Origin of the sequence: Methylophilus aquaticus, assembly GCF_030769565.1 — a bacterium.
GTDB classification, from domain to species: Bacteria; Pseudomonadota; Gammaproteobacteria; order Burkholderiales; family Methylophilaceae; genus Methylophilus; species Methylophilus aquaticus.
On sequence record NZ_JAVCAP010000002.1, the window covers coordinates 168882 to 215171 of the forward strand.

A 46290-nucleotide genomic window follows, 5' to 3' on the forward strand; every position below is an offset into this window, starting at 1 on the left:
GGTGCGAAACGTCAGGGTATGTGGTTATCCGTGCTTAAGGACAGACGCAAACTTGAGGGCAATGCCAGGATGGGCACGCCTGCCAAAAACTAGCGGCAATCCGCTACAATACTGACAGTTTATTTTCTTGTGGGACACCATGACAACTCTTGATACCACCCGTCAAACAGTACAGCCGCACATTACTGTCATGGTGCCTGCCTACAATGAGGCAAAAAACATTGCGAAGACGCTGGATAATATTGCCCGTGTTCTGCAGCAAATGTCTCCGCACTGGAATATTGTGGTGGTGGACGATGGCAGCCGCGATCAAACGGCACATGTCGTGCAGGCTCTCGTTGAAACCTACCGGGTGACACTGGTGCGTTTTTCCCGTAATTTTGGTAAAGAAAACGCCATCTGTGCTGGGTTGAACTATGCCAGTGGCGACATGGTCATTTGCATGGATGCCGATGGTCAGCATGCGTCTGAACTGATGTTGACCATGCTGGAAAAATGGCGCGAAGGCTATGAGATGGTGTACGCGGTGCGTCAGGACAGGGCACAGGAGTCCTCGTTTAAACTATGGGGTTCACGCGCGTTTTACCGCATGATGAGCGCGAGTACGCATGTGAGTATCCCGCGGGATGCCGGTGATTTTCGCCTGATGGACAGAAAAGTGGTGGATGCATTGTGTGCCTTACCTGAGCGTAACCGTTTCATGAAAGGCATTTATGCCTGGGTAGGATACAAATCGATTGGCATTCCCTATACCCCTCTACCCCGGTTGCATGGTGAAAGCGCCTACTCAAAACTCAAGCTGATCGCACTGGCGTGGACTGGCATCACCAGTTTTTCGGTATTGCCTTTGCGGCTGGCGAGTTTTACCGGAGTGATTCTGGCACTGCTGGCTTTTACTTACGGCACCATTGTTATCATCGATACGCTATTTTTTCATGAATCTATCCCCGGCTGGCCAACCGTTGTTGCGAGTATGATGTTTTTTGCTGGCGTGCAGCTGTTATTCATTGGTGTACTGGGTGAGTATCTGGCTCGCGTTTACGATGAAGTCAAAGGTCGCCCTCCCTATATTGTGTCCGATGTGGTTGCGCCACAATCAGTATTCACTGATAAAGATAAACCTGTGCGCCGCCGTAAAACGCCTGTGCAAAATATTGATCAATCATCACTCTTGTAATGAAAGCGTCAGTCCTTGCTTTTTTGAGTGTAGGCGCACTGGCGGCCGGAATGCATTATGTGGTGGCGATTATCAGCCATGCGCTCGGCCTCACTCCCGCCACAGCAAACTGGCTAGGCTTTGCCTGTGCTTTTCCCGTAAGCTATATTGGCCACCGCCACTGGACGTTTCGTGGGGCACGGTCCAGCCATCGGCAGGCTTTTCCTAAATTCTTAACCGTGGCCCTGCTGGGTTTTTTTGGTAATCAGGCCCTGCTCTGGTGTGGGCTGCACTGGACCGCCTGGCCTTTTTGGCTGGTATTGGCGCTGGTGATGGTGCTGGTCGCGGCCAGCACTTATGTACTGAGTCGTTTTTGGGCATTTGCTCATGGCTAAACTGATTGTTTGTGCAGATGACTACGCCCAATCCACGGCGATTGATGCTGCGATATGCGATTTAATTGTGAAAGGCCTGTTGACGGCCACTTCATGCATGACCCTCAGTCCGCACTGGGCAAGCAGCGCGAAGCAATTAACCACGGCTATCCGGCAGCAAGCCGATGTTGGATTGCATCTCGATTTCACCCAGTTTTCGCATGCCTTGCGCCTGCCACATGCGCAACTGGTGCTGCGCAGCCTGCTGCGCTTGCTCGATACGCAAGCGATTCTCCATAATATCCGGCAGCAACTGGATGCGTTTGAGTTAGCCATGGGCACCCCTCCGGATTATGTGGATGGGCACTTGCATGTACATCAGCTACCGCAGATTCGCGTGGCATTGCTGGCAGAACTGTCTCACCGCTATGCGCACTTGCCAGCGGCGCAGCGGCCATGGTTGCGTATTTCCAGCCCACCGGCTGGCAGCGGATTTAAAGCGCGCCTGATTCACTGCCTGGGCGCGCGCGCCCTGCAGCAGCAAGCCGCCGCATGCGGGTTTGCGTCATCGCCTGTACTGCTGGGCGTCTATGATTTTCATGGCGATGCTACCGATTACCAGGCACATTGGCAGCAATGGATAGCGCAGTGCCAAAGGTATGCAGATCACGCTATCCCAGGCTTGCCTCCTGTGTTGATGTGCCATCCGGCGCACCCTGCTGCGCCAGCAGATAGCGATGACCCGATCGCAGCTGCCCGTATTGTTGAATGGCAGCTCATGCAATCCGCCGCATTTCAGTCCTGGCTGGTGAACATTGATATTCAACCGGTGAAAGGCTCCATGCAACAAACTATATTGATGAAGGAACACATGTGAAGTCTTGGCTTGATTGCTTACAGGCAGCCCCTTCCTGGCAGCGGGCGGGACTGGCTGCCTTATTGGGTGCGCTCACCGTGTTGGGGTTTGCGCCATATTATCTGACGTGGTTGCCGTGGCTCAGTCTGGCCGTGTTATTCGTACTCTGGCATCAGGCCGCGCACCCCAAACAAGTATTTATGTTGGGATTTGCTTTTGGTCTGGGTTTGTACTGTGTCGGGATTTACTGGATTTATATCAGCCTGCATAATTTTGGTGGCATGCCCTGGTGGTTTGCCGGGTTTTGCACAGGATGCCTGTGCGCATTTATGGCGTTGTTTCCAGCGTTGGCTGGCTACCTGGCCAAACGTGTTGGCAGTCTGCTCTGGCTCGCCCCGGTGTTCTGGGCACTGTCAGACTGGGTGCGTAGCTGGATTTTTACCGGGTTTCCATGGCTCACCTTAGGTTACTCGCAAGCACCTGCCAGTCCGCTGGCAGCCTATTTTCCAGTGATCGGTGTGTATGGTGTCTCGGCGCTGACCGCCAGCGTCGCTGCCTTGCTGGCCACCGCCATGCTCTATCACCAACACAAAATCCATGCGCTGTTATCGATTTTTGGGTTGTTTCTGGCCGGTGGATTGCTGACATTGGTGGTATGGAGTCACCCGGTTGGACAGCCTGTCACTGTTGCCTTGTTGCAAGGCAATATCAGCCAAGCCATCAAGTGGTCTCCCGAGCATGCGCAACACACCTTGCAGCAATATATGCGGATGGTCAATCAGACACAGGCCAGACTGATCGTGTTGCCCGAAACGGCCCTGCCCATGCTGGCAGAACAGATCGACTCCGCCTATCTGGAAGCACTCAAGCGACACGCAACGCAACAGCAGGGCGATTTACTGGTGGGCGTGGTTGCCTCTGCGCAGGGTGAATACTTCAACAGCGCATTGAGTCTGGGCGTTTCGCCCATGCAAGCTTATTCAAAAAGTCATCTGGTGCCATTTGGTGAATATATCCCGCTCAAAAGCATGTTTGGCTGGATCTACCGCGATTGGTTGCATATGCCACTTAGCGACTTGTCTCGCGGCACCTCGAAACAACCCTTGCAAATCGCAGGCCAAAAAGTTGGCGTCAATATTTGCTACGAAGATGTGTTTGGTGAAGAAATCGCCCTGCAACTGCCGCAAGCAGAACTGCTGGTAAACCTCAGCAACGACGCTTGGTACGGCCAGTCCTTCGCCGCCGACCAGCACATGCAATTCAGCCAGGTACGGGCCATCGAGACCGGTCGCATGGTACTGCGCAGCACCAACACCGGCGCGACCGCCATCATTGATAAAAATGGACAAGTGCTCAGTCATGTACCGCATGATCAGACGGCGATACTGGAGGGGGAGGCGCAGAGTTATCAAGGTATGACACTCTATGTGCGGTGGGGAAACTGGGCATTTCTCTGTTTGAGCGGCCTGGGGTTATGGTGGGGATGGCTGCGGCGCAGATAGTCATTAGCTGTCTTGCTCCATACAAAAATGCATTGCCCGGATGTTTGTGTGGATTTTTGTAAAGCGCCGCTTTTGTAAAGTACGCCTTATGGAATGTATGGCTCACATGGTACATGTTGATATATTCCTTTTCGCCCAAGGGCGAAAAATACCGCTGATAGAAATCGCCACGCCTTGCTATCGTGCCGGCGCGGGTATGAATGCCCGCGACTAGGACAAAACCATCAAAAATCAGAAGAATACCTTTCGGGTGCCTTTAATAATTCAAATTGCTAAGCCAGCCTTGGCGCGATTAAAAAATTTGGACACCGCAGATAGTGGATATGTAAGAAAAAATTTTTTATGAGCAACACAATATCGCGACTGAGTATGGACTATTGGAGGTACCCTTTCTTCTATGTTTACTGCACTGCCATGTGGCTGTTATTTCTTGCCAAAAAAATGCTGGTACAAAATCGGCAATACAAACAAAGTCAAAAATGTGGCAGTGATCAGTCCGCCAATTACTACAATCGCCAATGGCCGTTGCACCTCGGCGCCGGGCCCTGTGGCAAATAACAGTGGAATCAAGCCAAAGCCCGTAATGCTGGCGGTCATCAATACCGGGCGCAGTCGGCGCTTGGCCCCTTCAAAGGCAATCTTGCCTGCATCCATGCCGCTCTCCGCCAGATGCTGGAAATGGCTCACCATCACCACGCCATTCAGCACGGCAATACCGAGCAGGGCGATAAAGCCGACCGAGGCAGGCACGGATAAATACTCCCCCGACAGCCAGAGTGCAAAGACGCCCCCTATCATGGCAAACGGAATGTTGACCAGAATTAAAAGCGCTTTGGGCAAGGAGCCAAATGTCATAAACAGCAGCAGGCTAATCAGCACAATCGCAATGGGGATGACCACACTCAGTCGCGCTGCTGCGCGCTGCTGGTTTTCAAACTGGCCACCCCATTTCAGCCAGTAGCCTTCAGGCAGCAGCACTTTTGGGGTGACTTTTTGTCTTGCTTCCTCGACAAAACTCACCAGATCGCGGTCTTTCACATTGGCAGTGATGACGACCATGCGATTGCCACGTTCGCGGTCTATCTTGACTGGGCCTTCCATGCGTACCAGGGTGGTCACGCTGGCCAGCGGCACAAATCCGCCTTGTGGCAGGGCGATTTGTAACTGGCTATAGTCGGCAGACGATTCACGGATAATCTGGCTACCGCGCAAGAGAATCGGGGTGCGGCGATTGCCTTCCTGCACGATGCCGAGCACTTTGCCTTCAAGCTGGCTTTGCAACAGGTTGTTGATCTCGCTGATGTTGAGCCCAAGGCGTCCGGCAGCCACTCTGTCTATCTTGATTTGCAGATATTGCACACCACTGTTTTGGGGCGTGTAAACGTCCTGGTTGCCGGGGATGGACTCCAGTATCCTGATGATTTCCTGGGCTTTTTGATTGAGTGTAGGCAGGTCAGGGCCAAACAGTTTGATCGCCAAATCGCCCCGCACGCCCAAAATCATTTCATTCACGCGCATTTCAATCGGTTGTGTAAAGTTGTAGTCGAGACCGGGAATGCTGCGCATGACGCCGCGCAGCTTTTCGATCAACGCCGGTTTGTCTGCGACCTGCCATTCTTCACGAGGTTTCAGCACCAGAAAATTGTCGGACTGGTTCAGGCCCATCGGATCCAGACCCAGTTCATCCGAGCCCGTGCGCGAGACGATTTGCTGAATTTCCGGTACTTGCCGGAGCAGGGCTTGCTGGATCTGACCGTCTGTTTCCACGCTCTGCTGTAAGGAGATGGATGGCAGTTTTTCGGTGCCAATGATTACATCCCCCTCGTCCATGCCGGGCATAAAAGTCTTGCCCATCTTCGGATAAACCAGCAGGGTGAGCAAAAGCAGTAGCCCTGCGGTGAAAAGTACGTGTCGCGGATACTGCATTGCCAGGGTCAGGCTGCGTGCATACCAGCGATTGAGATGTCGAATCAGCCATGGGTCCTGATAGGGTGCGTCTTCCGCTGGCGGAGCTTTAATCAGGAAGGAGGCAAGTACCGGGATAATGGTCAGTGAAAGCAGCAGGGAGCTGCCCAGCGCGAACATGATGCTGAGAGCCACTGGCGCAAACAATTTGCCTTCCAGGCCTTGCAGGGTCAGTAATGGCAAAAATACAGTAATGATGATGACAATGCCGGCGCTGACCGGGACACTGACTTCACGCATGGCTGCGAGTACCACGGTTAATTTGTCTGGTACGGATTTCTGCGGCATGTGGGCCAGGTGTTCGACAATGTTTTCTACCACCACCACTGCTGAATCAACCAGCATGCCAATGGCAATTGCCAGACCGCCAAGCGACATCAAATTGGCAGACATGCCAGTTTGATGCATGAGCCAGAAGGTGGCCAGCATGGCCATGGGCAGGGCGCACGCAACAGTCAATGCAGCGCGCAGGTTGCCCAGAAACAGCACCAGCAAAATCAGCACCAGCCCTACGGCTTCGAGCAGGGCCTTGTTCACGGTGTGCACGGCACGATCGACGAGGTTGCCTCGGCTGTAAAAGACATGCGTGGTGACGCCTTGGGGCAAGTGGGGTGCAATTTCGTTGAGCTTGGCACGTACACCTTCAACCACCTGGCGGGCATTGGCGCCACGCAGCCCGAGTACCAGTCCTTCCACCACTTCACCCTTGCCATCCCTTGACACTGCGCCATAGCGGGTGAGAGCGCCCAGTCGGACTTCGGCAATATCGCCAATTCTGACCGGACTTCCCTGCTGGCCTTTTACTATTGTATTGCGCACATCTTCCAGCGTTTTAAAAGCGCCTTCTGCGCGGACCAGCAGTGATGCCTCGCCATCCTTCAGGCGCCCAGCGCCGTCATTGCGGTTATTGTCGCGAATGGCGGCTTGCAGGTCGCCCAGCGCAATGCCGCGTGCTTGCAGTTTGGCGTTGTCCGGCACAATTTCGAAGCTGCGTACCAGACCGCCCAGTGCGTTGACATCTGCGACGCCTGCTACGGTGCGCAGTTGCGGGCGAATGACCCAGTCTAGCAGGCTGCGCTTTTCCTGCAAACTCAGGCGGTCAGATTCGATGGTAAACATGAACATTTCGCCAAGCGGGGTGGTCATCGGGGCCATGCCGCCGGAGATCTCTGCAGGCAAATTGGCCCAGACATTATTGAGTCGTTCAGCCACTTGCTGGCGCGCCCAGTAAATATCGGTGCCATCTTCAAAGTCCACCGTGATATCCGTCAGTGCATATTTGGCCACCGAACGCAGATTGGTCTGTTTGGGGATGCCCAGCATTTCAACTTCAACTGGCGCCGTGATGCGCGCCTCGACTTCTTCAGGCGTCATGCCCGGGGATTTGATAATGATTTTGACCTGCGTCGAGGAGACATCCGGAAAGGCGTCAATCGGGATCATCTGGTAAGCCTGCCAGCCGGCCAGCAATACGCCCAGCGCGAATGCGCATACCAGCAGGCGTTGTTTGAGTGAAATTTCTATCAGCCAATTTAACATGTCTTGTGTCCGCCTTATTCGCCGCCCATGCCTAGCCAATGCCCTTTGAGCGCGGCCACGCCATGCACGGCAATTGGTTCATCGCCACGCACATCTGCTTGGATGGTGAGCTGCTGGGCCTGCTCCAGAATGATCTTGACGGGTACCACGGCAATGCCTCTGGCTTGCCTGGTAAAGATCACTGCCTTTTCTCCCTGTCGTGCCACTGCATTCCTTGGCACTGCAAAGCTGGCATTTGTGCCTTGTGTTGTGTTTTCTACCAGTGCCACATCCACCAGTTGGCCCACAGACAGCTGTTCAGCCCCTTGCGTGATGCTGGCACGCACCTGGGTGGTCTGGCTATTTTTGTTTAACTGCCGCAGGATGGTATCGACTTTTGCCTGCAAGCCCTGCTTGGGGAGCGCGACGGCTGTGCCGGGTTTAAGTGCCAGAGCTTGATCTATCGGCACCTGTATCATCAGCCATAAGGGTTTGGGGTTGCTGATGGTGACAATCGGCATGGCCATATCGACACGTGCGCCCACTTGCTGGTGCTGTGCCATGACCTGACCAGCCATGGGTGCAATAATGGGTATGCCGTTGTGCATGCTGCGTTTCTGTGCAAGTTGCCGTACCTGGCTTTCGCTTAATCCTGCCAGCTTCAGTGTTTGCCTGTGCTCGTTTAGCAAGGCCTGGCTGGTCTCATAGGCACTTTGTGTCTCCTGCATGCGGCGCTGCGAAATAATGCCGTCACGGAACAGTTCTTCATCACGCTTCAGGGCTTGTGCATGCAGTCTGGCCTGGGTTTCACTTTGCAGATAGCCGCTTTGCAACGTGACGAGGTCCGGGCTGTTCAACTGGCCGATGATTTGTCCCTGCCTGACCGTATCGCCCACACTCACATTAAGTTGTGTAATCAGCCCGGCCTGTGCGACCGTCACTACCCGCATTTGCGCAGGGGGCAATACTACTTCGGCTGGGTAGCTGGCAGAGCGTCCACTGGTTTGCACCTGCAGAAGTCCCCATTGCACCTGCATCTGCTTGAGTTGCGCCGCCGTGAGAGGCAAGATGGTGAGTGGTAAAACGTTGGCGGCCTGGGTTGTGAATGACAGGCACACGGTAAAGAGTGCTAAAAGCATTTTTTTCATGGTAAGACTCCGACTGCCTGATTGTATTTGGCAATATTCCATTGCACTTGTAACTGCTGGCTGCTCAAGCTGCGCTCGGCTTCAAAGGCCAGCAGCTGCAACCGTAATAACTGGTTTAAATCCAGCTCACCCAGCCGGTAGGCTTTGCGGGCAAGGGCTGCATTTTCCTGGGCGATGGCATGCTGACGGTTGATCAGTGTGAGCTCCTGACGGCTGACATGCAGAGTGTGCTCGGCTTCATGCAGGGTGTTATCCAGCTGTCGCCGCAATGTTTCGAGCTGGCTGGTGGCGTCGCCGATATTTTGCTCTGCATTGGCCAGCAGCGGGGCGCGGTGGACTTCGCTTTGCAGCGGGATATTGATGGCGACCCCCATGCTGGCGTTGAACGCATAGTCAAAACCACCCTGTATGGTACGTGCGCTCAAAGTCAGTTGCGGGTTTTGTCGCTGCTCTATCATGGTCAGGCTGCGTTGTCCCTCTGCCAGTTTCAGGCGGGCCTGTGCGGCCAGCCAGAAGGGCGCCTCCAGGTAGTCCTGGCGGTTTGACAATGGCTCTTCAATACGGGCCGGCATTTCTTGCAGTCCGGTGAGTTGCTGATAGCGAAATTGTGCATGCATCAGCTCAGCCCTGGCCGTCACGCCCTGGCGTTCAACCAGCAGCATTTCCTGTTCTGCCTGCATGACTTCCAGCCGTGCGACTTCTCCTGCGCGATAGCGTTTTTTCACATCATCGCTAATGCCCTGAAAGGTTTCATATCTGCGCGTATACAGTTCAAGGTCATTGCGCCTGAGGGCAATCTCCCACACCGCATTGCGTAACAGGTCTGCGGCCAGTTGCTGTAACCCGGCCCTATCCTGCATCAGGCTGTCATCTGCCAGCGATGACACCTGGCTACGTGCATTTTTCTGACCGGGCAACCAGATTGGAATTTGCACCTGGGCTTGCCATTCACGCTCATCACGATTGCTGAGCAGGGCGTCATTTTGATGTGAAAACCCGACAGAAGGCGCTTGTGGCACCCAGCTGTTGGCCATGGTGCGGCGCGCCTGCACCATGTGCTGGTGCGCCGTCAGTAACGCCTGTTGGGGATGGAGCGCAACGACCTGCTGCAGTACTTCATGCAATTGCAGCCTGCTGTTGAGGGTGATTGTATCCTCATGGTCCTGTTCGTAAACGTCTGCGTCCTTCAAGCGTGTGTCGAACGTCCCTTGCGCATGCTGACTATTTTTAATGGCGATGCCATCAGCCAGTGCAGGAAAGCTCTGGCTCAAAGCCATGCCCAGCAAGGCGGCTAGCCAGGCGATACGCGGCCGGATGATGCGCGAAGAATAACGACAACCACGGGGTGTCTTCAAACAATAAAACATAGATTCTCCTGAGTGTCACACGCAACGGTTCACGCGGACGTGCGCCGTTGCAACCTTGTGAAATCAGGCGAATGGAGGTGCGCGAGGCGCGTGTGGTGAACTGCTGGTGAGGCTTCGCCGCCTTGCGGACGGCGGTTGTCCCGACGGGTGGAAAATCGATGTGGAGAAAACCAGCGCAATCAGTGCTGGCAAGATGGCAAACAGCAACAGTTGACTGTCGATCTCTGACCATATCTGCAACCAGTCTTTTTCACTGATGGCTTGCGACAGGCCGATGATCTGGCCATGCGATTTGCTGGCATGCACATGCCAGTGAAACGGGTGTTTGCGCTCTACGGAGGCTTCCTGCAATGCGGGGACCTCCATCATATGCATGTGCGGACCGTCATCGGCAGGATTCTCGCCCGCAGCATGCGCATGCATCAATGGCGCTACGGTTTGCAGTAAAGCAAACCATAACGTCAGCAGCGCTATCCATGGACGATAAAATTTCATGCTGCTAATCTACCAAACTTGTGCAGACATCACAATCGCAAAACAAGGGGTAAAAACCTGCTTAAGTCATTTGACGCGGTGGTTTTAGCATTTCGTAACCCTGTGCGAATCAGGTAAAATGGCTTCTTTTGCTTATCATCGGATCCGGCAACATGGTGCTGACCTTTCAACAAATTATTTTAAAACTGCAAGAGTACTGGGATAAACAAGGCTGCACCTTGTTGCAACCGTATGACATGGAAGTCGGTGCCGGCACCAGCCATACCGCAACTTTTCTGCGTGCCTTGGGCCCGGAGCCATGGAAAGCGGCCTATGTACAGCCAAGTCGCCGCCCCAAAGATGGCCGTTATGGCGAGAACCCCAACCGTTTGCAGCATTACTATCAGTTCCAGGTAGTGCTCAAACCAGCCCCTGCCAATATTCTTGAGCTCTATCTGGGGTCGCTCGAAGCGCTGGGCTTTGACCTAAAGGAAAATGACATCCGTTTTGTGGAGGATGACTGGGAAAACCCCACACTGGGCGCCTGGGGGTTGGGCTGGGAAGTCTGGCTCAACGGCATGGAAGTCACGCAGTTTACCTATTTCCAGCAAGTCGGCGGTATCAACTGTAAACCGATTACCGGCGAAATTACCTATGGCCTGGAACGTCTGGCCATGTATCTGCAAGGCGTGGAAAACGTCTATGACCTCGAATATTCGCCCGGTGTGAAGTATGGCGACGTATTCCACCAGAACGAGGTGGAGCAATCGACTTATAACTTCGAGCATTCTGATGTCGACTTTCTGTTCACGGCCTTTAATGCGCATGAAAAACAGGCTAAACATCTGATGGAAAATCAGCTGGCATTGCCAGGCTATGAGCAAGTGCTCAAGGCTGCGCACACCTTTAACCTGCTGGATGCACGTGGTGCGATCTCGGTTACCGAGCGTGCGGCCTATATTGGCCGCATCCGTAATCTTGCCCGCAGTGTTGCTGCCAGCTACCTTGACAGCCGCGCGCGTCTGGGCTTCCCGATGGCGCCCAAAGCCTGGGCCGAAGAAGTCCTGACCAAGCTTGAGAGTGAAAAAGCCGAACAAAACAAGAAAGCCGCCGCATGACATCCCGTAATCTGTTAGTTGAATTGTTTGTAGAAGAACTGCCACCTAAAGCCTTGAATAAGTTGGGTGAGGCGTTCAGTACTGTGCTGTCCGAGTCATTGAAGTCACAAGGGTTGCTGGACGCCGCTTCTGTAGTGACCAGCTTTGCCTCACCACGCCGCCTGGCTGCGCATGTGACGGCAGTGGCCGACAAGGCCGCTGACAAGCAGGTGGCGCAGAAGTTGATGCCTGCCAGTGTGGGCCTGGATGCTAATGGTCAAGCCACGCCTGCTTTGCTCAAAAAACTGCAAGCCCTGGGCGCCGAGGCCTCTGCAGTTTCGGGCCTGCGCAAAGAGCATGATGGCAAAGCCGATATTTTGTTTTTTGACGCAATTCAGGCAGGTGCAACACTTGCTGAAGGCTTGAAGAAAGCTCTGGATGAAGCGCTGACCAAACTGCCCATTCCCAAAGTGATGACTTACCAGATCAATGATGGCTGGGAAAGTGTCAATTTTGTGCGTCCGGCGCATGGCCTGGTAGCGCTGCATGGCAGCGTCGTGGTGCCAGTATCTGTGCTGGGCTTGAATGCAGGCAACACCACCCATGGACATCGTTTTGAAGCCAGCCAGCCAGTCATTACCTTGAAAGATGCAGACAGTTACGCAGCACAACTGCGTGACGAAGGCGCCGTGATTGCCAGTTTTGCCGAGCGCAAGGCCGAAATTGCGCGCCAGATCAAGGTTGCGGCTGACAAACAAGGATTAACCCCGATTGAGGATGAAGCCTTGCTCGACGAAGTGACCGCGCTGGTCGAGCGTCCGAATGTATTACTGGGTCAGTTCGAGCAAGAATTTCTGACGGTACCGCAAGAGTGCCTGATTTTGACCATGAAGGCCAACCAGAAATACTTCCCGCTGCTCGATGCAAGCGGGAAGCTGACCAACAAGTTTCTGATCGTCTCCAACATCAATCCCGCGGATCCAGGTAAGGTCATTGGCGGTAACGAACGTGTGGTGCGTCCGCGTCTGGCCGATGCCAAGTTTTTCTTTGATCAGGACCGCAAGAAAACGCTGGAAAGCCGTCTGGCGGGTCTGGGTAAAGTGGTCTATCACAACAAGCTGGGTTCACAGAGTGAGCGCAACGAGCGTGTAGTGGCCATTGCAACCCTGATCGCCCAGCAGTTGGGCGAGGCCGGGTTTGTCGCCAAGGTGGCGCAAGCAGCGCGTCTGTCCAAAGCCGACTTGATTACAGACATGGTAGGTGAGTTCCCCGAGTTGCAAGGCATTATGGGCCGCTACTATGCCCAGCATGAGGGGTTGGCTGATGATGTGGCGTACGCGATTGAAGATCATTATCGCCCCAGGTTTGCCGGAGATGCCTTGCCACGCAGCCAGGTTGGTGTGGTGGTGGCGCTGGCGGACAAACTGGAAACTCTGGTGGGCCTGTTTAGTATTGGTGAAAAGCCAACAGGTGATAAAGATCCGTTTGCCTTGCGCCGTCAGGCCCTGGGTATCTTGCGGATGCTGATAGAAACCGATTTGCCTTTGGCTTTTGATACGTTGGTGGCGCAAACATTGTCAGTGTTTCATGGTAATCCTGAAGTGGCGGAGGCGATTCAGGCTTTCTGCTTTGACCGGTTGGCCGTGAATTTACGTGACCAGGGGGCGAGTGCGCAGGAAGTCGATGCCGTATTGGCACTCACGCCCAGCTTGCTCAGTGAAATTTCACGCCGTCTGGCTGCCGTGCAGGCCTTTGCCAATCTGCCGGAAGCCCCGGCATTGGCCGCGGCGAACAAACGGGTGAGCAATATTCTGAAAAAGGTAGACGGCGAAGTGCGTGCCGAGGTCAATGCCAGCCTGTTGCAGGAGTCGGCCGAAAAAGCACTCCATCAGGCCTTGGCCGAAGTCACCCCAAAAGCGGACCAGCTATTTGATGCGGGTGACTATGCAGGGTCATTGCAAGCACTGGCGGTGCTTAAGGCACCGGTAGACACTTTCTTTGATGCAGTGATGGTCAATGCAGATGACCCGGCACTCAAGGCCAACCGTCTGGGCTTGCTGGCAACCTTGCATCAGGCAATGAATCGCGTGGCCGATTTGTCCAAATTAGCGAGTTAAATCAGCATGCTTCCTAATTTCGCCATTCCTGCGAAAGCGGGAATCCATTTTAGGTTTTATACATTCAAATTGGATTCCCGCTTTCGCGGGAATGACGGAGTGAACAAATGAAGCTCGTACACCTATGAAATTAGTTATCCTTGACCGCGATGGTGTGATTAACCAAGACAGCGTCACTTTTATCAAAAATCCCAACGAGTGGATTCCGATCCCCGGCAGTCTGGAAGCGATTGCCTTGCTAAACCAGCATGGGTATCGCGTGGCCGTGGCCACCAACCAGTCCGGCATTGCGCGAGGGTATTTTGATATGGCGACGCTGAATGCGATTCACGACAAAATGCACAAAGCGCTTTCTCAGGTGGGCGGACGCATTGATGCGTTGTTCTATTGCCCGCATGCGGCAGAAGACGATTGCGATTGTCGCAAGCCAAAAACCGGCATGATTGAAGAAATCGGTCGCCGTTTTAATGTCGAACTTGCGCGTGTTGCGGGGGTAGGTGATGCTTTGCGCGATTTGCAGGCCTTTGCCGATGCCGGTTGTCAGCCAGTGCTGGTGCGTACTGGCAAGGGTGAAGAAACACTGGCGCAAGGTAACTTGCCAGCAAATACACAAATCATGTCAGACCTTGCAGCAGCGGTGCAATATATCGTCAAGGGTGAAAAGTAATGCAAATGGCAATATTGACTGTGCGTGCCATATTGTTTTATATCGGCATGTTTGCGCTGTCTGTTCCGTTCTCCTTGTTGGCCATTCTTTTAATCCCGCTACCAGCAGTCACCCGCTCGCGCATGGTTAGTGGCTGGGCATTTGGCGTGATCTGGTGGCTGAAAGTCACCTGTAACCTGCGCTATACGGTCCGCGGCCGTGAACATCTGCCTGCAGGCTCGTATGTTATTCTTTCCAAACACCAGTCAGCCTGGGAGACCATTTGCTTGCAATGCATTTTTCCGCCGCAAATATGGGTGATGAAAAAGGAACTGATGATGATTCCTTTTTTAGGCTGGGCATTTTGGGCACTGGATGCCATCCCGATTGACCGTAGCTCTGGCCGCGAGGCACTGAAAAAATTGGTGATCAATGGCAAAGAACGGCTCAAGCGCGGCTTGTGCGTAGTGATTTTTCCTGAAGGCACCCGGACAGCACCAGATACGCGTGCCAAATATCATATCGGCGGTGCGTGGCTGGCCTCGCACACCCAGTCTGTTGTAGTGCCCGTGGCCCATAATGCGGGGCGTTACTGGCGTAAAAACTCTATTCTCAAATACCCTGGAGTGATTCAGGTGGTGATTGGCAAGCCGATTGAAACGTCAGGGCTTAAGGCAGATGCCGTGAACAAGCTGGTTGAAGACTGGATTGAAGCGGAGATGTTGCAGCTGTGATGGCACAGCAGTTACAACTGCCGGATGGGCAAACTATTGCCTATCTGCTCGATCTGCGCGTGCGCAAAACCATCGGCCTTAAAATCACCGCACAAGGGCTGGTTGTACACGCCCCCAAACGTATCTCGTCCAAGCAGTTGCAACAGGTGTTGCTGCAGAAAGCTGGCTGGATACAACAAAAACTGGCACTGCGCGCAGCAAACCAGGTCGCCCCCATGCAGTGGGTAGATGGCGAACCATTGCTATTTATGGGGCAGGATATCACCTTGTCACTGATCAGGCATCCGACCAGCAAAGCCGTGGCGCTGGAGGGAAGTCAACTGGTCGTGCGCAGTCCCCATATTGGCAATCAGGCATGGGTGGCGCGCAAAGTGCTGCACTGGTATACGCAGCAAGCCTTGCCGGATTTTAGCCGCCGCGTACAATTGGTGGCCGCACAGATGGGGGAAAAGGTGACTTCTGTCGCCTTGTCCAATGCCAGGTCACGCTGGGGGAGCTGCAACAGCCGCAAACAAATCCGTCTCAACTGGCGCCTGATTCAGGCGCCGCCGCATATCATTCAATATGTGGTCTGTCATGAAATGGCCCATCTCAGGGAAATGAACCACTCAGGCAGATTTTATGCGGTACTGGAAAGTCTGTTTGCCAAACACTTGTCTGCAGAGAAAGAAATGAAAGCGCTCTCGTCAATTTTGCATCGCATGGCTTAAACGGTTAGGGCCATGGACTGATGATAACGGCTAAAAAATGAGGCTGCGTAGCTATACATCAGACAAATGGTTTGTGTCACGCCCTGAATTAGGCACTCTTTTTATTTGATGCATGCATTTAATCGTTCACACTGTTTTCTGCCAACCTAAACGAGATTTAACCAAGTCAGGCAGGTAAGTTGCAATAATAAGCAGCCCTGCTAATGTCAGAAATAGCCATTTCACTGAATAGGCGGTCACAAATTTGGCTGCCGGAGTTTGTGATTGCACAAAGTCATAAAATGCCGGTTGGTCCACACCTTCGATATATTGTCCCTTGATATCCGATGCCAGCGCTTTCAAATGGTCCACATCCTGGCTGGATAAATAACGGTCAAATTCTGCGTAGGCCACCGGCGGGTCCGGATCGTCTTTACTGGCATCGTTGTAATTCACGCCGCCACCGGCACTTTCAGCAGCTGCGTCGGTGCCCCAATAGCCAATAAACTTGTTGTTGGCATTAAAGCGTTTGATAGGCGCAGGCTCGGAGCCGCCCACGCCGACAAAAATCACGTTTTTGCCGATGCGCACATCACTGATATCCAGCTTGTTAATGCCGTTAGCTTTTGGTGCTTCATCACCATCGGTAAAAAACAACATCTGCGCCGGAATATTCAGGTAATCAAACGTCGCTTCCGCAGCTTTCACGCCAAAGGTCATACGGCTATTGCCGCTCCAGGCCATACGCCATTCCAGGTGATTGATGCTATCAGTAATGATGTCAAAGTTAGCGCACACTTCCAGTGGCATAAAGAGTAGCGCCACATTCTCCGCCGCAAATACACCCACGCTGACATAGGTGCCGCAAGGCGAGGTTTTCACCACTTGCTTCATCAAATGCTGGGTATAAGCCAGGCGCGTCGCCGGTTTATTGTCTATCTTGGTATCTTCCGCATTCATGCTCTGCGAAATATCAGCCAGCAACAAATAGTTATGTACTTCCTGCTTGAGCTGGATTTCCGGCTTGACCAAAGCCAGCACCAGAAAAATCATGGCACACACCAGAAAAGCAGTTTCGTAGTTTTCTTTTAGCAGACGAAAAAAGTGTTTCATGGCAACCCCTGTGGCAGGTTACTGATTTCTAGGCCGGACGGATCCTGTGGCACGGTTTTAATATGTTTGGGAATCACGCCGTGCAGCAGGCTGAGGTTAAACTTGGCTGCCTGGTTAGCCGGGTCCAGCCTCAGGGCCTGCTCATAAGAAGCACGTGCCTGTAAATAATCAAACTTGGCCTGTTCCTGGATGGCGCCATCAGCCTCCACCAGACGTTGCAAGCCGGAGCGGAACAAGTGGTTGCCGATATTAAAATGAATCTGCGATTTCAACGCCTGGCTTGGCGCGAACATAGGCTCATCCTGCTTTTTGGGCGCTTCCAGCAACTGGCCAAAGTTCTGGCTGGCATGCTTGAAATTGCCGGTTTTACCCTGCTGGTAGGCGTCGGAAAACTTCTGGTGAAACGGGAACGGGTCACCCTCCAGCACCTCACCACGCTGCAATAAGCTATTGGCCTTTGCAATGTGATTTACCTGGAAACCTTCGTAGACACTGCCAACCAGCCCCACGAACAGCAGCAGTCCCAACACCTGGTTTTTGCGCGTTAAATGGTTTTTCATTCATACACCTTCAAATTTTTAATACCGAGAATTAACAACACTAACACCAGCGCAGTGATCACGAATATTTTTGAATAATCAAACCCGGCGATGGTTTCGGTATATTTAATGACCTTTTTTTCGCGTGAATCGATGTCATTAATCGCCGATTGCAAGGTTTCCGGATTGTCTGCTTCGTAAGCCTTATATTTCAGCCCTAAGGACTGGAAGTATTTATGCAGCACTATCGAGTTGGGCGTGCGGCCTTCGCCGTATTCGTCCTTGGAAAAAATACTGGCTTCGCCCGGTTCACGTAACATGATCCAGTAGATACTTAGCTTGCGGCTCTTCAGGCGCTCACTTAGTAAAAATTTCACGCGTGGACTCAGCTTGCCCGCGCCATCCGACAATAGAATCACGGCGCGTGAGCCGGAGCTCTGGATGTTATCGAACAGGCCGACCGCTTCAGTTAACCCGGCACCGATATTGGTCTGGTTTAACGACGGGCTGGTGGCCGCCACAATCGCCGCATGAATCGCATCGCGGTTGGTGGTAATTTTGATGCCATACAAGGCCGAATTGGTAAAACCGACCACCCCCATCATGTCATTCGGACGTGAATCAATAAACTGGGTAATAATCCGGCGCGCGGTGGCGGATTTGATCTCCGCCACATGGCCGGATGAATCCCCGGCAAACGGGTGGTCCATACTGACACTGCGATCTATCACCATCACCGTCTGCGCACCTTTGCCTACACGTGGTACCAGCTCATCAGAACCGCGCGGAGATGCCAGCGCAATGATGATGCTCAGCAACAGCAAAGACATAATGACTTTGACTGCCAGGTTCAGCCGGTCAGAAAACAGGTCTTCGGGCACGATGTCCAGCCAGCTGTAATGCTGGCCTTGATGGCCTTTTAACCAGAAAGGCAGTAACGCAATCGGCAATAGCGCAAATGCCCACGGATATAAAATAATCATGCCACGCCCCGCTCGCAATCACGCAGTTGCTTGCTGAGTTGTAGCAGTTGCGCAATCACCTGGCGGCTGTCACGGGTTTTAACGTCATACAGCGATTGGTTAGACGCTTCAAAGAATTGTGTGATCTCGCTTTGCATGCCTTTAAAGCTCGGACGCAAACTGACAAACGCTTCCACATCATGCGCAAAAATATTCGCACCATAATGCTGGTTAAATGCCTGGTGCAAGTAGACCAAAGCCTGCTTTTCTTCTACCGCTGTTTTCGGTTTGGATGACTTTGCCAACCGCTTGAGTTGCCGATGGGCACGGGCAAACGCGCCGCCCATAAAAGGTAGCCAGTGACCATCCGCATTGATGTAAAGCAGCGCGGCGAGGCTAGCAATCAACAGGGTCAAAAATAGCCCCAATCGTTGCTGATCTGCGCGGCTGTCAATCAGCGGCGTTTTAAATTCTGGCAGCAAATTCTTCTTGGCCGTGGCGGTGCCGCCAGTCACCAGCGGTGAAAACCAGAATCCCCAGGCGGGCACCTCTATAGTCGCTGCAGTCGTGCTGGTGAATGTGAGTTTTTCAACGGGCAAATGCATCACACTCGGGTAAGTGCTGACAGCAAAGACCTGGTAGCTGAGTTGCAAGGTGTATTGAGTGTGGCCGGATTGTGACTTGGTTTGTAACGCCACGTCGACCAACTCAATGCCGTCATGCTTGCTGCCTTTTTTAGGCAAGGCATTGTCGGCCAGTGTATACGCTGTTGGCGCATCGACCACCACCGTCCTGCTCAGCACATCGCCTATATGCACACCATTGCTAGATGGCGGATTAGTCACGATTAACTTTGGAGCCATAGCTTGCGCAGATGATACTGTATGCTCTGCCATCACGACATTGGCCGTGGATAATATGCTCGCAACTAGCAGCAGGCCTTGCATCGCCTTGCGGTTCGTCATGTTATAAATCTGTTTTGGCATGGTTGTCTATTTCGCTTATTTAACTGGTTATCACACTTGTTTGGTCACATGGCTTGTTCAAAATAATGCGTCATCAGCTCGGGCCTGTAGTCGTCTTGCATAAACAGTGCCGGGCTATCAAACCTCAAAAACAAGGCCTCCAGCGCAAGCCTACGCGCATTAAACGCATCCAGGAACTTGGCTTTCACTTCACTGCGGAAAAACAGCGTGCGGTTCAAGCCGGTTTCGAGGTCTATCATGGTGCCAAAGCCAAACTTGGGCAGCTTTTTGTATTCTTCATCGTCCCACAGCACGATGGGGATTACTTTATGTGTAGACATCGCCAGCAAGGTCTTTTCAATCATGCTAAGTGGCATATGGAAGTCTGAAATCCAGAACACCAGCGCGCGTGTTTGGCCGAGAAAGTTAGGCACATCCGTCACACCTTCCACCCCTATCCGCAGTTGCTGGTAATCGTGTAACAAGGCAATGGCAGCTTTACTCTGGTGCAAGTTGCGGCTTAACGGCAAGGTGAAATCTTCGATCACCTGCTGGTTGTAACCAATAAACCCGAACAAATCACCCGCGTTGTACGCCGAATGCGCCACCGCAGTGGCGATTTCTACCGCGGTATCCAGTTTGCGTTTACGTCCCCGAAATTGCATGGAGCTGGACAAATCACACACGGCATAAATGGGTGTGGTGCTGTCCTGGTTAAATTGCCGCACCTGCACCTGCTCAAACGGGTCACGTATGGTCTGCCGTATATCCATGCGCCTGGCATCCGGGTAATCCACCAGGTTCACAATGCCACGGTAATCAGAGCCTAAGCCACGCTGTGTACCAGAGTGATCCCCCAGTTGGATGCTGTCGGACTTCCAGCCAATCACATACTCAAATGGCCGTGCATAATTCGCCTCATCCTGTTGCTCAGAGGCTTTGTCGGCTTTTTTAATGAATGAACGTATCATTTGCAGGGTTAAGCCGCTTTGCTGAACGTCAGGCTGGGCACGGCAATCGTGCGGATGATATTGGTCGTCAACTCGCGTGCCAGCGCCGTCCTGCGGTTTTCATACGCCGCGTTAAACACCAGACGGTGCGAAATCACTTCGTGGAACACGGCGTGGATATCTTCCGGATACAAACTATCGCGCCCATTCAGCCAGGCATTCACACGCGCCGCTTTCATCAGCATGCCCATGCCGCGCGGGCTGGCACCGGTCTGGATCACACGGCCAACATCGACACTGTCCATAGTCACGCCGAATTTTTCCGGATGCTGCGTCGCATCCCATAAATCCATGGTGTATTCCTCGAGCACATCACTGGATTTAATATGGTCTTGCAACTGGTCAGAAAAAGCATTCAACTGGTCGAATTGCAAAATACCGCTCTCGACCTGTTGCGTCAGTTTTTCGGCATGCTGGAATTTGGTATTGAATACCAGCGATTTTTTCAACTCGCGGTCTGACGGAATTTCAATCGGGATTTCCATCATGAAGCGGTCACGTGCGGCAGAAGGGATTTCAAAGGTCTCGTTCTTTTCCACCTGGTTGCGGTCGGCAAACACAATCATGTGTGGCATGCGGTATTCTTTCTTGAACGCACTCAGATGACGCTCCGCCATCACGCGCAACATCAGGGCATGCACCTGCGGCCTGGCGCGGTTGATCTCGTTGAAAAAGAAGACAGAGAGTTGTTCACCGGCGCGCAACAACGGGCCTTCATCGATTTGCGGACGTCCATCAGGCCCCAAAAAGGTATGGTAAATCAGGTCATTCGGCATCAAATCCACGGTGCCTTCAATCCGCTCGTAAGCGCCACCGATCCCGCGCGCAATCGATTGCAGCAAAGTGGTTTTACCCACACCCACGCCGCCATCCAGCAATACATGGCCGCGGGCAAAAATCGCAATGTTCATCAAACGAATGGCTTTGCTTTGGCCCACAATCACCTGATTCACCTGGTTTTCCAGGTTTAGTGCATGGCTGCGCCAATCTGCCAACTGAATATCTGAGGGATGCGACATGAATCTTTCCTTTAATAGAGTGTTTCAAAAATGTAACAGAAGGTAACTAGTCCACAATCCTCCAGTTTTGAGAACTTTGCTGGTCCAGTTAGATATGAGATATAGTGCAAGTTACATAGTCCAGATTTGCAGTAAAAGGAAGGGAGTTTTTCCCGATGTGCGGAATGGACAGTTAGCGACAGGGAGATGAAAATGCTGCGTTCATGGAGCCTTAAATTAACGATTACCGAGACCTCGGGGTTGCCGGTCTATCTGCAAATTGCCCAGCAAATCATGGAAGAGATTCAAAGAGGCAGGCTGGCACCTTCCACCGCTATGCCCGGTACGCGTGAGCTCGCCGAAAAACTTAAAGTGAACCGCAAAACGGTGATCCTGGCCTACGATGAATTGATCGCGCAAGGCTGGCTAGTGACCGAACAAAGAAGAGGCTCGTTTGTCTCGGCCAACCTGCCCAACTTTAATGTGCTGCCGCAAACCTCCAAAACCAGCAAACAACCCGCCAATGTCGTTGAAGGGCCCACGCATCCACTGTTGAATTACCAGTCACCGGAAGCTGGCGTGATTGATTTTAATGATGGTATCCCCGATTCGCGCCTAATTCCCTTCAATATCCTGTCGCGCGCATTCCGCCATGCGCTCATCGGCTCCAGCAAAAATCTGGGTTACGGTGACCCGCGCGGCACGCTGGCTTTACGGCAATCGATAGCTACCATGCTGAATATGGAAAGAGGTCTGAGTGTCGCTATCGACCAGATTTGCATTGCGCGCGGCAGCCAGATGGGCATCTTCCTGGCCGCCCGCGTATTGACCAGGCCGAATGACGCTATTGTGGTTGAACAACTGAGCTATCCGGCCGCCAAAGAAGCGTTCAGGTCTTGCGGCGCAAACATCTTAACCGTCGGCCAGGATAAACACGGTATCGATGTGGCCGCTTTGGAAAAGCTTTGCAAGCAACATCCGATTCGCGCCATTTATGTCACGCCCCATCACCAGTTTCCTACCACGGTGATGATGACTGCCGAACGGCGATTAAAGCTGCTAATGCTGGCCGAACAATACGATTTTACGATTGTGGAAGATGATTACGACCACGAGTTTCACTTCTCGCATCATCCGGTGTTTCCGCTGGCAAGCTCTAACCATGGAGGCCGCGTCATATACGTTGGCTCCCTTTCCAAGGTGCTCGCACCCGGTTTGCGCGTGGGTTACCTGGTGGCTACTCCCGGTCTGATTGATCGTTGTGCAAAAGAAGTGATGCTGATTGACCGGCAAGGTAATTCGATCACTGAGCTGGCGGTGGCCGAATTGATGAATTCTGGCGAAATCAAACGCCATATTCGAAAGACTTTTAAAATCTATCACGAGCGTAGAAATCTGTTAATTTCACTGATTGAAAAAGAGCTTCATCAATATATCGAGTACGATGCACCTGATGGCGGGCTAGCTGTCTGGTTACGGCTTAAAGAGGGGTACGATGTTGAAGGGCTTGCGCAACAAGCCTTGAAGCATCATATTCGAATTTTACCTGGCAGTTTGTTTTCAGAATCACAACGAAGCGTTCATGCGATTCGTTTGGGATTCGGCAGCTTAACCTCAGCGGAACTGGAAAAGGGTGTAATGGCATTAAAAGCAGCTTTTTCAAGTGATTCCAATCGATAGTTTTTGTGCTTGTTACTACTTGATTTGGTTGGTGTGCTGACCTTTGTAGCAGATCGCCTTAACTCAATGCGCGCAATTGAAAAGCAGGGTCTTTCAAGCTGTCAGGAGCGGTTGTATGCTAGGTCAGGAAACGGTGAGTAACGTATTTATTTTTAGACTCCCAGAGAGCCAAAGCGAGGCCCAAAATGAAAAAAGGGGCTCTATGTCCCTTTGCAAGTCTTTTGAAGATTTAAGCAGTGTGGTGTTAAGCCGCGCCCAATTGCACTGGCGCAATTTGAATCAGTTTTTTGATCATGCTCGGGTGCTGTTCGGCTTGTGCTTCTTTCATGCAGGCTTTGGCACAGCTCACACATTTGCCACACTCGGCGCCTACGCCCAGTTCTTCCTTCAAATGTTTGACTGTCTTGGCACCCTTTTTCACGGCATGGTGAATCTGGCGCTCGGTCACTGCATTGCACACACAAACGTACATATAGCCTCTTGATAAGATCACTAATGATAATTATTATCATTAACGTTGACTTTGTCAAGGTGAAAATGGTTCCGGCAGGCCATGAAAAAAGCCGCTTTCGCGGCTTAGTTCGTTATTTTTTGCTTGTCTGAGTACTTAAATAAGTAGTGCCCAGTGCCTTGCAGCGAGGATCGGGGCTATTCCGTAATCTGCGATTGCAGGTAATTGGGCAGTGTGACATCTTCAATCAAGCGTTGTTGTGTTTCCAGCCAGTCAATCGCTTCTTCACACGATTCCAGCAGTTCGGTCAGCAGGTCGCGGCTGACATAGTCCTGGAGTTTTTCAGCTTCGGCAATGGCTTCAATCAACTGCGGACGTTGCACTTCTTTTTCAAAGCTCAGGTCGCCTTGCAGGCATTCGACAACCTCTTCCCCAATCAGCAATTTACCCAGGTTCTGCAAATTGGGCAGGCCGTCCAGAAACAGGATGCGCTCGATGACTTCGTCGGCTTCTTTCATCACGCGAATCGATTGTTTGTACTGGTAGCCATTGAGTCTTTCCAGACCCCATTTTTTAAACATGCGCGCATGCAGAAAATACTGGTTAATGGACGTGAGCTGGTTTTTGAGCACCTTGTTGAGGGTGCCAATGATTTGTTTATCGCCTTTCATGCCTGCTCCTTAGACTGCTTTGCCGTTCATCTGGCTCTGGCAGTAGTTTGCAATGCCGACCAGCTTGATCAGGTTAAGTTGTTTTTCCAGCCAGTAGGCATGGTCCATTTCAGTGTCTTCCAACTGCACTAGCAACATATCACGGGTGACGTAATCCTGTGCATGTTCGCAGGCTTCCATGGCTTTCCTCAGGTGTTTGACCACCGTATACTCCAGTGCCAGATCGGACTCCAGCATGGATTTCACATCTTTGCCGATATTGAGCGGGTCGCGCTTTGCCAGGCTGGGTTTACCTTCGAGAAACAGAATCCGCTGGATCAGTGCGCGGGCATGTTCGCGCTCATGCAATGACTCGTGCAAGCTGTGTTCCGCCAAGCCTGCCAGCCCCATGTCGGCATACATTTCGCCATGAATCAGGTACTGGTCTGTGGCCGTGAGTTCACCCGCCAGCAGGTCATTCAGAATATCTATGATTTTTTTATCGCCCTTCATCCCTGGCTCCTTTTCTAACGGTTGTCATTGATGTCAATGATACAGCAGGGAAGGGATTATGCAATAAAAATATTAATTTAAGTATTTGATTTTTAATGGAATTTTAAATAAAAATCTAAATGAAAATCGTTCTTGCTGCATGGTGTGTGAATCATTCACCAAGTGCAGCTGCATTTACAGTAATTGTTGCAAGTCGTGTGCAATCTCCGCTGGTTTCTGCCCATAACTCAGGTAAATCCGTGGCGCTCCACTTTTATCAAATACATAGATGCCTGCGCTGTGGTCCATGCTGTAGCCTGTTTTACCGGGTTCGCTGACTTTGGCGGCATACACTTTGTATTCCGCCATATTGGCGGCCACCTCCGCCTCGGTGCCACGCAAGCCGATAAAGCGCGGATCAAAGCTGGGGACAAATTGCGCCAGTACCGTCTGGGTGTCCCGCTCCGGGTCTACTGTGACAAATAATACCTGCACATCGTCTGCCTTGCTTCCAAGCAGCTTCATAGTTTGCTTGAGGTCGCTCATGGTAGTCGGGCAGACGTCAGGGCAATGGGTATAGCCAAAAAACAGCACCACCACTTTACCTTTAAAGTCTGCCATATTGCGTAACTTACCTGTGTGATCAGTCAGTGATAAGGGTTTGCCAAATTGCGTACCCGTCAAGTCCGTACCGATAAAGCTGGTGGCATTTTGTGGCTGGCAGGCGGTGAGCAACAAGAGCAGAGCCGCTGTCAGCAGAGAATGCAACATAAAACGCACACGCATACAAAAATCCTTATCAATCATGATCCAAATGGATTCTAACATAGGCGAAAACGCGCGGGATTGGTTTACAATATCGGTTTTAATGACTGACGGATTAAAGGCGAGTTTAAATGGCAATACCAAGTTCGATGGCAGACCGTGACGGCGTAATCTGGTACGACGGCAAAATGGTCAATTGGCGTGACGCCACTACCCATGTGTTAACCCACACCCTGCATTACGGCATGGGCGTGTTTGAAGGGGTGCGTGCCTATAAAACGGACAAAGGCACTGCGATTTTTCGTCTGAAAGAGCATACTGACCGGTTGTTCCGCAGTGCGCATATTCTCGGCATGAAAATGCCTTATGACAAAGCGACGGTTGCCGAAGCGCAAAAAGCCGCCGTGCGTGAAAACAATCTGGAGTCTGCTTATATCCGGCCCATGGCATTTTACGGTGCTGAAGCCATGGGCATTTCAGCCAAAACCCTGTCGACCCACCTGATTGTCGGTGCCTGGAGCTGGGGCGCCTATATGGGTGAAGAGGCCATTACCAAAGGGATTCGCGTCAAGACTTCCTCATTTTCACGTCACCATGTCAACATCACCATGTGTAAGGCCAAAGCCAATGGCAATTACATGAACAGTATTCTGGCGCATCAGGAAGCTGCGCAAGATGGTTATCAGGAAGCACTGTTGCTGGATGTGGACGGTTTTGTGGCTGAGGGTTCTGGTGAAAACATTTTTATTATCCGTAATGGCAAGCTGTACACCCCGGACTTGACTTCGGCGCTGGAAGGCATCACCCGTGACACGATTATCACTCTTGCCAAAGAAGAGTTGGGTCTGGAAGTGATTGAAAAACGCATTACCCGTGACGAAGTATACAGTGCGGATGAAGCATTTTTCACCGGTACGGCTGCTGAAGTGACTCCGATTCGTGAGCTGGATAACCGCGCCATTGGCGAAGGTACGCGTGGTCCGATTACCGAAAAACTGCAAAGCTTGTACTTTGATGTAGTCAAAGGTAAATCAACCAAACATATGGATTGGTTGACCTTGGTTTAAGGCGCCAACGGTTTAATTTTCAACGGTTTAAAATTTTCAGCCGTCATCCTCGCGCAAGCGAGGATCCCGTGAGGTTGAAAATTTAAAAATGGATTCCCGCTTAATGCGGGAATGACGCAATAGGGAGTTTTAGAGATGTCTGATGTCAAAGAATTTGAAGTATCCGCAAAAGACTTGCCGCTGCATTGCCCCACCAAAGAAGTGGCCTTGTGGGCCTCGCATCCACGCGTGTTTTTAGATGTGGCAAAAACGGGCGAAGTGGCTTGTCCTTATTGCGGTACCAGATACAAACTGAAAGCAGGCGAAAAAGTCGCGCATCATTAAGCTTTATCCATCCAGCTGTGACATCCCAAGTGCAAGATGACACACTTGCCCAACTCCAGGCGGGCAAGCTTGCAGCGGTCAAACACCTCAAACTCAGCTGCAATTTAACGCAGTTTCCTCCGCAAATTTTCGATTTAGCCGATAGCCTTGAAGTTCTGGACTTATCCGGCAATGCACTGAGTGATTTGCCGAGGGATTTAAACCGCTTAAAAAAACTGCGCATTTTATTCTGTTCCAACAACCAATTTACGCACTTGCCAGAAGTGCTGGGGCAATGCGCACATTTAAGCATGATTGGTTTTAAAGCCAATCGAATCAAGCACATCCCGGAAAGCGCCATCCCTACCCGCACCTTGCGCTGGTTTATCGTCACCGATAACGCACTGACCTCTGTGCCTAACACCCTGGGCGAATGCGCCAAGCTGCAAAAACTCATGCTGGCGGGTAATCAGTTGACCACCTTGCCCAACAGTCTGGCCCGTTGCCACGCACTGGAGTTGCTCAGAATTTCCGCCAACCAATTTGAGACCTTGCCGGATTTTTTATTCGACCTCCCCAAGCTCACTTGGCTCGCCTACGCGGGCAACCCTTTTTGCAACGCCATCGAGCAAACCTTAGTCAGCCAACAGCCCATCCACCACATTGATTGGCAAGCGCTCACCCTTCAGCAGGCACTGGGTGAAGGCGCTTCAGGCATCACTTACCAAGCGTTGTTGAAAAATAAAGGCGCGCAAGAACCCGTGGCAGTTAAACTGTTTAAAAGCGACCTCACCAGCGACGGCCTGCCAAGATGTGAAATGCACGCCAATCTATTGGCAGGCGAGCACCCCAACTTAATCGGCATCAAAGGCATCATCCACAACCATCCGCAAGGCGCGTCGGGCTTGGTGATGCCCCTGCTAGACGCCGATTTAAAGGTGCTGGCCAACCCACCCAGCTTCGAAAGCTGCTCGCGTGACGTATATGCCAACGACTTCAGCTTAACGCCAGAACAAGCCGGATTTATTTTTAATGGCATCACTCAAGCCGCAGAACACCTGCATGCAAACGGCTTGATGCATGGCGATTTATATGCACATAATATTTTGTGGGGGGCTGATAAAGTGGCGTTAAGTGACTTGGGCGGTGCGTCCTTTTTACCGCTGGATAACCCAGAGTTAACACGAAAAATACTTAAATTAGAGGCGAGGGCGTTGGCTGTGTTGGCGAAAGAGTTGAAAAAATATAGCGAATAAGCATTGTTTTCGCGTGGTCAACGCGTTGACCGCCCTGCAGATTGCTTTGTGAGTTCGGTTATTTTTACAACCGATGTTCCTCAACCTGCTCACCCCACAACTGTTCAGTCACGTGCGCTGCGTTTTCAGCTGTACTATTCGTCCAAAACTGCACTTCTGCTATTGCGGTGCCCGGGTTTAACAAGTTTTTTTCTTCCAGTTGGCGTTTGAGTTGTTTTGCCACTGCTGCGCCTGTGTCAATCAAGGTAACCTGGCTGCCAACAATGTCTTGAATGGCTTGTTTAACAAAGGGGTAGTGTGTGCAGCCTAGCACGATGGTGTCCGCGCCTTCTGCCAGTAAGGGTGCAGTATATTTGCGAATCAGTGCTTTAGTTTGGGGGGTGTCTAACTCACCACGTTCTATGCATTCCACCAAGCCCACACAGCCTTGCGTGACGACTTTGACATGGCGGCCATAGCTTTCTAGCAAGGCGGCAAATTGTGCGCTTTGCAGGGTGCCCACTGTGGCGAGCACGCCTATCACACCGTTGTGAGTGGCGGCTGCGGCTGGTTTAACGGCGGGCTCCATGCCGATAATGGGAAGCGCATAGCGTGTGCGCATGTCTGCGATGGCGGCGGCGGTGGCGGTGTTGCAGGCTACCACTAATGCCTTGACTTGTTTTTCGATTAAAAAGTCTGCCACTGCAAAGCAACGCGCTTTGATCTCATCAGCACTTTTGTTGCCATATGGGGCGTGGGCGCTATCGGCAAAATAGTGGATGTGTTCATGCGGGAGCAGAGCGTGCACATGCCTGAGCACAGAAATACCCCCCACGCCAGAATCCATCACACCAATGGCTGCGTGCGCGCTTGTTTGGCTGTGCGTGGCAGAAGACATCAGGAATGGCACGGGATGATTTATAATGGCTGGATTATATAGCATATTATGCAGGTGATTATGGCCAATCGGCTGAGCAAGATTTACACACGTACCGGAGATAGCGGCACCACGGGGTTGGGAGATGGCTCGCGTGTACCCAAGTTTGACCTGCGTGTACATGCCATGGGCGAAGTGGATGAGTTGAATGCGGTACTGGGCATGTTGCTGGTTGAAGCGTTGCCTGACGATGTGCGCGCCGCCTTACTGACTATTCAGCACGACTTGTTTGATCTGGGGGGCGAGCTGTGTATGCCGGGGCACAATTTTGTGCAGGCCGCCCGCGTCAGCGCGCTCGAAACGACGCTGGATGGCTGGAATGCCGAATTGAAACCGCTTAAAGAATTTATTTTGCCGGGCGGTAGCCGTGCCGCGGCAGTCTGCCATTTGGCGCGTACGGTATGCCGTCGTGCCGAACGGGCTTTGCATCAGTTGCATGCGCAGTCTGCGGTGACGCCTACTGCATTGCAATATCTCAACCGTCTCTCGGATGTATTATTCGTGTTATGCCGGGCTCTCAATCAGTATGCCGGTGTGTCGGATGTACTGTGGAATAATCAACATAAACTGTAGTGCGCACGCAGGTGCGTAGATGATGACTGCCAATGATTAAACAATTTCTGCAAAAAATATTTCGCAAGCGTAGCCAGGTGGCGACGCATGGCAAACTGGCCGCGGCCAAGGTAATTACTGCCAGTAAACATAAAATTAACCATAAACTGATCACACAGGCGGCGCTTAAAACGTGTGATGGTCTGCAAAAGGCTGGCTTTCAGGCTTATATTGTCGGTGGTGCAGTGCGTGATTTGTTACTGGATCATCCGCCCAAGGATTTTGACGTGGCCACCGATGCGACACCGGAGCAGGTGCACAAGGTGTTTCGTCGTTCACGCATTATTGGCCGACGTTTTCGGCTGGTACATGTGCTATGGGGCAGCGAAACCATAGAGGTCTCCACTTTCCGCGGCCATCACCAGAGTGAAGGCGATGCTGAAACCAATGACAGTGGCCGCATTATCCGCGACAACGTGTTTGGCAGCATAGAAGAAGATTCGGTGCGTCGCGACTTTACGGCCAATGCCTTGTATTACGACCCCAAACGGCAAGAAGTGCTGGATTTTCATGATGGTGTCGCCGATATCCGCAGCAAAACCCTGCGCATGATCGGAGATCCGACGACCCGCTACCAGGAAGACCCGGTCCGCATGTTGCGCGCGGTGCGTCTGTCAGCCAAGCTGGGCCTGAAAATTGAAGCTAAAACACAGGGGCCGATTCGCAAACTGGCCGATCTGCTGGAGGATGTGCCGCCCAGTCGGCTGTTTGATGAAATGCTCAAACTGTTTTTGTCTGGCCATGCGATAGAGAGCATTAGCGCCTTGCGTGCCCAGCATTTGCATCACGGCTTGCTGCCGCTGCTGGATGTGGTGCTGGAGCAACCGCTGGGTGAAAAGTTTGTGATGCTTGCTCTTAAAAATACAGATGAGCGCATTTTGTCCGGTAAATCGTCCAACCCCAGCTTTTTGTTTGCTACCCTGCTGTGGCACGAAGTGCTGTTGGCCTGGCAAGAAAACCAGAAGCGTGGTGAACATATGATTCCGGCGCTGCACATGGCGATGAACGAAGTGATCGACAAGCAGGCCGAGAAAATGGCGATTCATAATCGCTATACCGCTACCATGAAAGAAATCTGGGCCATGCAGCCACGCTTTGAGCAACGCGCTGGCAAGCGGCCTTATGCCTTGCTGACCCACCCTCGTTATCGTGCGGGATATGACTTTTTGCTGCTGCGCTGTGCTTCCGGCGAGTTGCCGCAAGCGTTGGGTGACTGGTGGACGCGGTTTGCCGATGCCGGCACCGACGAACGTACACAGATGTTGCTGCCTGACAGCGAAGTCAAAAAACGTCGCCGCCGTCCGCGCAAGAAAAAACCGGCGACTGAAGGCGCTGCATAAATGGCCCTGGCCTTGATTGCGCTGGGCAGTAATTTGCAACAGCCCCAAAGTCAGGTGGAAAAAGCCATCCAGACGCTGGCCTCGACACCGGGCTTGCAGTTAATACGCGCCTCCAGCCTGTATGCGACGGCGCCGGTTGGCTACGATAATCAGCCTGACTTTATCAATGCAGTGGTGCAGGTTGAGACTGAGCTTGCTGCGCCGCAGCTGATGCAGTGGCTGCTCGATACTGAGCAGGCCTTTGGCCGCGAGCGTCCATTCCCCAACGCGCCACGCATTCTGGATCTGGACTTGCTAGATTACGACCACATGCAACTGGATACCCAACTGCTCAAATTACCCCATCCACGCATGCATGAACGCGGTTTTGTCATGCTGCCATTGGCTGAAATTGTGCCTGATTATGTGTTACATCATGCCTTGGCAAACGGTCAGACTGCGGTAGAATGGGCAACAAGATTTGAACACGATGCCGTGCGCAAGCTGGCATAAACTAACGAACGCTTATTATGTTTACCCAGTTTCCCTATGTTGTGATTGAAGGTCCGATTGGCAGTGGCAAGACCACGCTGGCACGTATGCTGGCAGAAAAGTTCTCGGTCGAACTGCTCTCCGAAAAAGCCGAGGCCAACCCTTTCCTCACCCGCTTTTATCAGGATGCACAACGTTACGCACTGCCTACACAGTTATTCTTTTTGTTCCAGCGCTCGCGCCAGATCGAAGACATGGCGCAGCGCGACATGTTTGGCCAGCCCACCGTGTCGGATTTTTTTCTGGAAAAAGACCCTTTGTTTGCCAAACTAAATCTGGACGATGAAGAGTATTCGCTCTATCACCAGATTTATCATCACTTACAACTCAAGGCGCCCAAGCCTGATCTGGTGGTTTACCTGCAAACTCCTGTTGATGCGCTGATGGACCGTATTGAAGAACGCAATATCAGCTACGAGCAAGGCATGCCACGTGAATATATCGCGCGGCTGTCTGAAGCGTACAGCGAGTTTTTTCATGCCTATGATGCGTCACCTTTACTCATCGTTAACAACGAAAAACTCAATATCATCAAAGACCCGGAAGCATTTAATCTGTTGATAGACCGTATCCGCCAGATCAAAAGCAGCCGCGAGTACTTTAACCCCAACTTTTAAAAAATGGCACGTCCGGTCATTGGCTGCGTTAAACTTTAGTCCATTGACATCATCAAGCACGCCTTCACAATGTTAGAAGCTCTTCTGAAACGCACACAGACTGGCGAAAAAATCGCCATGCTCACCTGCTATGACGCCACCTTTGCCAAACTCATGGCGCTGGCCGGTGTCGACGTATTGCTGGTGGGCGATTCGCTGGGTATGGTCATACAAGGCGACGGCAATACCTTGCACGTTAGCATGCAAGACATGGTTTACCATACGCGTTGCGTGAGCAACGGCGCCAGGCCCCGTGCCGATAATCCCAGTGGCACCAATAGCGTTATCATGAGTGACATGCCAGCAGGAAGTTATGAACACGATAAAGCGCTTGCGCTCGCTAATGCGCAAGCTTTGATCGAAGCCGGCGCACACATTGTCAAAATAGAAGGCGGTGGCAATATGGTCGATACTGCTGCCTATCTGATCATGCATGGCGTTCCAGTGTGTGCCCATCTGGGCTTTACCCCGCAATCGGTAGAAAAACTGGGCGGCTACAAAATCCAGGGTAAAACGGCTGAAAGTGCCCACACCATGCTCGCCGATGCTCAAGCGATGGCGCATGCGGGAGTCAGCATGGTGCTGTTTGAAATGGTGCCTGCCGCGCTGGCAGCGCACATCACACAGCAGATTGCCGTGCCCACCATCGGCATAGGTGCCGGTGCCGGTTGCAGCGGTCAGGTACTGGTATTACAGGATTTACTCGGGATTTATACCGGCCCGGCGGATAAAGCGCCAGAAGACTATAAAGCGCCGCGCTTTGCACAAAATTTTTTGCATCAGACGGGGAGTGTGCAGCAGGCAATAGCGACTTATGTCTCGGCGGTGAAGGCCGGATGTTTTCCTGAAGAACAGCATAGTTACTAATGCTTATTCGGCCTTGTGGCTCAATAACGTCTAAGAACAATCCCATCATGAAACTGCTCGCGCTCGATACTTCCACCGAATTTTTATCGCTGGCTGTGCAAACAGACCACGGCTTGTTTACCTGCCATGAAGCCACTGGCCCTGCCGCTTCACAGCGCATTCTGCCAGAGATTGAACGGTTGCTGACAGAGGCGGTCGTCGCATTAAAAGATCTGGACGGCATCGTTTATGGCATGGGGCCCGGCGCATTTACCGGGGTGCGGGTGTCTGTTGGTGTGGCTCAGGGACTGGCCTTTGGCGCTGGGTTGCCCGTCGTGGGGGTGAGCTCCTTGCTGGCGGTCGCGCAGATGGCCTGGCAGGAAACACAGGCTGAGAAAATAGTCGTGTGTCTGGATGCGCGGATGGGCGAGGTTTACCATGCGGCGTTTATCAAGCAGGCGGCTGGCTGGCTGGAAGTTTCGGCTCCCGTGGTATGCAAGCCATTTGAAGTGCCCAGGCTGGAGGGTGGAGACTGGTTGGCAGCGGGCTCGGGTTGGGCGGTATTTGCCGACGTATTGGCTGCGCAATATCCCGCGCAGGTGACCCGGATATACGCGGACATGATGCCGCAAGCAGCTGCCATGCTGACTTTGGCTTTGCCACAATTCGCTTCAGGGCAAACACAGGCCGCACATGAAGCCGCCCCTTTGTATGTGCGCAACCGCGTGGCCCTGACTGCGGCCGAGCGTGCGCAAGGGCAAACATTGTAGATATTTTAATATGAGTGCTTTACCCAACCACCACCCGCAATTTCGCCCGATGACGCAAGCTGATCTGGATGCAGTGATGCGCATTGAGCCGACGATTTACAGCCATCCGTGGACACGCGGTAATTTCAAGGACTCGCTCGATTCCGGCTACAGCGCCTGGGTGATGGAAAGTGCGGGTGAGGTGTTGGGCTATGCGCTGGTGATGCTGGTGCTGGATGAAGCCCATTTGCTCAATATCAGCGTGGCCAAAGCGTATCATGGACAGGGTTTTGGACGGTTTTTGCTGGCGCATATGATTGCGGTTTCCCGCCAGCACGGTGCCACCAATCTGTTTCTGGAGGTGCGTGCCAGCAACCGTCAGGCCATCGGTTTGTATGAGGCAATGGGGTTTTGCGAGATGGGCATCCGTCGCAATTATTACCCCGCCCACCACGGTCGTGAAGATGCAGTGTTGATGGGGCTGGCATTGTGATAAGGTATGCGCACTGTTGATAAAGTGAATACGATGCAATTAAGCCGTGAAGATATGTTACGTGAGCTGGAACTGGTGCCAATGTGGCACTTGCGACAGCCATCTACCGTGCCCGCTGCGACGAGAGCGGCTGGGCCAGCGCCGCAGTCCGTACAGTCGACTGACCCTGTGGTTGACGCGACATTAACCAGTGCCAGCACTCCGTCTGATGACATGTCACGCATGTTGGCTGAGCAAGCTGTGCCTGCATCGCCAGCTGTGCCATCAGCGGCAGAGGCTGCTCAGCTTGATCTGCCGAAGGTTGCGGAGGGATATGCCACTCAGGAGGTGCCTGAGGTAGTTGCCGAAGTTCTTGCCGAAGCTCCTCCCGCCATTATCAGCCCTTGGCTGCTCTATTGCCCGCAGGCAGACGATGCCGACAGCCAGCAGCTGTTACAAAATATGCTCAAAGCCATGCAACTGCCTGAGGGGCAGTATGCAGTGGTGCAGCAACCCACGTTGCTTGTACACACCCGGGTGCAGTATGCCGTATTATTTGGATTGCAGGCAGCCAATACGTTTTTAGGGACGCATTATGCGCAACTGGCGGAAGTCCGTGGTCAGCTACACCCGCATGGTGAGACGCAGGTAGTGATCACCCATCATCCGCGCGACATGCTGGCGCAACCGGCCCTCAAAAAAGAAGTATGGTTTGATCTGTGTCTGCTACTGGCGAGAAAAGCCTGATGTCCCCTTGAAGACGCGCCAATCACCCGCATCTTCTATACAGTGGTATAAGCTCCCAAGCAGCGACTCTGGTTTTTAATGGTGACCTGTCTGCTTGTTTGTCTGATGACCAAGAATGTTGTTTTAAATTTTTTAGACAGGAGTCTGAAATGCGTCGATTGTTAAAGGTGTGGTTGCTGGCTGCAACATTGACTTTGTCCGGATGTGGGTACAACCAGTTCCAGTCTCTGGATGAGGAAACCAAGGCCAATTGGGCTGAGGTGTTAAATCAGTACCAGCGCCGCGCTGATCTGGTGCCCAATCTGGTGTCTACGGTCAAAGGCTATGCCAGCCATGAAGAAAAAGTGTTGACCGAAGTGACCGCAGCACGCGCCAAGGTCGGCAGCATGCAGGTCACGCCCGAACTGCTGAATGACCCGGAGGCTTTTGCCAAATTTCAGGCGGCACAAGGTCAGTTAACCAGCGCGTTGTCTCGTTTGATGGTCGTGTCAGAAAACTACCCTAACCTGAAGGCGGATGCCAGTTTCAGGGATTTGCAGGCGCAACTGGAAGGCACTGAAAATCGGGTGACCGTGGCGCGTAACCGCTATATCGAGGCGGTCAAGCAATACAACGTGGCCGTGCGCAGCTTCCCGAATAACCTGACTGCAATGATGTTTGGTTACCAGCCCAAACCGTCATTCACTGTTGAAAACGAAAAAGAAATTTCATCTGCGCCCAAAGTGGATTTTGGCGATAAATAAGCCGTTTTCATGATGATGTGTCTTACTTGGCTTCACAGGCTGTGGCTATGCTGCCTGCTTGGTATTGTGAGCATCGGCAGCCATGCCGCTGACGGGCTGGTGGCGATGCCCGCCTTAAACAGCGCGGTGACCGACCTAACGCAGACCTTGTCGGCCGAGGAGCAGACAGCACTCAATCAAAAACTCACGCAGTTTTCACAACAGGCTGGCTCTCAAATCGCCATCCTTATTCTGCCGACCACGCAACCTGAAGAGATCAGCCAGTTTGGTATCCGGCTGGCAGAAGCCTGGAAAATTGGCCGTGAAAAGCAGGACGATGGCGTGATTGTGATTGTGGCCAAGCAGGATCGCAAAATGCGGATTGAGGTAGGCTATGGGTTGGAAGGGGCGGTTCCGGATGCCGTGGCCAAACGCATTATTGCCGAGCAATTGACGCCTGCATTTAAACAGGGTCAGTTTTATCAGGGCCTGAACCTCGCCACCGATTCCCTGATCAGGCTTATTCAGGGTGAGCAGTTGCCTGCACCAGGCCGGCAAGAGGCAGCACAGGCGGGCGGCGTGATGCACTGGCTGCCTATTCTCATGTTTGTGGCTATTTTTGCCGGCGCCATACTGCGCGGTATGTTGGGCGCTTTTTTCGGCAGCGCGGTGACGGGGGGCGTGTTGGCAGTGCTCGCCGGATGGCTGGGCGCGACCTTGTTGGTCATGGGGCTGGTGGGGTTGGCAGCGTTCATTTTTACCCTGGCGATGGGTAGTGGTGGCCAGGGCGGCATGCCGATGGGCGGTTTCCCCGGGGGCTATGGCGGCGGACGCAGCGGCCCCGATATTTTCAGCGGTGGCGGCGGTGGTTTTGGTGGCGGTGGCGCGTCAGGAGATTGGTAACATGAAACCTGTACATCCTATCCAGCGCTTTGTGCGCCATCTATCCAGTCACCCGTGGCAGGTCAGGCGTTATTTCTCTGCTGCTGCCTTGCAGCGTATCGAACAAGCCATTGCCGACAGTGAACATCAGCATGCCGGTGAAATACGCGTGGTGATTGAGTCGGGTCTGCCTGTGGCTGCCGTTTTGCAAGGCGTTTCGCCCCGGCAGCGCGCAATTCAGCTGTTTGGGCAATTGAATATCTGGGATACCGAGCATAACAACGGCGTGCTGGTGTACTTAATGCTGGCTGACAGGGATGTCGAAATCGTGGCTGACCGCGGCATCCATCGCCATGTGCGTGAACAAGGCTGGCAGCACATTTGCCAGCAGATGGAAGGGATGTTTAGAAGTGGGCATTTTGAACAAGGCATTACTCACGGGATCACTGCCATTGGCCAGCATCTGGCTGCGCATTTTCCGCCTGAAGCCACTCCGCGCAACGAGTTGTGTAATCGCGTTCTGGTGTTGTAGCCTGTTGTGTGTATGGTCTGCGCCAGCACAGGCAGATTTAAATGATATTTATCGTATTTACCATACTCTGCCCGCTTTGGACTCATTTGAAATCTGTCAGGGCGGTGGTTGTGTACACTCGGATGTATTGCAATTAACGCCGCCGGAGTGGGATAACGTGCTGCAAATATTTACGCCCTTGGCTGAGAATCCGGCACAAGAGCGGGCGCAGATTGCCAACGCTATCGGCATGCTGGAAGACATGGTCGGCACCAAAATTGGCACCACTTCTGACCGTGCCGGTACTTTCGGAAACAGCGACTATCCGCATCAGCAGGATTGCAATGATGAAGCGATCAACAGCACAACCTATATGCGTTTGATGCAGCAGAGTGGCCTCATTCGCTTTCACACGATTCTTGATACCCGTACCCGCAAGTTCTTTGTTGGCGGCTGGCCGCATACCGCTGCGGTGATTCAGGAGAACGAAACCAAAGCGGAATATGCCGTGGACAGCTGGTTTTACGATAATGGCTATCCAGCGACTATCGTCCCGATGGCGCAATGGAAAAGCGGCTATATTCCTGACGATAGCCCGATCAAACATCGCTAATCAGTTTGACCTTGTTGCCTGCAAGCCTTCTTTTGGCGCAAATGGCGATGTGCGTTGCAAGCAATTGCATGACTATCCCTGCAATTAACGCTAAAATTCCTTTCTTTAAGATTTTTTGATAGAAACCCATTTTTATGCGCGCCTCACAATTTTTTATTGCCACCCAAAAAGAAGCTCCTTCCGACGCCGAGCTGATCAGTCACAAGCTGATGGTGCGAGCCGGGCTGATCAAAAAGCTGGGCAGTGGCCTTTACACCTGGATGCCGCTGGGCTTGCGCGTGTTGCGCAAGGTGGAAAACATTGTGCGTGACGAGATGAACAAAGCGGGCGCGCTGGAGTTACTGATGCCTGCCGTGCAGCCTAAAGAATTGTGGGAAGAAACCGGCCGCTGGGCGGTGTTTGGCCCGCAAATGCTTAAAATTCAGGACCGCCATGCGCGCGACTTTTGTTTTGGCCCGACCCATGAGGAAGTGATTACTGACATTGCGCGCAAGGAAATCAGTAGCTACAAGCAGTTGCCGCTCAATTTGTACCAGATCCAGACCAAGTTTCGTGACGAGATTCGCCCACGTTTCGGGGTGATGCGCGCACGCGAGTTTCTAATGAAAGATGCATACTCTTTTCATAGCAGCTACGACAGCCTGGTGGAAACCTATAGCGCGATGCATGCCGCTTACAGCAATATCTTCACCCGGTTAGGATTGAAGTTTCGTGCGGTCAAGGCTGACTCCGGTGCGATTGGTGGCGATGGCTCGCAGGAGTTTCATGTACTGGCAGATAGTGGCGAAGATGCGCTGGCCTATTGTGAGCAGTCCGACTACGCGGCCAACGTCGAGCTGGCTGAAGCGGTTGTGACCACCACGCGTCAAGCGGCCACCGAAGCGATGCACGAAGTAGATACCCCCAAGCAGACCTCTTGCCAGGATGTGGCGGCCTTGCTGGGGGTGCCCGTGAGCAAAACGGTCAAGTCTGTGGCACTGATGGTGGATGATATCTTTACACTGGCCTTGTTGCGCGGCGACCACCAGTTGAATGAGGTGAAGTTTGGCAAGATTGAAGGCGTGCAGCAGTTCAGGCTGGCGACCGAAGAAGAAATTCGTGCCCATTTGAACTGCCCGCCTGGGTTTATTGGACCCGTTGGCGTGAGTGGCAATGTGCGTATCGTGGCCGATAAAACGGTGGCTGTGATGGGTGATTTTGTCTGCGGAGCCAATAAGCCCAAGTTCCATTTGGCTGGCGTGAACTTTGGTCGTGACGTAGCTGAGCCAGCCGTGGTTGCCGATATCCGCAATGTGGTGGAGGGCGATGCCAGCCCCGATGGCAAGGGCACATTAAGCTTGTGTCGCGGGATTGAGGTTGGCCATATTTTTCAACTGCGCAGCAAATATTCTGAAGCCATGCAGGCGACTTACCTCGATGAAAACGGGCAGTCGCAAGTGATGGAAATGGGTTGTTACGGCATTGGGGTTTCGCGTATTGTCGGGGCGGCGATTGAGCAGGGCAATGATGATAAAGGCATTATCTTCCCGCGCAGCATGGCGCCGTTTGACGTGGTGATTTGCCCGATTGGGCTCGACAAGAGTGACGCCGTCAAGCAGGCTGCCTTTGATCTGTATCGTCAGTTGCAACTGGCGGGCGTGGATGTCTTGCTGGATGACCGCGGTGAGCGCCCTGGTGTGATGTTTGCCGAAAGTGACCTGATGGGGATTCCGCATCGTCTGGTGATTGGCGACCGCGGCCTGGCTGAAGGCAAAGTGGAGTATAAAGGCCGTACTGACACTGAAGCACAAAACCTGCTATTGGCTGAATGTGAGGCATTTTTGCGTGACAGGCTGACGAAGTGATTTTTACGCAATAAACAGGGGTGTTTTGCCCCTCTGTTTGCACGTTGATGTGCGATTGCAAGCGGTAAGATGACAGGATGAACTGGGTAAAACTTTTCTATTTCTCGGTAGTGTTCACTGGCCAATTGCTAGGGCCTGTGGCGGCTATTGCCGGTAACCAGAAAGAAGAGCCTCTCGCTAACAGTGTGAAAGCACTGATGCAGAAGTCGGTCAGTGATGTGGCAGCGCCCCGTTTGCTGTTTGATACTGATCAATCTGCACAGCACTGGATGCAGATGATGTCGGCCAGACTGGCCAAACGCATGCCTGATGCGCAGTATCGTGAGGATTTTCTCAAGTCAGTGCATTATGAAGCCACGCGTGCCGGTCTTGATCCACAGCTGGTGCTTGGTTTGATTCAGGTTGAAAGTGGCTTTAAGAAATATGCAGTGTCTGAAGTAGGTGCACGCGGCTATATGCAAGTCATGCCCTTTTGGGTGCGGTCCATCGGTGCCAACGAACATAACCTGTTCGACATGCGCTTGAATCTGCGCTATGGCTGTACCATCCTGAGACATTATCTGGATATTGAGCGGGGCGATTACTTTCGCGCACTTGGCAGGTATAACGGCAGTCTGGGCAAGCCGGATTATCCCAATCTGGTGGTAGGCGCATGGCGTAACCACTGGCATTATGAGCCACCTGCTTCGGCATCGCTCGCTGTTGCCAGTCAGTAGTGAACAAACCGCGCCGGAGCGCGGTTTGTTATTTGACGACCCTGAATCCGTAGTAAGTGCCGAATTCGCCTTCATTTTCATGGTACACAAACAGCATGCCATTGCTGTAACCCAAGCCGTTGTAATGGTTTTGCGCACGCAGTTTCATGGTTTTGGGTAATTCACTTTTGCCCACATATTGGCCATTCAGGTCATAGATCAATACGGCTTTGTGATCCACATCCAGCAACACCAGTTCATTGCCAGCGACTCCGCTGAATCCTACAAAATGATCGCTGATGTCATCATGCGCCACTTGTGGCGTGTTCAGATCGAGCTTGATCTCCTGTACTTTTTCACGGCTTTTGAGGTCAACCACATACACCAGATTACCACGCTCCTGTTTTGCAAAGTAGCGATTGCTGACAGGGTCGTAGCTGGGCATGGTGCCCGCATCGCCAAAAGCCGGATTGAACTGCGCAACGTCGCCCGAACTGGTCAGTACTTCGCCCTTTTCATTCACCTCCAGGCTAAAAATGCCCGTATTGGGCAAAAAGCCGACTGCGCTCGAGATGTTGTAAGTCACGGTTTCCAGTTTGCCGCTGTTGGCGTTGTAATACAGTGAGCGATTGTCGAAGCCAGGTTTGGCCGAGTTTACGTAAGTGCCATCAGCGGTATAAGCATGGACTTCCGATTTTGAAATAGGTGCCTCAAACTCGCTGCCCAAAGGAGCCAGGCCGCCGTCAGCAATGTAATAATGCTGGTTGGCTGGCAAGTAAGCAACCGTCATTGGTCGTGTGCTTGGTTTTTTCACCAATGGAATTTTAATACCGACTTCGGCCTGTGGCAGAATTTCGGCCTGTGCCTGAAATGCCAGGCCCATAGACACGCTGAGTGCTGCGAGTGTACTTAAAGGTGTTTGCCCGAAAGATAATTGCATAATTTCCTCATTGTTCTTAATAGTTGGTTTTGCCTGTGTGTGACCGTCTGCGTGTCACTTTGTTTAATTGTTGTTGGGTTTTATCATTGAGCGTCTTGATGGCTTGCACGGGTAATCAGCATGGCATCGCCATAGCTGAAAAAGCGATAGGACTGTGCAACCGCATGTGCATAAGCCTGCCGCAGCAGGGCATAGCCACCAAACGCAGAGACCAGCATCATCAACGTACTTTTTGGCAGGTGGAAATTGGTGATCAGGCGGTCTACCAGCTTGAACTCAAAGCCAGGGGTGATAAAAATATCCGTTTCGCCGTGATGTGCAAACAGTTTGTTTGCGTGTGCTGCACTTTCCAGGGTGCGCAGGCTGGTCGTACCCACTGCAGTGATGCGTTTGCCGCTTGATCTCGCCTCTAGGATGGTTTGAATGGTGTGTTCAGGCAAGTGATACACCTCGCTGTGCATATGGTGGTCGGCAATGTTGTCGACCTTGACCGGCTGAAAAGTCCCCGCACCCACATGCAATGTCACATACACAATCTGTACACCTTTATCGGCAAGCATTTGCATGATCGCTTGATCAAAGTGCAGGCCTGCCGTCGGGGCGGCCACTGCCCCCGCGTGTTTGGCAAACACGGTTTGATAGCGGCTGTCATCCTCTGTATCTGCCTGATGTTCAATGTACGGAGGTAATGGCAACTGCCCATGCCGCTCAAGTAACGTGAACCAGTCGATCTCATTCAGTAACTTGAGATGAAACATATTGGCATGTCGGCCCAGCACTTCTGCCCTCAATCCCTCTGTCAGCAAAAGTATGCTGCCTGCTTTAGGTGAGCGCGAGGCTTTGATTTGTGCATAAGCCTGATGGCTATCCAACACACGGTCTATCATCACCTCAATCTGCCCACCGGTCTCCTTTGTCCCGAACAGTCTGGCTTTAATCACCTTGGTATCATTAAGCACCAGAACATCGCCAGCTTCGAAAGCGTCTACGATGTCCTTAAACATCGCATCCGAGAGCGCGTTGTTTGAGGCTTCGACGCGAAGCAATCGACTATCAGTCCGGTGAGCAGCAGGGTGTTGTGCAATTAAGTGCGGAGGCAGGTCAAAATCGAAATCTTGTATTCTCATTATTAAAAAATGTTGTTATAATAGCGGTCTGTTGTACATTATACCTCATGCCGGGATGGCGGAACTGGTAGACGCACTGGACTCAAAATCCAGCGTTGGCGACAACGTGCCGGTTCGATTCCGGCTCCCGGCACCAAGAAATAGTATCAAGAAGTATAAAAAAGACTCAAAACGAATTAAAATCAAAGGCTTAGATGAGAATCTAGGCCTTTTTTCATATCATAACGTCGCTTGACATATACACATTCCACGTATAACTTTGCGTATAACCTAACTTATACATATACAAAGTTATACATATGGCCCTCACCGATACACAGTTACGCAATGCCAAGCCTCAAGACAAAGATTATTCAGTTACTGATGGGTTAGGGCTTTCAATTCTCATTACTAGTTCTGGGGGTAAATGGTGGCGCTTTCGTTATCGTCATTTGGGCAAACCAAAACTCATGTCGATGGGCACTTATCCGGAAGTGTCATTACAGCAAGCCAGAGCAAAACGCGATGAAGCGCGTGCGCTGGTGGCAAAGAATATAGACCCGGGGCGGGATAGGAAAGAGCAAAAACAAAAGGCCATACTGGACGCCACAAACACTTTTGAAGCCGTGGCGAATGAATGGCATGCATTGCACAATAAAAACAAGTCAGAGCGTCACCAGCAGCGTGTTAAGCGCTGGTTAGAGTTTTATCTATACCCAACCTTAGGTAAGAGGGTAATTTCAAGTATAACCGCGCCTCTGGTGTTGGAAACTACCAACATATTGCAGAAACAAGGCAAACTTGAAACCGCACACCGCATTATTCAAACAGCGGGCCAAGTTTTTCGCTATGCAATACAAAAAGGCTTCGCCACTAATAACCCGGCACCTGATTTAAAGGGCGCCTTGCCCCCACCTGTAGTTAAAAACATGGCGGCTATTCTTGAACCTAAAGATTTTGCCGGCTTGCTGAGAAGCATAGACGGTTATCAAGGCACGCTCACGGTACGTTGTGCCCTAAAGCTCGCTCCATTACTTTTTCAACGCATTGGTGAATTGCGACGTATGAAATGGGAGGACTTAGATTTTGAGCGTAACGAATGGCGTTATACAGTCACTAAGACAAAGACTGAACATATTGTCCCTCTATCGACACAGGCTGTGGACATCATTAATCAGATGCAGTCTTTCTCAGGACATGGGCTATTTGTTTTTCCGGGTGGACGGACACATGAGCGCCCAATGAGTGAAAATGCAATTAACGGAGCACTTCGTAACTTAGGCTATGACACGCAAAATGATATTACTGGGCATGGTTTTAGAGCTGTAGCACAAACATTGGGAGAGCAAGAGCTGGGTTTTGACCCTAAACATATTGAGCGACAACTGGCCCATTCAGTTGTAAACCCTTTAGGCACAGCTTATGAACGGGCACAATTCTTACAAGCAAGAAAAAGTATGATGCAAAAATGGGCGGATTATCTTGATGAGATTAAAGCTGGTGGGAAAGTATTACCTTTTAAGCATGCATAAATTTAAATAGGCAAATTAGCATGCGGTTCGATTCTTACTTACTAGAAATAATTCTTACGCCAGTCTATTTTTGCTTGGCCTTATTGTTATTGACGCTAGTCTTTCACGCTTTCTATGTATGGTTTGGAAATATAAAAAAAGTTGACATGGTTTTTCTCAAACAGGTGGATTACTTTTGGCTACTTGCGGCAGTAGTCGGATTAATCAGTCTGAGCAATGATTTAAATGAAGAGGTTTCTCAAGCATATATTAATAATGCTGAAGGCCCTAAGACACAAGGCGCATATAGTTTATTCAGAAGACATTTAGAGACTGCTCTTCCTGTGTGTATCCCTCGATTTAGGGGTGAGTTCTCACCTTCCAATTTTGAGGAGATTAATGAAGATAGCAAGATGCTCTGTAATGCTTCTCGAAGGGTATACAAAAAAATGCCTGATTCAATATCTGAGCCATATCCGATAATAGAGGCATTAGGGTTTAATGACTCTGAATTTCTTTTTGATGTTAAAGGTGAGGCTAACCAGTCATATATTAAAGAAACTATGTGGTTTGCAGAGCGCTATAGAGAACAGCAAGCTCGGTATGAAAAATTCAGATTGGCCGCAAGACATTCAAATGGCTATGATTTCATTAAGATTCTTCTTGGACCTGGGTTGCTAGCTTTCGCACTTGCTGTGCGAATTACAAAAGTTACAGTCGAGGTCAAGTTAGCGAAAGAAAATAAAAGATTTAAATAAAGTTTCGATAAGAAAAGCAGGTAATGGAATGTTTGCAAAAACGTGCTATTGGTATTTTTGTTTTACACCTATCTCTATACCCAATATTTCTGAGCGAATATTTGGGTTCTCTGAATATTTAACGGCAGTTGCATTGCTTGCCGTGTTATTCACCATTACCGATTTCAGGTTCAAATTTCGCCTTGCAGTAACTCCTAGTCATTTGTATCGAAATTCTTATGTGGTCTTAGCTTTGATAGGCATATTGAGCTTGTTGACAGAAGTTTGGATTGCTGAAGAATGGTTTGTACCCGTCACTGTCGGCCTTGATTACCATATTTGGCAGATGATGCTTGGGCTATTATTTCTCGTCACATTTCTCACATGGATATACTATGCATTTATAAACCCACCTATCTTTGGGAAACGGAACGCACACAAATATGCAGTAGCTCTTTATAAAGTGATTGTAAAAAGTTCTAACGAGGAGTTGAAAGTAATCGCCGATGAACTTGCAAGGTCTGCATCCACGCTGATTAAATATGTTGAGAGTCTGCCTAGGCATCCAACACAAAAAAATAAAGCGGACTACAAAGATTTTGCTCACGATATTTTACTTCTTATGGGGAATCGTAGACTTTGCAAATATATCGTGGCAACCTCACAGGTTACTGCTCAAGCTTTTTTTGATGAAATGGTTAAAGGCAAAAAGTACAACATCCCTATTATACAGTTTGCTCGAAATATCTTAACTGAAGCTATTTCTCAAAAAGAGTCATTCCTATATTCGGAGGGAGAGGATGGGATTTATTCTGGCCTTCTTGGCTATCTAAAGCCCGTCAGCAATTCACTTTATGGAAATTTTACCTTAATTGAAACTCTCGCTTTAAATGGGTTTAGTCCATTTGACGTGGATTACGACGAGCTTAGAAGTTGGGACAGTAATCAATGGAAGGCATACTGCCGGGCTGCTTTAATGACAATAAATAGTTATTTGGTGGACGGTAATGACACGCCTCAGTTCTCGTCGATAAGAAGAGTGTGTGAAAATGTTAAGCATGCGTGTATCGATTTGCGTAAATTAGATGGAATGGATTCGACCTATGAAAGTGAAATAGCAAAAACATTTTCCGTTCTTGTTGAGTTTGTAAAACAAATTATTGAGTTAATTAATAAACAACCAAACCCACCCTGGCCCATACCTAAAGTCGACAAAGGTAGATATACAACAGATATATATGACCTTTTAGCCAATCTAATTTTTGAATTTTGCTTTCAAGCGGCTACTGTTAAATCACCGCGTCATACATCCTGGGAGCTTCAATTCAATATTGTTTGGGAAAGTTTTTTCGGTTCAGAAAGAGGTGCAACATGGAGTATCGTTCGTTATAAAGTGCGTAGGCAACTTTACGATTCGATAGTTAAATTAAATAATCTACCAAATTATAAGAGCTCAAGAGTTCTTGGATTTTGTTTGAATATTTTGATTGATGCGAATAAGCCTACAAATCAGAATTATTATGACCGAGCTGATTATCCTTTAGCAAAGGCTGTTCAAAATTGGACAAATAAAAACTATCTTCAGTTACGGAAGATTAACTCAGATATCGCTGATTCCGTATTACTTGGGAGTATCAGTTTTGATGAAAAAGGACGTAGATTAGTGAAAACCTATAGCAAGGGTCTGAGGACAGAAGAACCAAAGACATACTTAAATTTGAGGGTAGCTCGGTCAAGAAGGAAGCCGCCAGTTTAAAAGCAACCGCAGACTAATTACTGCGTAAATCTCTTTATCTTGCATTAGAAACATATGCAGTTCTTAAGTGGCTACGTAGGTATCTAATGCAAGTGAACCGCCCCGTAATTTGAGGAGGCTCTTTAAGATGAGAGAATATCGAGATGAAGAGCACAAACAAATTTTCCCCGGAAGTCAAGGCGCGCGCAGTGCGCATGGTTTTAGAGCAAC

The 46290-nt window shown here is 51.3% G+C and carries 48 protein-coding genes and 1 tRNA gene (1 of these 49 cut by a window edge); 32 read left to right on the forward strand and 17 right to left on the reverse strand.

Annotation, left to right across the window (positions count from 1 at the left end; genetic code table 11):
* The 5 genes in view from Q9291_RS02645 to lnt are tightly spaced (at most 46 nt apart) and all read left to right on the forward strand, a layout consistent with a single transcriptional unit that may run on beyond the window.
* On the forward strand, positions 1-93 hold the 3' end of the coding sequence (locus Q9291_RS02645; RefSeq protein WP_306388442.1) for a glycosyltransferase family protein. The gene continues 1479 nt to the left of window position 1, outside the view; the window shows 93 of its 1572 coding nt (coding positions 1480-1572); its start codon lies beyond the left edge, outside the window; it ends in the stop codon at positions 91-93.
* A gap of 46 nt (positions 94-139) precedes the next feature.
* The gene (locus tag Q9291_RS02650) at positions 140-1177 is read left to right on the forward strand and encodes a glycosyltransferase family 2 protein (RefSeq protein ID WP_306388443.1); all 1038 of its coding nucleotides are present in this window, start codon (positions 140-142) and stop codon (positions 1175-1177) included.
* Entirely contained in the window at positions 1177-1551 is a 375-nt protein-coding gene (locus Q9291_RS02655; protein WP_306388444.1) for a GtrA family protein, read from the forward strand. The genes Q9291_RS02650 and Q9291_RS02655 overlap by 1 nt, the downstream gene beginning before the upstream one ends.
* Positions 1544-2407, forward strand: a complete 864-nt coding sequence (locus tag Q9291_RS02660) for a ChbG/HpnK family deacetylase (protein ID WP_306388445.1) — start codon at positions 1544-1546, stop codon at positions 2405-2407. The genes Q9291_RS02655 and Q9291_RS02660 overlap by 8 nt, the downstream gene beginning before the upstream one ends.
* A complete protein-coding gene (gene lnt, locus Q9291_RS02665; protein ID WP_306388446.1) occupies positions 2404-3888 on the forward strand; it encodes an apolipoprotein N-acyltransferase in 1485 nt (494 codons plus the stop codon). Before Q9291_RS02660 ends, lnt begins: the two co-directional genes overlap by 4 nt.
* 423 nt (positions 3889-4311) lie before the next feature.
* Here lnt and Q9291_RS02670 read toward each other — a convergent pair whose 3' ends face one another.
* From Q9291_RS02670 to Q9291_RS02685, 4 genes are all read right to left on the reverse strand, one after another.
* The gene (locus Q9291_RS02670) at positions 4312-7392 is read right to left on the reverse strand and encodes an efflux RND transporter permease subunit (RefSeq protein WP_306388447.1); all 3081 of its coding nucleotides are present in this window, start codon (positions 7390-7392) and stop codon (positions 4312-4314) included.
* A gap of 14 nt (positions 7393-7406) precedes the next feature.
* Entirely contained in the window at positions 7407-8519 is a 1113-nt protein-coding gene (locus tag Q9291_RS02675) for an efflux RND transporter periplasmic adaptor subunit (protein ID WP_306388448.1), read from the reverse strand.
* Positions 8516-9886 (reverse strand): TolC family protein, encoded by a 1371-nt coding sequence (locus Q9291_RS02680; protein WP_306388449.1) that lies wholly within the window; start codon positions 9884-9886, stop codon positions 8516-8518. Before Q9291_RS02680 ends, Q9291_RS02675 begins: the two co-directional genes overlap by 4 nt.
* A gap of 63 nt (positions 9887-9949) precedes the next feature.
* On the reverse strand, positions 9950-10381 hold the full coding sequence (locus tag Q9291_RS02685) for a hypothetical protein (RefSeq protein ID WP_306388450.1): 432 nt from the start codon (positions 10379-10381) through the stop codon (positions 9950-9952).
* A 155-nt stretch (positions 10382-10536) separates the two neighbouring features.
* Here Q9291_RS02685 and glyQ point away from each other — a divergent pair, with 155 nt between their 5' ends.
* From glyQ to Q9291_RS02710, 5 genes are all read left to right on the forward strand, one after another.
* On the forward strand, positions 10537-11478 hold the full coding sequence (gene glyQ, locus Q9291_RS02690) for a glycine--tRNA ligase subunit alpha (protein ID WP_306388491.1): 942 nt from the start codon (positions 10537-10539) through the stop codon (positions 11476-11478).
* Positions 11475-13574, forward strand: a complete 2100-nt coding sequence (gene glyS / locus Q9291_RS02695; RefSeq protein ID WP_306388451.1) for a glycine--tRNA ligase subunit beta — start codon at positions 11475-11477, stop codon at positions 13572-13574. Before glyQ ends, glyS begins: the two co-directional genes overlap by 4 nt.
* Before the next feature lie 124 nt (positions 13575-13698).
* Complete coding sequence (gene gmhB / locus Q9291_RS02700; protein ID WP_306388452.1) at positions 13699-14241, forward strand: D-glycero-beta-D-manno-heptose 1,7-bisphosphate 7-phosphatase; 543 nt, start codon at positions 13699-13701, stop codon at positions 14239-14241.
* Positions 14241-14954 carry a lysophospholipid acyltransferase family protein gene (locus tag Q9291_RS02705; RefSeq protein ID WP_306388453.1) on the forward strand — a complete coding sequence of 238 codons (714 nt, stop codon included), beginning with the start codon at positions 14241-14243 and terminating at the stop codon, positions 14952-14954. Before gmhB ends, Q9291_RS02705 begins: the two co-directional genes overlap by 1 nt.
* Positions 14954-15664, forward strand: coding sequence for a M48 family metallopeptidase (locus Q9291_RS02710; RefSeq protein WP_306388454.1), 711 nt, complete (start codon positions 14954-14956; stop codon positions 15662-15664). The genes Q9291_RS02705 and Q9291_RS02710 overlap by 1 nt, the downstream gene beginning before the upstream one ends.
* 126 nt (positions 15665-15790) lie before the next feature.
* Here Q9291_RS02710 and Q9291_RS02715 read toward each other — a convergent pair whose 3' ends face one another.
* From Q9291_RS02715 to Q9291_RS02740, 6 genes are all read right to left on the reverse strand, one after another.
* Positions 15791-16756, reverse strand: coding sequence for a vWA domain-containing protein (locus tag Q9291_RS02715; RefSeq protein WP_306388455.1), 966 nt, complete (start codon positions 16754-16756; stop codon positions 15791-15793).
* Positions 16753-17316, reverse strand: coding sequence for a hypothetical protein (locus tag Q9291_RS02720; RefSeq protein WP_306388456.1), 564 nt, complete (start codon positions 17314-17316; stop codon positions 16753-16755). Before Q9291_RS02720 ends, Q9291_RS02715 begins: the two co-directional genes overlap by 4 nt.
* Positions 17313-18278: a vWA domain-containing protein gene (locus Q9291_RS02725; protein ID WP_306388457.1), complete on the reverse strand. Its 966-nt coding sequence runs from the start codon at positions 18276-18278 to the stop codon at positions 17313-17315. The genes Q9291_RS02720 and Q9291_RS02725 overlap by 4 nt, the downstream gene beginning before the upstream one ends.
* Positions 18275-19222 carry a hypothetical protein gene (locus tag Q9291_RS02730; protein WP_306388458.1) on the reverse strand — a complete coding sequence of 316 codons (948 nt, stop codon included), beginning with the start codon at positions 19220-19222 and terminating at the stop codon, positions 18275-18277. The genes Q9291_RS02725 and Q9291_RS02730 overlap by 4 nt, the downstream gene beginning before the upstream one ends.
* 65 nt (positions 19223-19287) lie before the next feature.
* A complete protein-coding gene (locus tag Q9291_RS02735) occupies positions 19288-20193 on the reverse strand; it encodes a DUF58 domain-containing protein (protein ID WP_306388459.1) in 906 nt (301 codons plus the stop codon).
* A gap of 8 nt (positions 20194-20201) precedes the next feature.
* The gene (locus Q9291_RS02740; protein ID WP_306388460.1) at positions 20202-21251 is read right to left on the reverse strand and encodes an AAA family ATPase; all 1050 of its coding nucleotides are present in this window, start codon (positions 21249-21251) and stop codon (positions 20202-20204) included.
* A gap of 192 nt (positions 21252-21443) precedes the next feature.
* Between Q9291_RS02740 and pdxR the strand changes: the two genes are divergently transcribed.
* Positions 21444-22910 (forward strand): MocR-like pyridoxine biosynthesis transcription factor PdxR, encoded by a 1467-nt coding sequence (gene pdxR, locus Q9291_RS02745; RefSeq protein WP_306388461.1) that lies wholly within the window; start codon positions 21444-21446, stop codon positions 22908-22910.
* 244 nt (positions 22911-23154) lie between these two features.
* On the opposite strand, the gene Q9291_RS02750 is transcribed toward pdxR, so the two are convergent.
* The 4 genes from Q9291_RS02750 to Q9291_RS02765 form a co-directional block, all read right to left on the reverse strand.
* Entirely contained in the window at positions 23155-23382 is a 228-nt protein-coding gene (locus tag Q9291_RS02750) for a (2Fe-2S)-binding protein (RefSeq protein ID WP_306388462.1), read from the reverse strand.
* A gap of 176 nt (positions 23383-23558) precedes the next feature.
* On the reverse strand, positions 23559-24032 hold the full coding sequence (gene bfr, locus Q9291_RS02755) for a bacterioferritin (RefSeq protein ID WP_306388463.1): 474 nt from the start codon (positions 24030-24032) through the stop codon (positions 23559-23561).
* 9 nt (positions 24033-24041) lie between these two features.
* Positions 24042-24524 carry a bacterioferritin gene (gene bfr, locus Q9291_RS02760; protein WP_306388464.1) on the reverse strand — a complete coding sequence of 161 codons (483 nt, stop codon included), beginning with the start codon at positions 24522-24524 and terminating at the stop codon, positions 24042-24044.
* 174 nt (positions 24525-24698) lie between these two features.
* Positions 24699-25289, reverse strand: coding sequence for an SCO family protein (locus tag Q9291_RS02765; protein WP_306388465.1), 591 nt, complete (start codon positions 25287-25289; stop codon positions 24699-24701).
* A gap of 128 nt (positions 25290-25417) precedes the next feature.
* Here Q9291_RS02765 and Q9291_RS02770 point away from each other — a divergent pair, with 128 nt between their 5' ends.
* The 3 genes from Q9291_RS02770 to Q9291_RS02780 all read left to right on the forward strand — a co-directional run bounded on the left by Q9291_RS02770 (position 25418) and on the right by Q9291_RS02780 (position 27894).
* Positions 25418-26335, forward strand: coding sequence for a branched-chain amino acid transaminase (locus tag Q9291_RS02770; RefSeq protein WP_370530731.1), 918 nt, complete (start codon positions 25418-25420; stop codon positions 26333-26335).
* 135 nt (positions 26336-26470) lie between these two features.
* A complete protein-coding gene (locus Q9291_RS02775; protein WP_306388467.1) occupies positions 26471-26659 on the forward strand; it encodes a zinc-finger domain-containing protein in 189 nt (62 codons plus the stop codon).
* A 17-nt stretch (positions 26660-26676) separates the two neighbouring features.
* Positions 26677-27894, forward strand: a complete 1218-nt coding sequence (locus Q9291_RS02780) for a leucine-rich repeat-containing protein kinase family protein (RefSeq protein ID WP_306388468.1) — start codon at positions 26677-26679, stop codon at positions 27892-27894.
* Positions 27895-27958: 64 nt separating this feature from the next.
* On the opposite strand, the gene murI is transcribed toward Q9291_RS02780, so the two are convergent.
* Positions 27959-28771, reverse strand: coding sequence for a glutamate racemase (gene murI / locus Q9291_RS02785; RefSeq protein ID WP_306388469.1), 813 nt, complete (start codon positions 28769-28771; stop codon positions 27959-27961).
* A gap of 60 nt (positions 28772-28831) precedes the next feature.
* Here murI and Q9291_RS02790 point away from each other — a divergent pair, with 60 nt between their 5' ends.
* The 14 genes from Q9291_RS02790 to Q9291_RS02855 all read left to right on the forward strand — a co-directional run bounded on the left by Q9291_RS02790 (position 28832) and on the right by Q9291_RS02855 (position 40051).
* Positions 28832-29383 carry a cob(I)yrinic acid a,c-diamide adenosyltransferase gene (locus tag Q9291_RS02790; RefSeq protein WP_306388470.1) on the forward strand — a complete coding sequence of 184 codons (552 nt, stop codon included), beginning with the start codon at positions 28832-28834 and terminating at the stop codon, positions 29381-29383.
* A 32-nt stretch (positions 29384-29415) separates the two neighbouring features.
* On the forward strand, positions 29416-30762 hold the full coding sequence (gene pcnB, locus Q9291_RS02795) for a polynucleotide adenylyltransferase PcnB (protein ID WP_306388471.1): 1347 nt from the start codon (positions 29416-29418) through the stop codon (positions 30760-30762).
* A complete protein-coding gene (folK, locus tag Q9291_RS02800) occupies positions 30763-31254 on the forward strand; it encodes a 2-amino-4-hydroxy-6-hydroxymethyldihydropteridine diphosphokinase (RefSeq protein WP_306388473.1) in 492 nt (163 codons plus the stop codon).
* A gap of 17 nt (positions 31255-31271) precedes the next feature.
* A complete protein-coding gene (locus tag Q9291_RS02805; protein ID WP_306388474.1) occupies positions 31272-31910 on the forward strand; it encodes a deoxynucleoside kinase in 639 nt (212 codons plus the stop codon).
* Between the two features lie 69 nt (positions 31911-31979).
* Positions 31980-32816 (forward strand): 3-methyl-2-oxobutanoate hydroxymethyltransferase, encoded by an 837-nt coding sequence (gene panB / locus Q9291_RS02810; RefSeq protein WP_306388475.1) that lies wholly within the window; start codon positions 31980-31982, stop codon positions 32814-32816.
* Between the two features lie 47 nt (positions 32817-32863).
* Positions 32864-33565 (forward strand): tRNA (adenosine(37)-N6)-threonylcarbamoyltransferase complex dimerization subunit type 1 TsaB, encoded by a 702-nt coding sequence (gene tsaB / locus Q9291_RS02815; RefSeq protein ID WP_306388476.1) that lies wholly within the window; start codon positions 32864-32866, stop codon positions 33563-33565.
* Positions 33566-33575: 10 nt separating this feature from the next.
* Positions 33576-34037: a ribosomal protein S18-alanine N-acetyltransferase gene (gene rimI, locus Q9291_RS02820; RefSeq protein ID WP_306388477.1), complete on the forward strand. Its 462-nt coding sequence runs from the start codon at positions 33576-33578 to the stop codon at positions 34035-34037.
* A 6-nt stretch (positions 34038-34043) separates the two neighbouring features.
* Positions 34044-34763, forward strand: coding sequence for a uracil-DNA glycosylase family protein (locus Q9291_RS02825; RefSeq protein ID WP_306388478.1), 720 nt, complete (start codon positions 34044-34046; stop codon positions 34761-34763).
* Positions 34764-34912: 149 nt separating this feature from the next.
* Positions 34913-35506 (forward strand): LemA family protein, encoded by a 594-nt coding sequence (locus tag Q9291_RS02830; RefSeq protein WP_306388479.1) that lies wholly within the window; start codon positions 34913-34915, stop codon positions 35504-35506.
* Positions 35507-35515: 9 nt separating this feature from the next.
* Positions 35516-36388, forward strand: coding sequence for a TPM domain-containing protein (locus tag Q9291_RS02835; RefSeq protein ID WP_370530726.1), 873 nt, complete (start codon positions 35516-35518; stop codon positions 36386-36388).
* Position 36389: 1 nt separating this feature from the next.
* Positions 36390-36899: a TPM domain-containing protein gene (locus tag Q9291_RS02840; RefSeq protein ID WP_306388480.1), complete on the forward strand. Its 510-nt coding sequence runs from the start codon at positions 36390-36392 to the stop codon at positions 36897-36899.
* A 4-nt stretch (positions 36900-36903) separates the two neighbouring features.
* On the forward strand, positions 36904-37491 hold the full coding sequence (locus Q9291_RS02845) for a hypothetical protein (protein ID WP_306388481.1): 588 nt from the start codon (positions 36904-36906) through the stop codon (positions 37489-37491).
* Positions 37492-37625: 134 nt separating this feature from the next.
* Entirely contained in the window at positions 37626-39335 is a 1710-nt protein-coding gene (locus Q9291_RS02850; protein WP_306388482.1) for a proline--tRNA ligase, read from the forward strand.
* A gap of 77 nt (positions 39336-39412) precedes the next feature.
* Positions 39413-40051, forward strand: a complete 639-nt coding sequence (locus Q9291_RS02855) for a lytic transglycosylase domain-containing protein (RefSeq protein ID WP_370530727.1) — start codon at positions 39413-39415, stop codon at positions 40049-40051.
* Positions 40052-40079: 28 nt separating this feature from the next.
* Here Q9291_RS02855 and Q9291_RS02860 read toward each other — a convergent pair whose 3' ends face one another.
* Both Q9291_RS02860 and queA read right to left on the reverse strand, forming a co-directional pair.
* Entirely contained in the window at positions 40080-40970 is an 891-nt protein-coding gene (locus tag Q9291_RS02860; RefSeq protein ID WP_370530728.1) for a hypothetical protein, read from the reverse strand.
* Positions 40971-41053: 83 nt separating this feature from the next.
* Positions 41054-42097: a tRNA preQ1(34) S-adenosylmethionine ribosyltransferase-isomerase QueA gene (gene queA / locus Q9291_RS02865; protein ID WP_306388483.1), complete on the reverse strand. Its 1044-nt coding sequence runs from the start codon at positions 42095-42097 to the stop codon at positions 41054-41056.
* A gap of 49 nt (positions 42098-42146) precedes the next feature.
* Here queA and Q9291_RS02870 point away from each other — a divergent pair.
* The 4 genes from Q9291_RS02870 (at position 42147) to Q9291_RS02885 (ending at position 46080) form a co-directional block, all read left to right on the forward strand.
* Positions 42147-42233: transfer RNA gene (locus Q9291_RS02870), tRNA-Leu, on the forward strand.
* A 163-nt stretch (positions 42234-42396) separates the two neighbouring features.
* A complete protein-coding gene (locus Q9291_RS02875; protein ID WP_306388484.1) occupies positions 42397-43608 on the forward strand; it encodes a tyrosine-type recombinase/integrase in 1212 nt (403 codons plus the stop codon).
* Between the two features lie 20 nt (positions 43609-43628).
* Positions 43629-44345 (forward strand): hypothetical protein, encoded by a 717-nt coding sequence (locus tag Q9291_RS02880; RefSeq protein ID WP_306388485.1) that lies wholly within the window; start codon positions 43629-43631, stop codon positions 44343-44345.
* A 28-nt stretch (positions 44346-44373) separates the two neighbouring features.
* Entirely contained in the window at positions 44374-46080 is a 1707-nt protein-coding gene (locus Q9291_RS02885; RefSeq protein ID WP_306388486.1) for a hypothetical protein, read from the forward strand.
* Positions 46081-46290 lie beyond the last annotated feature (210 nt).

Bases quoted from the DNA above. Each gene is read 5' to 3' on its own strand.
- Q9291_RS02840 (WP_306388480.1), top strand. From the start codon at position 36,390: ATGAAACCTGTACATCCTATCCAGCGCTTTGTGCGCCATCTATCCAGT.
- Q9291_RS02725 (WP_306388457.1), bottom strand. From the start codon at position 18,278: ATGATTATTTTATATCCGTGGGCATTTGCGCTATTGCCGATTGCGTTA.
- Q9291_RS02740 (WP_306388460.1), bottom strand. From the start codon at position 21,251: ATGTCGCATCCCTCAGATATTCAGTTGGCAGATTGGCGCAGCCATGCA.
- tsaB (WP_306388476.1), top strand. From the start codon at position 32,864: ATGAAACTGCTCGCGCTCGATACTTCCACCGAATTTTTATCGCTGGCT.
- Q9291_RS02710 (WP_306388454.1), top strand. From the start codon at position 14,954: ATGGCACAGCAGTTACAACTGCCGGATGGGCAAACTATTGCCTATCTG.
- Q9291_RS02660 (WP_306388445.1), top strand. From the start codon at position 1,544: ATGGCTAAACTGATTGTTTGTGCAGATGACTACGCCCAATCCACGGCG.
- Q9291_RS02850 (WP_306388482.1), top strand. From the start codon at position 37,626: ATGCGCGCCTCACAATTTTTTATTGCCACCCAAAAAGAAGCTCCTTCC.
- queA (WP_306388483.1), bottom strand. From the start codon at position 42,097: ATGAGAATACAAGATTTCGATTTTGACCTGCCTCCGCACTTAATTGCA.
- Q9291_RS02650 (WP_306388443.1), top strand. From the start codon at position 140: ATGACAACTCTTGATACCACCCGTCAAACAGTACAGCCGCACATTACT.
- Q9291_RS02775 (WP_306388467.1), top strand. From the start codon at position 26,471: ATGTCTGATGTCAAAGAATTTGAAGTATCCGCAAAAGACTTGCCGCTG.
- Q9291_RS02750 (WP_306388462.1), bottom strand. From the start codon at position 23,382: ATGTACGTTTGTGTGTGCAATGCAGTGACCGAGCGCCAGATTCACCAT.
- Q9291_RS02860 (WP_370530728.1), bottom strand. From the start codon at position 40,970: ATGCAATTATCTTTCGGGCAAACACCTTTAAGTACACTCGCAGCACTC.
- rimI (WP_306388477.1), top strand. From the start codon at position 33,576: ATGAGTGCTTTACCCAACCACCACCCGCAATTTCGCCCGATGACGCAA.
- Q9291_RS02855 (WP_370530727.1), top strand. From the start codon at position 39,413: ATGAACTGGGTAAAACTTTTCTATTTCTCGGTAGTGTTCACTGGCCAA.
- pdxR (WP_306388461.1), top strand. From the start codon at position 21,444: ATGCTGCGTTCATGGAGCCTTAAATTAACGATTACCGAGACCTCGGGG.
- bfr (WP_306388463.1), bottom strand. From the start codon at position 24,032: ATGAAAGGCGATAAACAAATCATTGGCACCCTCAACAAGGTGCTCAAA.
- Q9291_RS02705 (WP_306388453.1), top strand. From the start codon at position 14,241: ATGCAAATGGCAATATTGACTGTGCGTGCCATATTGTTTTATATCGGC.
- pcnB (WP_306388471.1), top strand. From the start codon at position 29,416: ATGATTAAACAATTTCTGCAAAAAATATTTCGCAAGCGTAGCCAGGTG.
- Q9291_RS02835 (WP_370530726.1), top strand. From the start codon at position 35,516: ATGATGATGTGTCTTACTTGGCTTCACAGGCTGTGGCTATGCTGCCTG.
- panB (WP_306388475.1), top strand. From the start codon at position 31,980: ATGTTAGAAGCTCTTCTGAAACGCACACAGACTGGCGAAAAAATCGCC.
- murI (WP_306388469.1), bottom strand. From the start codon at position 28,771: ATGTCTTCTGCCACGCACAGCCAAACAAGCGCGCACGCAGCCATTGGT.
- folK (WP_306388473.1), top strand. From the start codon at position 30,763: ATGGCCCTGGCCTTGATTGCGCTGGGCAGTAATTTGCAACAGCCCCAA.
- Q9291_RS02825 (WP_306388478.1), top strand. From the start codon at position 34,044: ATGCGCACTGTTGATAAAGTGAATACGATGCAATTAAGCCGTGAAGAT.
- Q9291_RS02880 (WP_306388485.1), top strand. From the start codon at position 43,629: ATGCGGTTCGATTCTTACTTACTAGAAATAATTCTTACGCCAGTCTAT.
- Q9291_RS02830 (WP_306388479.1), top strand. From the start codon at position 34,913: ATGCGTCGATTGTTAAAGGTGTGGTTGCTGGCTGCAACATTGACTTTG.
- Q9291_RS02715 (WP_306388455.1), bottom strand. From the start codon at position 16,756: ATGAAACACTTTTTTCGTCTGCTAAAAGAAAACTACGAAACTGCTTTT.
- Q9291_RS02735 (WP_306388459.1), bottom strand. From the start codon at position 20,193: ATGATACGTTCATTCATTAAAAAAGCCGACAAAGCCTCTGAGCAACAG.
- Q9291_RS02730 (WP_306388458.1), bottom strand. From the start codon at position 19,222: ATGACGAACCGCAAGGCGATGCAAGGCCTGCTGCTAGTTGCGAGCATA.
- Q9291_RS02655 (WP_306388444.1), top strand. From the start codon at position 1,177: ATGAAAGCGTCAGTCCTTGCTTTTTTGAGTGTAGGCGCACTGGCGGCC.
- Q9291_RS02770 (WP_370530731.1), top strand. From the start codon at position 25,418: ATGGCAGACCGTGACGGCGTAATCTGGTACGACGGCAAAATGGTCAAT.
- Q9291_RS02720 (WP_306388456.1), bottom strand. From the start codon at position 17,316: ATGAAAAACCATTTAACGCGCAAAAACCAGGTGTTGGGACTGCTGCTG.
- Q9291_RS02675 (WP_306388448.1), bottom strand. From the start codon at position 8,519: ATGAAAAAAATGCTTTTAGCACTCTTTACCGTGTGCCTGTCATTCACA.
- Q9291_RS02885 (WP_306388486.1), top strand. From the start codon at position 44,374: ATGTTTGCAAAAACGTGCTATTGGTATTTTTGTTTTACACCTATCTCT.
- Q9291_RS02670 (WP_306388447.1), bottom strand. From the start codon at position 7,392: ATGTTAAATTGGCTGATAGAAATTTCACTCAAACAACGCCTGCTGGTA.
- Q9291_RS02765 (WP_306388465.1), bottom strand. From the start codon at position 25,289: ATGCGTGTGCGTTTTATGTTGCATTCTCTGCTGACAGCGGCTCTGCTC.
- bfr (WP_306388464.1), bottom strand. From the start codon at position 24,524: ATGAAGGGCGATAAAAAAATCATAGATATTCTGAATGACCTGCTGGCG.
- Q9291_RS02875 (WP_306388484.1), top strand. From the start codon at position 42,397: ATGGCCCTCACCGATACACAGTTACGCAATGCCAAGCCTCAAGACAAA.
- Q9291_RS02685 (WP_306388450.1), bottom strand. From the start codon at position 10,381: ATGAAATTTTATCGTCCATGGATAGCGCTGCTGACGTTATGGTTTGCT.
- glyS (WP_306388451.1), top strand. From the start codon at position 11,475: ATGACATCCCGTAATCTGTTAGTTGAATTGTTTGTAGAAGAACTGCCA.
- gmhB (WP_306388452.1), top strand. From the start codon at position 13,699: ATGAAATTAGTTATCCTTGACCGCGATGGTGTGATTAACCAAGACAGC.
- Q9291_RS02805 (WP_306388474.1), top strand. From the start codon at position 31,272: ATGTTTACCCAGTTTCCCTATGTTGTGATTGAAGGTCCGATTGGCAGT.
- Q9291_RS02680 (WP_306388449.1), bottom strand. From the start codon at position 9,886: ATGTTTTATTGTTTGAAGACACCCCGTGGTTGTCGTTATTCTTCGCGC.
- Q9291_RS02790 (WP_306388470.1), top strand. From the start codon at position 28,832: ATGGCCAATCGGCTGAGCAAGATTTACACACGTACCGGAGATAGCGGC.